We start from the raw sequence: 57,671 nt of genomic DNA, 5'->3' as shown, positions 1-57,671 counted from the left end.
CCAGTAAACTAACGTTATACAATTTTCGTCTAATTCAACAGGCTGAAAGGGGGAGGAAACAATGGTAGATTCATTCTTGCTAGAGTTTATGATTATTGGATTACTTGGTATTGGCTCCCAATGGGTTGCTTGGCGTTTCCGTTTGCCGGCAATTGTTGTTATGTCCATTATCGGATTAATGGCAGGACCTGTATTCAATCTGATTCGACCAGAACAAGATTTTGGTGACTTGTATAGCCCGTTTATTTCTGTGGCAGTAGCTATTATCTTGTTTGAAGGAAGCTTAAACTTAAATTTTAAAGAAGTATCAGGTTTAGGAAAACCAGTCTTTCGGATCGTAACATGGGGGGCTTTTATTAGCTGGATGTTAGGTTCTTTAACTGCTCATTATGTTGCAGGTTTGTCTTGGGAGGTCTCTTTTGTTATTGGGGCAATTTTCATTGTGACTGGCCCAACAGTTATTTTGCCATTATTACGGCAGTCAAAATTGAAGCCGCGTCCAGCAAAGATACTGAAATGGGAAGGTATCATTGTTGACCCCTTTGGTGCATTACTTGCTGTGTTTGCTTTTGAAATTATTGTGTTCTTCACAGGAGAGGAATCAACGTTATACTCCTTACTCTATTTCTTGTTAGCGTCGATTTTCGCCGTTATTTTAGGGGTTGTATTCGGTAAGCTAATAGGAAAATATTTTGAAGAAGGCCGTATCCCAGAATATTTAAAGTCTTCAACCGTTTTAATTGCTGTCATTGCTTGTTTCACTATTGCAGATGAAGTAGCACATGAAACAGGATTACTTGCTGTAACTGCAATGGGGATGACTTTAGCTAATATGGGAATTGCATCAATTAGACAGATGCGTCACTTTAAAGAAGATATTTCCGTGTTGCTTGTATCTTCAATATTTATTATGCTAACTGCATCTTTAACACGAGAAACATTGATGCAAGTTTTTCGACCGGAAATTATTGGATATGTGCTATTAATGTTATTTCTTGTACGACCATTATCTATTTTCTTGTCAACGATTCGAACGGATTTGAAGATTCAGGAAAAAATATTAATTGGTTGGATTGCCCCACGTGGAATTGTTGCGTTAACAGTAGCTAGTTATTTCTCTTCTGTTTTAATGGAAGGTGGTTATGAAGGAGCAGAGATAGTTACTTCTGTTACTTTTGCACTTGTATTTTTTACTGTTTGTGCGCACGGTTTTTCTATTGGGTGGCTTGCTAGAAAATTAAATTTATCTTCAAATGGAAAACCAGGTGTCCTAATGGTAGGTAGTAACCATTTCTCTGTTTCATTAGCAAATGTGATGAAGAAACTAGATATACCTATTTTGATTGTAGATTCTTCATGGGAGAGGTTACACAAAGCGCGTCAAGCGGGCATACCGTCTCACTATGGTGATATTTTATCAGAACAAACAGAGTATTTAATAGATATGACGCCATATGATTATTTGGTGGCAGCGACAGAGTACGATGCTTACAATGCACTCGTGTCCTCCACGTTCGTTCCGGAATTCGGTAGAAAGGATGTCTATCGTTTATCGATTCAACGAAATAGTGGCGATGATTTAGAGGATATAGATCATACGATTGGAGGCAGAGTATTATTTGATGAAAAATTTGCTTTCGATGATTTAACCCATAAGGTTGAAATCGGCTATGTATTCCGGAAAACTACATTGACAGAGCGATATTCATTTGATAATTATGTGAATAACTGTGAAACAAGTACCGTATTATTGTTTATCCTTAAGCAAAGTGGTGTTATTCAATTCTTTACAGAGGATTCAACAGTTACACCAGAAGTGGGGGATATCATTGTCAGCTTAACACCGCCAAGCAAAGAATTTGGTAAAATTAAAGAGAAAATTGAAGAGCAACGTAAACAAAAAAATAATCAAGAAGCAAATAATGAATAAATTAGCATAAAGGCAAAACAAGCACACGAAAATGGTCCAATTACATTTTGTGTGCTTGTTTTATTAATATAGAAAATAAAATTACACGTTTTAAATCATGGATAACGGGTATGTAAATAAAGATGTAAGATGTATACGGTGCCAAGTCATGTGAAGTCACTCTCAATCATTTTTTATTCTAAAAGAAAAATTTATCAATAAATTAATATAGAAAGGGTGTGATTACCCAGTAATATGTAAAGGCTTTTTTAAAGTATTTGTTAAGAATAGAGAGTATTTTAGCCTATAAATACATAAAGCTGTATCATTTGTTTCTTAGACGTAAATATGTTGTAAAATTCCAATTAATTCGATTTTATCCTGTTTGTTAACAATTTAAGGTTAATTTATACTTGACTTACTGTGAAAAAAATTGAGACAGCTTTTGAAAGAGGAGGATCCGATTCATTGAAAATTATTAGAGCATTAGATAATTTCTTGTTACGTATAGAAGAAATTATTCTGAGCTACTCCGTTATTTTAATTGCAATAATGGTAGTGGGAAATGTACTTAGTAGAGCAATCACTGGATCTAGTTGGGTGTTTGCTGCTGAAATTAGTTTATTTGCTGTTATTATTGCAACATTTATGGGGATCAGTTATGCAGCAAGAAAAGGACGCCACATTAGTATGTCAGCATTTTATGATTTAGCTCCTTACCCCGTTCGAAAAACTTTAGCAATACTCATTCCTTTCGTTACCGCAATCGTACTCTTTGCAGTAGCATATTATTCATATCAATACGTTGTTTCTGTACATGAAAGTGGTACAGTTACTGCCGCATTACAATTACCAGTAACATATATGTTAATCTTTATCCCTATTGGACTAGTATTAGGTGGGATTCAATATTTACGAAATGTTTGGATTAATATAGTGAATAAGGAAGTTTACTTAGGCACAGATGTGAAAGATTACAATGATGAAGATAAAGAAAGCAGAAAAAAAGATGTTGAGGATCAAATTCACGTCTAAATCTTACTGAAATTATAGAATAATCAAAGAATGCGAATGTATAAAAACAAGAAAATCGTTATAGAAAGGATTACGTTATGTTAACGACATTATTGACGATTATGGTCGTCTTATTATTACTTAACTTTCCTATGATGATTCCTTTAATTGCTGCGCCATTAGTGGTGATGTTAGTTTTCTTCCCAATGATGGATCCTATGCTGATGATGCAGCAATTAAAAACAGGAATCGAGTCATATGTGCTTTTAGCAGTACCTTTATTTATCTTCGCTGCTGACATTATGACAACAGGAAAAACATCAAATAGATTATTAGATTTTATTGGTTCTTTCGTCGGTCACATTAGAGGTGGATATGCGATTACAACCTCTGCGGCTTGTACATTGTTCGGTGCTATTTCAGGATCAACACAAGCGACAGTGGTTGCTATCGGAACACCAATGCGTCAACGACTTTTAAAAGCAGGTTATAAAGATTCTAGTGCAATTGCGCTAATTATTAATTCATCTGATATTGCATTACTTGTTCCACCGAGTATCGGAATGATTATGTATGCATTAGTATCGGGCACCTCTGTTGGAGATCTCTTCTTAGCGGGTATTATTCCTGGTACACTCGTATTTCTATGTTTTGCCATTTACAGTTATATTCATGCAAGAGTACATAACATTCCACTTGCAGAAAAGAACACATGGGCAGAGCGTTGGAAATTTACAAAGAAAGCACTCTTACCATTAGGCTTCCCTGTTATTGTTATCGGAGGATTATACTCTGGGATATTTGGACCAACAGAAGCTGCTGGTGTATCTGTGTTTTATGCATTTATTTTAGAAGTAGTCATTTTTCGTTCAATTAAACTAAAAGATATACCAAATGTAGCATTGTCTACAGGATTAGTAACTTCAGCCGTATTTGTTTTAGTAGCTGGCGGGCAAGCATTTACATGGCTAATCTCGTTTGCTAGAATTCCTCAGCAAATTACAGAAACGGTACTAGGTACTGATCCAAGTGCTTTATATGTTCTATTAATGGTTTCATTATTTTTCTTTGTAGGATGTATGTTTGTTGATCCGATTGTTGTGATCTTAGTCTTAACACCAATCTTCATGCCAGCTGCTCAAGCAGCAGGAATTGATCCAATACATTTAGGGATTATTGTTACTTTCCAAGCTGCACTAGGTTCTGCCACTCCGCCATTTGGAGTAGACATATTTACAGCTAGTGCCGTATACCAAAAATCCTATTTAGATGTTATTCGGGGCACGCCTCCGTTTATCATCATGTTAGTAGCAATCGGTATTTTACTAATTTTAGTTCCAGAAATTTCACTTGCATATCGCTGGTTCCTGCCGTCATAGGCAGTGAATATATACCAAAAAAAATTAGGGGGTAATGAATATTTTTAACAAAAAGTATTTTTTCGGTTTACTTACAGTAGTAACACTTAGTTTTCTATTAGTTGCTTGTGGCGGTGGAGAAGACGAAGCCACAAACGATAGTGGCAACGGAGAAGGTTCAGAATATAGTCAGGATACGTGGAAGTTTGTCACGGAAGAGGTTAAAGGGCAGGTACAATATGAGTATGCTGCAGAGTTTGCAAAACGCATTAATGAGAAAACAGACGGTGCGATTACGGTTGAGCCATATGAGTATGGTGGTTTAGGTAGTGAGACAGACCAAGTAGAACTATTGCAAAATGGCGGTGTTCAAATGGCTGTTATGTCACCAGGTTTCACGGGTGGTATGGTTAAAGAAGGACAAATCTTTGCGCTTCAATTCCTATTTCCTGATAGCGTAGAGAAGACACAAGAGATTTTAACAAATAGTGAAGCATTAAATACCGACTTGCGTGCACGTTACGAAGAGTATAGCATCTCACCACTAGCGTTCTGGACAGAAGGTGCAATGCAATGGACTAGTTCTACACCAGTAGAAAAGCCGTCTGATTTTAAGAATTTCAAAATGCGTACACAAGAGTCACCTTTAATCTTGGAATCATATGAAGCATATGGTGCTGATCCAACACCAATGAGCTGGAGTGAATTATATACTGCGCTAGATAATGGTACAGTGCAAGGACAAGAAAACCCAATCTTCTTTATTGGAGATGCATCTTTCCATGAGGTACAAGATTATATGACAATCTCTAATCACAATAACTATGTTGCGATGACTACAGTTAATTCAGATTGGTATGATAGCTTAGGTGAAGCGGAACAGAAATTAATTGATGAGACAGTACAAGAGATGCAGGATTGGGTATTTGAAGAACAACAACGTGAAAATGAGAAGTTCTTAGAAGAAATTAAGAATGATACAACTAATCCAACAGAAATAATTGAATTGACAGAAGAACAACGTCAAGCATTCAAGGATTTAGCTATTCCTGTACGTGATTTCTACCGTGAAAATGTATCCACAGTAAATGGTGAAATCCTAGATAAGTTAGTAAAAGAAATAGAAGACGCACAATAATAAAAAGATCGAGCCAATCACTGTGGCTCGATCTTTTGGTTGTACGTCAAATCGCGTTGGTAAGTTAGAATAGTCAACTGAATTATTCTATGTTCGCGTCCTAAAGTAGCTAAGCTGCTTTAGGACGTGTTTTGTTTTTCATTCATTGTGTTTGTTCTATTGTTTTATATTGAAAGGGCAACAATATTCGGTTTTGTAATTTGTAAGATTACGATAGTCTTGTATTACTCAATTTAACATCTTAACTTTATTGATAATCCCTTTGGTACATCCGTTGTTATATGATAACGGCATTCTTATAGCAAACAGCTAAGATGGAAAGGCACAAAGCGGAGGAAATAGGCGGGACTCCTCGAAAATAAAAATCTATTTTCTTCGTGCGATGCATCGCTGCCGAAGCGTTCCTTGTCCTGCAGGAACAGCGCGAGCTGAAGATCCACTTGGTAAAGTGGTTTTCTTTACCAAGTTAGCTGAAGCCGTGCCTGCGGAAAGCAAGCCTATTTCTGCAGCGAAACAAACATTATTCACCGTCTTTTATAGATGTCCAAATAAAAATGACGCTAGTGAGTTTTTTACTCACCAACGTCATATATTGTACAACTTATTAAATTATATCTTTTTCATCAGCAGGTTGACGTTCTCTCCACTCATGATAAAAGTGTGAAATAATAGTTTTAACTACTGCGTACATTGGTATGATGAATAGCAAGCCAAGGAAACCAGCAATCCCACCAGCTGCTAAAATTAAAGTGATTACAGTTAAAGGATGAATCTTTAGCACTTTACCCATCACATTAGGTGAAATAAAGTTACTTTCTACTTGTTGTGCGATAATCATGACTACCGCAGCCCAGACACCCAGCATGGGCTCTTGGAAGAAACCAACAATAACTGCCGGAACAGCTGATAAGAATGGTCCCACGAATGGGATTAAATTCATTACAATACCAAACAAAGCAAGTGTTAGGGAATACGGTAAATCAATAATGACATAACCAATATACAACATAATCCCAACACATATACTAACAATAAATTGTCCTTGAATAAACGAAGATAACGTATGGTTAATATTGCTAGATAATGTTCTTAAGCTATTAGACTTTTCTTCACTAAGAAACTGTGTAATAAATGGGACAAATTTGTCGCCATCTTTTAACATGAAGAATAAGAAAAATGGAATTAAGAAAAACGAGAATACAAAGCCGAAGATTTGCCCAACTGTGTCTACTAAAGCAGTAGTAATATTTTCAGCGTAAGTCATTAGGTTATCCGTCATGTTTTGAATCGTGTCTTCAAATTGCTTCGGAATATAGCTTTGACGATTCTGCCATAAATTAAATAGCTCCTCTGCATTTCGAGCCATATTAGGTATACTATTAATTAATTTATTGAATTGCTGTTGTACAATAGGTGCAACGACGTTAATCCCAAAAAAGATTAAACCTAAGATAAGTAGAAAAACGATTAAGATACCTAAAATACGGGGCACTTTGTATTTTTCTAGTAAGTTAACAAGTGGGTTCGTTATGTAAAAAATTAATCCTGCCCCAATAATTGGTACTGCAATAGCGGCAAGATAGGCAGCCACAGGAGCAAAAATAAAGTTTGTAATTGAAATTAAATAAATTAATAAAAATATTAAAATGGTTGTAACAAGAATCCTAGTGCTTTTCTTCTGTAACAAGTATTTCAACACCTTTCTATTTTTCTCAGTAATAATAGGATAGCATAGTTTAGCAAGAAATAGCATATTTTTGTATTGCAGTATATATTAATTTATTTTACCCTTTTTGACTGTAAGATAATCTATTTTCTTATTTTAACAATAAATGCAGCAAATTAAATTAACGAAATAGAGCTTAACATTTTGTTTTTAGGGAAAATTATAATAGGTTAGCTTTATATGATCAATTGTTTGAGGTGATTGATGACTAAAATAAAAAACTTGACATCATTTATGAATTCTTTTAGTATAATACAGTAAAACGATCGGAATTAATGTATATAAGCAAACAACTAATTCCGACTATTTTTATCAACAAACAAGGAGGGTGTATATGGATACAATTTTTATTTTACTTAATATCGCTATTATGCTTGCAATTATCGGTTTATTATTCTATATGCAAAAAAAGCACGTATCATTCAGTAAGCGTGTATTCACTGGTTTAGGTTTAGGTATTGTATTAGGAACGTTTTTACAAGTGGCCTATTCCGCAGATTCTGAAATTGTTGGTGTAACAACAGATTGGTATAGCATTGCGGGGAGAGGCTATGTATCATTATTAATGATGATTGTTATTCCGCTTGTGATGGTTTCCATTATTCAATCAATTATTAATTTAGAAAAGTCAGCGGATTTAGGAAAAATGTCTGCATGGATTATTTCGTTTCTAGTTGGTACAGCAATGATTGCGGCATTAGTTGGGATAGCGAGTGCAGCAATTTTCGATCTGAATGCTGATCAAATTGAAATGGGTCAGGCAGAGCAAGATAGAGGCATAGCATTAGAAGAACGTTTAGGTGATGTGAAGGATTTATCCACACCTCAGAAAATTTTAAGTTTTATTCCAGCGAATCCATTTTTAGATATGACAGGTCAACGTGCAACATCAACGATAGCTGTTGTTATTTTCTCCATTTTCATTGGTGTTGCCGCATTAGGAGTTAGACGAAAGAAGCCAGAAGAAGCAAAACGGTTTATTAATGGTGTAAATGCGATTTATGCTGTTGTCATGCGAATGGTTACACTTATTTTACGATTGACGCCATATGGTGTTTTAGGCCTAATGGCAAACACTGTTGCCAGTACTGATGTTGGAGGAATAATTGAATTAGGTAAATTTGTTGGCGCATCTTATGTGGCTTTACTTGTTATGTTTGTAATTCACTTGCTTTTTATAGCAGGATTTGGATTAAACCCATTCACTTATTTACGTAAAGTGCTACCAGTACTAGGGTTTGCCTTTACCTCACGTTCAAGTGCAGGTACAATACCTTTAAACATTCAAGCACAAAGAAATAGTTTAGGTGTACATGACGGGATTGCAAATATGTCTGCTTCATTTGGTGCAACAATCGGACAAAATGGTTGTGCAGGGATTTATCCAGCAATGTTAGCGGTTATGATTGCACCTTCTCAAGGTATTGATCCATTAACACCTGGATTTATCATTCAGCTTGTGTTAATTATTGGTATTAGCTCATTTGGTGTAGCTGGTGTTGGTGGTGGTGCCACGTTTGCAGCTTTAATCGTGCTGTCATCAATGAATTTACCGGTAGCATTAGCTGGTTTGCTTATTTCCGTTGAACCATTAATTGATATGGGAAGAACAGCATTAAATGTAAACGACGCAATGCTGTCTGGAACATTAACATCAAAAGTAATGAAAAAATTAAACATTAAACGCTACAACGACCCAAATGCAATAGAAAAAGAAGCAAGCTTATAAATAAGGAAAAGCGTGGATTTCAAAATGAGATCCACGCTTTTTATGTCGTTATTTTCTTATTTTATCCATTGTAATATAGAATGCTGGTAATAACACTAATGTCAAAATTGTAGAGAACAACAAGCCATAAACAATCGAAACAGCAAGCGGTTTAAACAATACATCACCTGTAAAGATGATTGGTACAAGCGCTGCAATCGATGTTAAAGTTGTTAATATGATTGGACGCACACGCGCACGACCAGCTTCTGTAATAGCTTGTAATACAGAATCATACACATTTCGGTTTTGTTCAATGAATTCAATAAGCAAGATTGAATTTCTTACCACAATACCTGACAAGGAAACAATTCCTAGTACAGCCAAGAAGCTTAACGGTTCACCAGAAATAAACAACCCGACGATCGCTCCAGTGATTGCAAGTAGAACGGTGCTGGTAATTAATAATGGTGTTAATAACGAATTAAACTGAATGGCAATTGTTAGATAAATTAGGAATAGCACAATCAAGAATAATTTTGCTACTTCAACGAAAAATGCTGTTTCAGCAGACGCTGCGCCTTCCTCTATAATTTGATAGCCATCAGGTAATTCGTCTGACATTGATGCGATAATTTTATCTGCATCTTTTGTAAATGCTTCTTCTTCACCATCTATTTCATACCCTTCAATCGTAATCGTTCGGTTCCCATTGTAATGAGGGATAGCGCCAATTTGCTCACTAGATTCTTCAGATATAATGGAATCGTAACCGATAATTTCAGGTGGTGCCGCGGCATCCCTATTCGGAACAGCTAAATTTAATGCTGTTAAATCAATACCTTCTGCATTTCCGTCGTCTAGTGATAATTGAATTGACAGACGTTCTTCACCATTATCAAATTCTCCAAGTGGAACGCCGACATTAGCTAGCTGAAGTGTTCCAATAACTTGACTTGGATTTACTCCTTTATTAGCTAGTAATTCACGATCTAGTTCATACGTAATATAGTCTTGGTCTTTGCTCGTATTTGCTGTCACAATTTTTGAGCTTTCTAAATTTGCTAACTGAGTTTTTAAATCATCAGCAAAAGTAACTAGCTGATCGACGTCAGGACCTTGCAGTTTTACTTCTACACTAGGTGAAGGTGGTGGACCAGACACGCTCGTTTCTAAAAATAGTTCTGCATTAGGAAATGCTTCTCTTAATGGTGCTTCCCATTCATCAATGAAATCAGCTGCACTTGTCGTATCTCGATCCACTCGAACAACTAATTGACCAGTGTTTTCACCCGTGCGTGTCATACTGGAATTAAAGATGCCAGGTACACCACCGCCTGTATAAGTAACGGTTTCTGTAATTTTATCGGATTTCTCAAGTAAGAATTTCTCCATCTGTTGTAACGTTTGATCTGTATTCTCTATTGTCGTTCCTTGACTTAACCTAGCTGAGATAGTAACTTCTGCTCGATCCGCTGCAGGGAAAAATTCGAATGGGACCTTAAATGCCAATAGCAATAAAAGGAGACAAAGCATGATTCCAAGTCCAACTGTTAGCCATGGCTTTTTAATGGTAGCAGGGATAATAGATTCAGCATAAACCTTTTCAATTTTATTAAATAATCCCCCCAATAAACCGACCTGTTTTTTAGCATTTCTTTTCTTTTTCTTGCGTTGTTTATCTGCCCTTTTTTTACGTGAATATTGTACAGTTGGGATAAGTGTCAAGGCTAATAAGGTAGAAGCAACAACCGTGCAAATTAATGCTAGTGGTAAAGCCCGAATGAAGTCTCCGTTACTACCTGATAAAAAAGTTAAAGGAAAGAAACTGAACACAATCATTAGGGTTGATGTAATAATAGAAACCCTTACTTCACGTACTCCGTTAATCGTTCCTTGTAACGCAGAATCGCCTAATTGAAATCTTCTTTGAATGTTATCATTCACAACAATCGCATCATCAACAAGAATACCAATGGCAACAATCATGCCGATAATAGATATTTGGTTTAAGTCCACTCCTGCATATGGTAACGGGATCAAGCCAACAACAATCGAAATAGGAATGGCCAATGCGACTAAAATAGCTGAAGAAACAGGTAGACCAAGTAGCATGATAATTAATACAGCAATTAACGATAGGATAAACGAAGAGATAAGGCTTGAATACACTTCGTTAATGACCGTGCTTTGCGTATAAAATTGATCTACTGTAATGGTTTCTGGCAAATCTTTTGATAATTGATCTACTTTATCAGTGATACTAGCTTGAAGCTGTTCAATGTTGACACCTTCTTTCGCTTGAACAGTAATTGAAAGTGCGTAGTTATCTTCATAGCGTATAATATCCGAGACTTGCTTGTTTTCACGTTTAATAGAAGCTATATCTTCTAAATAAATTGCCTCGCCAGAAGTTGCACTATTGGCAATATAAGTATCTTTTAGATCCTCTACACTCTCATTAGTATCTAGACTTAATTGATAAAGTGTATCATCTTTTTGTTCTGTTCCAAGTGCTTTTGGTGAGGTTGCATTCTGAATAGCTGTAATCACTTGATTTGGTTGTATCTGGTTCTCACCTAATGCGTCTGGATCTAAAGAGATGGATAATTGTTCATCAGGTAGACCTTTCACTTGAAGACTTTCCACCCCATTAATAGAAGTGAGCTCTTCTTCCCATTGTCTGATTTCACCCCTCAAATCATATAGAGGCGCTTGTTCTTTAGCTAATAAATGGTATGTAGCTACATTAGATTTGACCAAGTCTGTTGACACACTCGGTGTTTGTGCTTGATCTGGAAACGACTTAGCTGTTTCTGAAACAGTTTGTCGTATTGTGCTATAGACATTGCTTGCATCTATATCACTTTCTAAAGATAATGTAATCGTCGAAAAGCCATTGGTAGAAGCAGAGGACATTTCAGATATTCCGTTTATTTCTTCCAAAGCATTTTCAATTGGATTAGTGACTGTCTGTTCAATCTCTTTCGGTGTTGCACCTGGATAAACTGTAGAGACAGATGCGATATTTTGACTGATTTCAGGAATGTCTCGTTTAGGTAGTTGAATATATGTAAAGATTCCAGTGAAAATTAATAATATTATAAATACCCATGCGATCTTCCTATAACGTAATAAAAAATTCAAAATTATTCCCCCCTTAATACTAAAGTTCCATAAGTATATCAGATAATACCCCTTTCTTTCATATTTAAAACGCTATCAATCTTTAAAATAATATGAAATAATAAAAAGAAACATGTTATTTAGGAGGAATATGTGATGGCCACACAATTGAATATGGAAAAATACGCAAGCTTAATTTTAAAAACTGGTGTGAATCTTCAATCAGGTCAAGGTCTTATTATCAATGCGCCGATTGAAGCTGTATCATTTGTTCGTCTCGTTGTAGAAAAGGCATATGATTTAGGGGCAAAAAATGTACATATCGAATGGAATGATGGAGAACTTACATATTTAAAAATGCAACATGCCCCGATGCGTGTATTAGAAACATTTCCACAATGGAAGGCAGATGGGCTACTAGATATGGTGAAAGACGGCTATTCTTTATTAACTATCTATGGGCCAGATCCTGATTTGCTACAAGGAATTGATACAGATCGAATTACAGCGGTTAATAAGGCAAGTGCTCAAGCATTAACAACCTATCGAGAATACGTTATGAATGATCGTGTGACATGGTCTGTTGTAGGCTATCCAACAAAGGATTGGGCACAAAAAGTATTTCCTGACCTACCTGCCGAACAGGCGCAAGAAGCATTGTGGGATCAAATTTTTAAAATTGTGCGTGTTGACCAAGATGATCCTGAACAAGCGTGGCAACGACATAATAAACAATTAGAAAATGCTAGAGAGTACTTAAATAAGAAACAGTATCGTCAGTTGATATACAAAGCAGAGGGTACAGAGTTAGTAATTGACTTGCCAAAGGGACACATTTGGCATGGTGGTTCCGGACCGTCTGAAAAAGGAGTAGCTTTCAACGCAAATATCCCGACAGAAGAAGTGTTTACTATGCCACACAAATATGGTGTCAACGGAACAGTGACAAGCACGAAGCCACTGAGCTATGGAGGGAATATTATTGATAAATTTAAATTAACATTTAAGGATGGTGCAGTAGTTGATTTTACTGCAGAACAGGGTGAAGAATCCTTGAAGCACTTATTAGAAACAGATCAAGGCGGTGCCAAAAGGCTAGGAGAAGTCGCTTTAGTTCCGCATCAATCATCCATTTCGCAATCAGGGTTAATTTTTTACAATACTTTATTCGATGAGAATGCATCTTGTCATCTTGCCCTTGGAAAAGCTTATCCAAATACGATTGAGAATGGCTCGTCGATGTCAGAAGAAGAGCTGGATCAACATGGTGTGAATAATAGTTTGATTCATGAAGACTTTATGATTGGTTCATCGACAATGGATATTGATGGTGTGACAGCTGACGGGAAAAAAGAAGCCATTTTCCGTAATGGAAATTGGACAATGGATTTTGAGAATTTAAATTAAATATTACTTTATTCATGGCGTGTGTTTGACTTTTCTTGAGTCAAATACATGCTAATTTTATATTACAATTAATTAACAAATCGCTTACGATCCTATTAAATTATCTTTTATTAGGAGAATCTTATATGATAGTGGGTATACACTAAAGAGTATTACTACAACATAGATGTGTAGGTTATAGGAGTGAGCGATATGAAGCGTGACGCTTTTTTTGATAATGCAAAGTTTATTTTAATATTTCTGGTCGTATTCGGGCATATGATTCAGCCTTTTACAGACGAAAAGGCAATTGAAGTGATGTATGATTTTATTTATATCTTTCATATGCCTGCTTTTATTTTGCTTAGTGGTTTTTTTGCAAAAGGTATAGGGAAGGCAGGTTATGTTTGGGATTTGTTCAGAAAGCTAATCGTGCCATATCTGGTTTTTCAAATTCTTTACTCAGGCTATTACTATATGATTGGAGATTCCGGCTGGCAAACGGTATGGTATGAGCCGCATTGGGCATTATGGTTTCTACTAAGTTTATTCTGCTGGCATCTATTATTAATTGTCTTTAAGAAAATCCCTTCTTATGTTGGATTAACGTTTGCTGTTGGAATAGGGTTATTTGTTGGATATGTTGATGCTATAGGTCATGAATTTAGTTTGTCACGGACATTCGTGTTCTTTCCATTCTTTTTACTAGGCTATTGGTTGTCAAAAGAAAAATTGATGAAATTAACACAGCCGGTGGTTAAAGGATCTGCAATTGTGCTTGCAACTGCAGTGATCATTGTATTAAGTGTTAGCCCACCTTTCCCAACGGATTGGTTATTAGGATCGTTTTCATATCAAGACATGGATCAGCCGGTTTGGGGAGCGATGTTTAGACTAGGTGTTTATCTATTAGCAATATTATTAGCGAGTAGTCTGTTCGCATGGGTACCACGAAAAACATATCGTTGGACGAAGCTAGGTAAACAAACGCTTTATGTGTATTTATTGCATGGTGTATTTATTCAATTTTTCCGAGAAGCAGGTTGGTTTAAAGTAGATCATGTTGGTGATGTACTAGGATTAGCGTTTCTTTCTATGCTTATTGTGTTGCTACTATCTAGTAAGGTTGTCATTGTACCGTTTCAGCCATTTATAGAGGGGAAGATTACCCAGTTAAAAGGCTGGATAAACGAACGAAAACAACGTAAGAATAGAGAACTGTTGCAGTAAGATAAAGGCTGATGAACATCCATCAGCCTTTTTTTATATGGAATAGATGAAATAAGATAAAGTACAACTAAAAAACATAATAGAGAAGTGCAGCAAGACCAAATCCAATTAATCCTACAACTCCAGCATATAAGCCTACTGTTGTCCGGAAGTCATGATGTTCTTTAGTTTCTGAATAGTTACCCCTACGCGCATAAGTGGGAGTCCCCGAAATAGTGCCTAGAAATAAAGCTGAGATCACTACGCCTATACCACCGATAATAAGAAAAAAAGTAATCATAACATACTTCCTCCGATCGAATTGTTATCTTTATATACGATTGGTTTCCTCATTAGGTTCCAGCCCCACCCTTTAAAAATTTTAGAGTAGGATAGTAGTTTTTTGGATTTTCTGATTTGAATCATGTAAAATAGGCTTGGGAAACGCATCAATAAAAGATAAATCAATTTCTATCGAGATAAAGCATAGACATATAAAGGATTAGAGGAGGGGATAGAATGATAAGCAATGAGCAGGTTTTACAAAAAATATTGCAAGAAGCAAAAGCTGCACTTGAAAGCAGTGATCAAGCTACAGAAGTAAAAGCACATGCACGTTCAATTCGTTTGCTCTGTGATTTGTTATTAGACACAAAAGAGGAAACGGTATCTACTACACCTAATGCTTCGCAGTATCCTAAAGCTGTGGAAGAATTAGAATTACGTAAGATGATGGGGGATTTGCAGAGTCCATCCGCTACCCAATCCAAACGGTTAGACGAAGAAGAGGGAAATGGCGATTCTTTATTAGACTTTTGATTTTTACGAATAGAGAGGAAGTATGACACATGAAATTATTTTTATTTTTAGGTGTGCTTAATGGCTTTATAGCAGTTGCCTTAGGAGCCTTTGGTGCACATGGATTAGAAGGGAAGATAACGGAAAAAGCACTTAAAACGTGGGAGAAGGCAGTCCAATATCAAATGTTCCATACGAGTGCATTGCTTGTTACTGGACTTCTACTTATTAAATATCAAGTAACTACTATTTCTATGGCTGGTTGGTTTTTCTTAGCGGGCATCATTTTATTTTCAGGTAGCTTGTACATCTATTCAACAACAGCAATTAAAACCTTCGCAATGATTACCCCTATTGGTGGCTTTGCCTTTTTAATTGGTTGGATTTTACTTGGTTACGCCACATTGAAATTTATGTGAAGTATAAAAAACTAATAAAAATAATGAGAATAATTGCTCGGATTAGCTGATGACCAGCCTGGGCAACATCTCCTTTTTGAAGCTCAATGTAACCTTCAATAAAGAAGCTAGTTACTACAGCGATACAGGCAAAAAAGGAGAAAAATAAAATTGCAGTCCAGATGGTTAATATACCAGCAAAAATTGAGATAAGTAGTAAAATAAGCTGAATTTGAATTAATTTTTCAAATGGATGTCTCACTGTAGTCCTCCTTTAGAAGAAGAAATGCCCCTTGCCTTATTAAATGAGCAAGGGGTAGCTTATATGTTTATCGCCCTTTATAGGTTGAATTAGCTCTTTGAGAACGTGGATAATCATAATTAATTTCTTCATCAAATGTAATGTAATCTAAATAGATCGTTAATAACAGATATCGTTTATTTGTTTCAGGATCACTTAAAATAATGTGGTCTCTCCCTGCTGCTTCAATGACTCCTTTGAAAATTTTCGCATTCCAACGATCGTTATTTTCAAAAGTCATGTAAATGGTGGCGACCTTTCCTTTGTTCAAACGAAGAATGTTTTCGATATAGGATTCCTCTAATGGTAGCATGCCAGGTAATTTACTCATACTCGGTTGATCTTGCGTCGGACTTTGTGTTTGATAAGGGGGATAGCCATAAGAAGGATAGTAAACTGGTTGTTGCTGCGTATAATTTGGTTGGTACATCATACCTTGATAAGGATTGGCACCTTGCATTTGTTGCTGATACATACTTTGCGAATGGTCTCGCTGTTTGTTTTCATTACTCATAAAAAATAACACTCCTTTCCTATACGTTTGGACATTCTGATGCTAATGGTGCATAGAAACAATGTGATTTATATCTGCCGGAATTCCATTGACCATACCATTGTGCTGGACAACTTCCTTCAGGTCTGAAAAACCATAATGAACGTGTTGCTGGATGAAATCTTTCTCCTTTAATCGTACGTCTCGCCAGGTCGCGGTCTACGTCTCTTGCAGCTTGATAAAAATAACCTTTCTGTGTCGCTTCAAAACCACCAGGACTTTGGAAAACCATATCTCTAATCGATCGAATATCTTTAAAATCTAAACAATCGCTTCGTACACGGTTGATCCCAGTGTTTCCAACCATTAACATACCGAGTCGACCATCACCCTCCGCTTCAGCACGCATTAATCGTGCAAGCAAATCTATGTCTTCGCTTGTGTGTCTAACTACAGCCATCGCTTCACCTCGCTTTTGTACCAATCGTCCCACTACATATACCTATGCGGAAATAAATAAAAAGATGAATGAAATTTTTTGAGGTGATAAAATAGTGCTGTATCGTTGCTGTGAAAAATAAAAAAAGATCCCGCTTTTTTCAAGCGAGACCTTATTAATGTTTTACATAGGGGATTAAACTTCCATGAAAGTTGGAATGTCTTCTTTAACAAGAATATTCCCAACGTAAAAAGCACCGAATTCCCCGAAGCGTGCGCTAACTTCATCAAAACGCATTTCGTAAACTAGTTTTTTAATATCTAATGCATCTTTTGCAAATAAAGTAACACTCCATTCCCAATCATCAAAGCCCATTGAGCCTGTAATAATTTGACGGATTTTACCTGCGTATTTTCTTCCGGTTTTACTATGCTCATACATTAACCGGCGGCGTTCATCCATCGGTAACACATACCAGTTATCATTTCCTTGTCGTCGCTTGTCCATCGGGTAAAAACAGATATGATCCCACTTTGGTAAGCGAGGGCGCAACCTTGCTTGTGTCCCTGGATGTTCTTCTGGATTTTCTCCTTCTTTTGCCGTGTATTTTGATAATTCGACAATCGATACGTAGGAATAGGTTTGTTGCATAAATGAAGCGAATGCTGATTTATTAAATGCTAACTCAGCCTCCTGTAATTCTTTTAATGTCGGACGAAGAATCATAAATAATACATCTGCTTTATGCCCTAAAATGGAATATACAGCATGACTTCCGGTTTTCTCTTCATCGATAACATCCCATTTCGTTAACAATGATTGCAATTCAGTGATTGCTGCTTCTTGTTCAACAATTGAAGCTTTTTTCCAGGCATTCCAATCTATTTTTCTTAAATCGTGTAAACAATACCAACCATCCATTGTTTCCACAGCTTCTGCCATAGTAATCGCTCCTTACTTAATAATTACTTCATTATAAGATTTCCAATCCGTTTTTAATATAACACAAAACGGGTATAGTAATCATGAGGAACGCTTGTGATTAAAAGTAGAAAATGTAGCAAAAAGAGTTGGCAACACTCTAATATGACATTTAAGTCGTAGTGTAAAATGTCATTGTTTAGACAAAAATAGAGGAAAGAATTCAAGCATGGATAAATACTGTGAGAACTGCGCTGTAACAATGTTTCTGCATTTGGGGTTAAGAAAGTGAAGCGTGAATAATGTTATAAAGTAAAAAAAGTGAGAGTTAACACTTTCATTCAAACAGAAAAAGGCGTATTATATATAACAGAAATGATTTTTGGAGGGTGACACATGAGTAATTTATTTGATACGTTAAAAAACAGATTAGAAGGAAAAAGTAGAAGAATTGTATTTCCAGAAGGGTCTGACGAAAGAATTCTAGCTGCAGCAAGTAAATTAGCAGCAGACGGTTTAATCCAACCTGTACTAGTCGGATCAAATGAAAAAATAGAACAGAAAGCAAAAGAACTAAGTGTTGCACTTGATAAAGTAGAAATAATTGATCCGTCAACTTACGATCAATTTGATGATATGGTTGCTAGCTTTGTAGAACGTAGAAAAGGAAAAGCAACAGAAGAGGCTGCACGAGAAATTTTACTGGATGAAAATTACTTTGGTACGATGCTTGTATATATGGATAAAGCAGATGGACTAGTTAGTGGTGCTGCTCATTCAACTGCAGATACCGTTCGCCCAGCTTTGCAAATTATTAAAACAAAACCAGGTATTAAGAAAACATCTGGCGTATTTATCATGGTTCGTGACGATGAAAAATATGTTTTCGCAGATTGTGCAATTAATATTGCACCAGATAGTCAAGACTTAGCTGAAATCGCATCTGCAAGTGCAGACACTGCTGAATTATTTGATATTGACCCACGTGTAGCGATGCTTAGCTTTTCTACAAAAGGATCTGCTAAATCAGAAGAAACTGAAAAAGTAGCAGAAGCAGTCAGAATTGCTAAAGAACAACGCCCGGATTTAACGTTAGATGGTGAATTCCAATTTGATGCAGCGTTTGTTCCGAGTGTTGCAGAAAAAAAAGCACCAAATGCGGACATTAAAGGTGATGCGAATGTGTTCGTATTCCCTGGTCTAGAAGCAGGTAATATTGGTTATAAGATTGCACAACGCTTAGGTAATTTCGACGCGGTTGGGCCAATCTTACAAGGATTAAACAAACCAGTAAACGACCTATCTCGTGGTTGTAACACAGAGGATGTTTACAAACTAGCAATTATTACAGCGGCTCAATCACTATAAATCGATATTTTAAGGCAGAGTTATTTATCGCGATAACTCTGCTTTTTTATTTGGGGAAAGGTGACTTAACGTAAAAAATGCTTCTATGATACAATTTAGTCATGAAGCGAACGATGCATGGATTCATTCGATCACAAGAGCGAAGAAATCTGATACTAGTGATCGAGAAGTGGGTTGATTCGAACAAAATAGCGAGGAAATCTGATGCTAGTGATCGAAATGTGTATTGATTCGAACAAAATAGCGAGGAAATCTGATGCTAGTGATCGAAATGTGTATTGATTCGAACAAAATAGCGAAGAAATCTGATGCTAGTGATCGAAAAGTGGGTTGATTCGAACAAACTAGCGAAGAAATCTGATACTAGTGATCGAAAAGTGGGTTGATTCGAACAAAATAGCGAGGAAATCTGATGTTAGTGACCGAAATGTGTAATAATTCAAACAAAAGTGAGGTGTTTCCGCTGGATATCAATCAAGTAATTCTACATCATCTGCAAATGAACTATAAATATCCATTTGTCACAAGTCACGGTAAGGTAGAAAAGAAAGATTTTTATATTATAGAAGTAATTGATGAGCATGGTACTAGTGGATATGGCGAAACTGAATCATTCGCAACGCCATGGTACACAGAAGAAACAATGGAAACAAACCGGATTATACTAGAAAATCATCTTATTCCATTAGTTTTGGAGGCGAAAATTACACACCCAAGCGAACTGTCAAAAATTTTCCGAACGATTCGTCGTAACCAAATGGCAAAAGCGGCAATAGAAGGTGCTGTGTGGGATCTGTATGCAAAACGGACAAATCAACCATTGTATAAACTGATTGGTGGAAAGGAGCCAACTGTTGATGTTGGTGTGAGTATTGGGCTAAAGCCAACTGATCAAGAACTATTAGAAACGATCGAAGAAAAACTCGCACAAGGTTATCAACGCGTTAAATTGAAGGTGAAAAAAGGGAAAGAAATACGCTTGTTAGACAAAGTAAGAACGTCCTTTCCATCACTTTCTTTAATGATTGATGCCAATGGTGCCTATTCATGGGAAGATAAGGACAGATTGCTTGCGCTAGATCAATTTAATTTATTAATGATCGAACAACCTTTTGCACAGGATGATTTTGTTGAACATGCAAAGCTCCAAAACCTATTACAAACCCCAATCTGTTTGGATGAAAGTATTCATACATATAGTGACTTAAAAACAGCAATTGCTTTACACAGCTGTAAAATAGTGAATATAAAACCTAGTCGAGTAGGTGGTATCCAAAACACGAAGGAAATGCATGATTTGGCTGAACAGCATCAATTACCATTATGGTGTGGTGGCATGTTGGAGGCTGGAGTAGGCAGGGCACATAGTTTAGCGATAGCAACATTACCGCAATTTACCTTGCCGGCAGACACGGCTGGATCTGCCTATTATTGGGAAAAAGATATTATTCAACCAGAGATCAAAACAGACAATGGAAAAATTCATTTATCTGAAAATCCCGGTATTGGTTATGCGATTGACAAAGAAGCGTTAGCATATTATCGGATAGAAAAACAAATCCACACAAAAAAGTAAAGCACTCAGACGCTCATGTGCCCCATCAAAGTTAGACTAATGATCTAATTCAAGGGGGCACATTACTAAGCTAACTCACCGAGTGCTTTTTTATTACGATCAATCATTTGTTGCTTTCGTTTTTGGTACGTTGCTAGTTCTTCATCTGCTAAAGTTGAAGCTGTCCATTCAAATGAGTGCGCCGTTAAATAAGTAGTAATTTTTTGTTTTAATTCTTCAACAGTAATTGGTTGATCTAATAACTCACTTAATGAACGCATCGTGTTAGGATCCACGTCAGGATAGTCAAATTTACTCTCTTCTCCTTGTAAGCCTTTCGTATAAAATTCTTGAATCAAACTTGCTCTTTCTTGCCCGCTACCTTCTACTGCAATATAAATTTGCACAGCTACACCATTACGAACACGGCGTTGCGATATTCCGGCAAACTTCTTTCCGTCAATACTTAAATCATAGTCACCTGGACAATATGAGCCGACGACTTCAAATGCTTTAATCGCATCTGTTTCTTCCTGTAAAATATCTTTGATAAAAGCTACCATGATTTCGTATCCTTCATGAATACCGATTTTATCTCCATTTGCAAGTAAAAGAGATACATTTAAGACACCTTTATCTAAGACAACCGCTAAGCCACCAGAATTACGTACTACAGTTTGATAGCCTTGCTGTTGTAAAAAAGTTACTGCTTCATCTTTCTGTGGAAGACGTGAATCAGGTATACCCATCACAATCGTATGATCATGTGTCCAAAGTCTAATGACTGGAGGGGAAGTTTGATTGCTAACTGATAACGCTAGGGCATCATCAATCGCAAATTCATCCATTGCTGAAGTATTTATTGTTAGCGGACTTCCATCAATCAATCGTATAGATGAACCCTTGAAAATATTTTTCCAATTAGACATATATGCTTACTCCTTTGTTGTAGGTCGATGTTATGCGTTAGATGCTTTAATATATATAATTTTGTCCTCTTTTAGATTACCCAAAACTATTATATAATGAATCCATACATAATGCAGAAAAAAATGTCGGAAGAAAGGGTTAATATATGTACAAAAATGAGCAGTTAGATGAAGAAAAAGTATTTAAAGACCCAGTACACCGGTATATTCATGTGAAAGATCGTGTAATATGGGATTTGATTGGTACGGCAGAATTTCAACGATTACGTCGAGTTAAACAGCTAGGTACATCTTTTCTCACCTTTCATGGTGCAGAACATAGTCGGTTTAATCATTCGTTAGGTGTTTATGAAATTGTTCGCCGTATTTTATTTAATTTTGAAGGAAGAAAACATTGGAATAATGAAGAACGACTCCTCTGTCTTTGTGCTGCACTCTTGCATGATTTAGGACATGGACCATTTTCGCATTCATTTGAAAAAGTGTTTAAATTAGATCATGAAGCTTTTACTAGACAAATTGTACTTGGTGACACTGAGGTTAATCATGTGCTACGTCGTGTAGAAGAAGGTTTCCCACAAAAAGTTGCGGATGTAATTAACAAAACATATGAAGATAAATTAGTAGTTAGCCTGATCTCGAGTCAAATAGATGCTGATCGAATGGATTATTTACAGCGAGATGCATACTTCACTGGGGTAAGCTACGGTCATTTTGACATGGAACGAATTTTGCGTGTCATGCGTCCATTAGAGGACCAAGTAGTCATCAAGCAAACAGGTATGCATGCAGTAGAGGACTACATCATGAGTAGATATCAGATGTATTGGCAAGTTTATTTCCATCCAGTTAGTCGAAGTGCAGAAGTTATCTTATCTAAAATACTCCACCGCGCAAAACATTTGTATGAGCAGGGGTATCAATTTTCGTTAAAACCAACACATTTCTTATCCTTTTTCTCAGGGGATGTTTCACTAGAAGATTACTTACGATTAGATGAGTCAGTTGTTTTATATTATTTCCAAATGTGGATAGATGAAACAGATGAAATTCTGAGTGATTTATGTGTACGCTTCATGAATCGAAAGCTATTAAAGTACATTGAATTTAATCCGAATTTACAGATGAACGAATGGATGGAGCTTTATCAGCTGTTTAAGAAAGTGGGCATTGATCCGGATTATTATTTAGTTGTTGATTCATCCTCTGATTTACCATACGATTTCTATCGACCTGGTGAAGAGGGCGAACGCTTGCCGATTTATTTATTAATGCCTAATCAGGAATTGAAAGAATTATCGAGACAATCGGACATTGTTGAATCCATCTCAGGTAAGAAACGAACAGATCATAAACTGTATTTTCCAATGGATTTTATTCAAGCACTGCCTGATGATCAACCAGAAAAAAATAAAATTAAGACGATCTTAGGATTAGCGGATATCGATTAGATTGTGAAACTAAGTTTGGAATAGGGGTTGTTTTTTCGATGTTAGCAAATCATGCAAAATTAATGCTGTTTTTTAAAAATGCAGGCGAAGTTGTAGGACGAAAAAAACTACAGAAAATGATTTATATATTAAAAAAGTGTGATATTCCTTTTGAGGAAAAGTATGAATTTCATTTTTATGGACCATATTCAGAGGAATTAACACTTCGAATAGAGGAACTATGTAATTTAGGGTTTATTGAAGAACAAAAAGAGAGCAAAAGCAATTATTATCAATATCGATATACAGTTACAGAAGCGGGTGAAGATTTTCTCGGACACTCCGCAGTAGAATTACCATCCTGCAATGAGATGATTGAAAAAATGAAAGATAAAAGCTCAAGATTTCTTGAGTTAGTATCTACCATGCTTTATTTTGATCATTTATCAAAAAAAGAAATCGAAGAAAAAGTACAAATCGTCAAAAAAAGTTCCAACTACACAGAAACAGACATCCAAGCAGCATGGCAATTCATTAAAGAACTAAAATAATGGGACATTGGGGTCAGACCCTTTTGTCCCATTATCTAAAGGGGAGTTGGGATGAAGAAACTGTTACGTTTTACCCTATACTACATTTTAGGTATTATCGGAATTTTATTTATTAGCGCTATACCTGCTTTATTTCAATCTTCACAGATGATTAATTTCTCACTTTACTTTGAACAATTAATTGAATTAATAAAAACAATTATTCAACCGGAAAATTGGACGTATTATTATTTAGATCGAGAATTATCAATGCTATCTTTTCTAATGGATCCTTACCTATACTCCATGCGCATTTTTATTGGGGCATTATGTTTAGGCTTTGGACTTGCCTTTTTACTTGCTATTCTCACAATGTTTCTTCCTTCAGCCCTAAAGCAATTGATTAAACGTGTAGTAGGATTTTTAGAATCCATTCCAGATTTAATGGTTGCATTTATATTGCAGCTATTCGTTGTTACGATTTATCAGCATACCGATATACTCCTGATGAAATTTGCAACACTTGGCGAAGAACGAATTTATCTAGCTCCAATCGTTGTGCTTTCTTTTTTACCAATGGTCTCATTGTATCGAGTATTACTCTTGTTACTAGATGAAGAAATGACCAAACCTTATGTCGAATTGGCACGTAGTAAAGGATTACGAGAACATTTTATTATTGTAAACCATGTCTTGCGTAATAGCATGAAAAGTTTGTTTTACCAGTCGAAAATAATTGTTTGGACAACTTTATCCAGTCTCTTTGTTGTTGAGTACATATTTAATATAAGTGGTATTTCTAGTTTTATTATGACAGATTTCAGGCCAATAGTTTTAGCGATAGTACTTATCATGATTTTCACGCCATTATTTCTTATCTATCAAGGAATAGAGGTTTTTATTTTTAATGAAAAATATTACTCTACTACGATTCATTTAAAAAGAAAAAATAATGTGAAACAAAAGCAAGTAAAAACAAAAGAAATACAACAATATAAACCTAAATTATCGTTGACTTCATTTAAAAAACAGTTGATTCGTTTATTTAAAAATTTCTTTCAATACTTGAAAAATCCAAAATTCATCATTGGATTTACTGTCATTACTGGTTTAGTTATTATTAGCTTTGTACATACCTTATTTAATGATAATCCCGTTCAACAATACGTTTTGGTCTATGATGATGCAGGAAAATTAGTGAGTAACACACCACATCCACCATCTAAGTATGTTCCAATGGGGAGCGATTACCTAGGTTATAGCATTAAAGATCAGTTATTAACTGGAGCGAAGTACACGATTATATTCGCTGCTTCGATTAGTTTATTAAGACTTATTTTCGGTTTTTTATTTGCAATACCATACAATTTCTTCATAAACGACAGATGGAGAAGATGGATTAAAAAATGGGTAGATGGATTTCACTATTTACCTCTTACGGTTATTTCAGTTGTAATTCTGAGTTCCTATTTAATGGGTGGAGTCACAGGGTTCTCCAATAGTTTAACAGAACGTATTCTTATACAAGGTATTATTCTAACTATTTTAGTTGTACCTTTAGTAACAGTTTTAATTGGAAATGAAATGAATCTTATCTTAGAAAAAGAATTCATTACAGGAGCGAGGGTGCTAGGTGCTTCGAGGAAACAGTTGATAAAAAGACATATAATGCCGCATTTGGGAGCAAAGTTGGGTGTTATTTTTGGTCAACAATTTATTCAAGTATTATTACTGATGATTCATTTAGGTTTGTTTCAGTTATTTCTAGGTGGAACAAGCGTAATGTTTGATCAATTTTACAGAGCGCCAGCGCATTCAGTAACATTTGAATGGTCAGGATTAATTAGTAACGCAAGAGAAGCGCTAATGACAGAACATTATTGGATTGTTGTACCTGTATTACTAGCATTTATGATGGTAATTATCGCAATGCAGCTATGTATTGAAGGGATACAAGAAGTACAACAAGCGCGAATAGGCGTCAGAAGTAGAAGAGTGCGGTGGAAAAATCGAAACAAACAAAAACAAGACAACAGTAATACAAATCAAACACTAAAACCAGAACACTTTCATTTTTATTAAAATGGGACACTGGGGTCAGACCCTTTTGTCCCATTCCATTTCTTATTCATCTTCTTCGATCGTTGGTTCGTCTGTTTTTGACCCTACTAAGATAATTTCATTTATTGGTTTTTTTGTAACAACTGAGCTTGTTTGTTCGGTTGAAATGAGCTTTCCATCCTTATACGTTTTTTCAAAAGTTATTGTTCTTACGCCTTCTTTGCCATTCTGAATAACTATTCTATTTCCAGCAGTCAAACTACTATCTTCTTTTTCTATTGTTTCGTATTTAATTGACTCTGTTTTTTGTACGGTTTTCGTTGTGATTACAGGTGTAGAGTCTTCCTCTTCGGGTTCTTCCGCATCATCTTTAACCCCGACTTCATCCTCTTTTTCAGGCTTTTTTACCGGTTCTTTTTCCGACGTTGTATTCCCCTGATTACTAGTGTTACTCTCATTCTCTTCTTTATTTGGCTTGTTGACCGGTTTTTCGTTGTCATTATTAGTATTAGAAACAGTGTATTTATCATTATTCTCTTCTCTATGAACATCTTCTGCCTCTTCGTTGTCTAACTCCTCTATGCTATCATCTTCATCTAAGTTTTCTTCACTGTCTGTTTCAGAAGTCTCCTCCTTACTATCTTGCTCCTTTTGATCATCATCCGCAGCTAGCTCAATGTATGTATTCGTAGCTTCTTCTTCAGGGTAATTTGAAACATCCGAACTTTTTGCTGTTTGTGTCGTGATATTTTGATTGATAACAATTACAGAAAAAGTAATAATAGCAAAAACAACAATCGATAATATCCCAGCGCCAATCAGTCCTAATTTGTTTTTATTGTTCAACCAATTTTTTTTCTTCATGTCACCCTCCTGCATTATTTTTATAAAATAACTATTTGGTATGTTTTAAACGATAGTAATTTTGCATCAAAGTATTCATATGAACGCAAAACAAGTAATTCTGAATAATGTAAAATAATTTGGATTTTTCACTATACATGTCAATTATACTATAAACAAATGACAATGTAGGGAGGAATGCAGAAAATGTTTGTCGAATGGGACATTGGGGACTGACCCCAATGTCCCATTTATGCTACAATGTTGGTGTATTGGAGGTTTGATTTATCATGGAAAAAAAGAAAAATAATGCATTTACGATAATGAAAGATGATTCAACAGATGGCCATGGAGGTTATGGTGTAGGGTCGATTAGTTTAGAAAATATTTCGCCAGTTATTGTCGATCCGAATGAACACCGAGCGTTTGTTGATATGGGAGCTATGCATGCGCGTAGTGAAGTAGAGCGTCGTGTCAAGTTTATCCCAAATAAAGATGAAGTCCCAAATGGAAAATTGTATTGGATCGTTTGGGTCACAGTAGAACGAGGAGAAAATGGGCCATATTATCATGGAGTGGCTGGGAGCGAAATCCGTGTCGATCGTTCGATTAAGCGAGCATATAAATCGATGCCAGAGCATGTGACACATATGGAAAAATCAATGAAAGGTCACGTGATTATCGATCATATGGACGATACGTCAAAGAAACTACTTGCTGACTTTTTGCGAGAATTTAATCCAGACATGTGGAAAAATGCCTCTGAAACACTTCACCAAGCATTACCTAAATCCGATCAGTAAACGAACTTCATTTACTGGAATGTTTAAAACTAGCATTCTGCACTTCAAAATAAAAAGGTTCTCCACATTCAGAGGAGAACCTTTAATTTTTTGGGCGATGAAGTGAGCAATAGGTTACCGGCTCTGTGCCTTCAACAAAATACATCAGTCGGCTTGTCTCACAGTAAGCACTAGATAACTCACCACTGACAGGATCTACATACGCAGCTACAATTCCTTCAGGTGCAATAAAATTACTTTTCTTCTCTTCTGCACTAGCTTCCATAAAATCAGCCCAAATATTCTTTGCTGCTTGTTGGTCTACCGTTTTGCTCATCGTTCGATTGTCATCATATCCATTCCAAACGCCTGTTACCAAATGGGGGCTGTAGCCAATCATCCAACTATCGGATTTTGTTGTACCTGATTTACCAGCATACGTATTAGTCAAATCAGATGCGATCGTTTCACCAGTTACATGCATATAGCCATTTAATGTTGGATCAAACATTCCAGTCATTAATTGAGTCAAAATAAACGTCGCTTGTGGGTCAAGCACTTGTTTCTTTTTTGAATCTACCCGTTGATAAATCACCTCGCCATTAGCTGTCTCGATTTTTTCAATCGTATAGGGTTCTACAAATTTTCCACCATTGGCTAGCATGCTATACGCTGTAACCATTTCTTTTACACTGACAGAAGCGGGTCCGAGAGCTAATGACGCGACAGGCTTTAGATTACTGGATATCCCGAATGTTTTAGCCGTTTCAATCAATCTCTCAGGAGTAAGAAACAAGTTTGTTTTAACCGCATATACATTATCGCTCACCGCTAATGCTTGGGCTAAAGTGACTTCTTTGTCTGCGTAGTAGCCATTATAGTTACTAGGTTGATAACTCGTACCATCCTCCAACATAAACGTAGTCGGTTGGCTCATCAATGTGGTTGTAGCAGTATAGCCATTCATTAAAGCGGTATAGTATAAAAAAGGCTTGAATGTTGATCCTGCCATGCGTTTCGCTTGGGTTGCCCGATTAAATGGACTTTCTATATAATTTGTTCCGCCGATAAGTCCATGAATTGCTCCGTTTGAAGGGTCCATTGCAATCGCCCCGACTTGCAAATCACTATCCTTAGGCATTGATTCACTTGCTGCTCTTTGAAGTGCCAGCTGTTTGGTTTGATCAAGTGTCGTATATACTCGATATCCCGCTGTCCGAATCATTTCTTTTTCCTTTTTTAAAAGAGATTGCAATTCATTCATCACGATATCTTGAAAATAAGGTGCTAAATTCTTGTCTTGATCTTGCTGCTCATCATAAACAGTTACATGTTCAAGCGAAGCGAGTAAATGTTCAGACGAATCAATCTTCCCGTCATCCAAAAGAGAATCCAATAGTTGTTCCTGTCTTTGTTTTGCATGATCGATATGGCGAATAGGTGAATAGTAACTTGGACGGTTTGGAATACCTACTAGTAATGCTGTTTCAGCTAATGTTAATTCGGTATTTTGTTTTTGAAAATAAAATTGACTGGCAGCCTCAACACCGTATACACCGTGTCCGTAATATATAGTGTTTAAATAACCTTCTAATAATGTATCTTTATCATAAAATAACTCTAACCGAATAGTATGAAAGGCTTCTTTTAATTTTCTATCCCACGTTTTTTCATGTGACAAAAAGAGATTACGTGCATATTGTTGGGTGATGGTGCTTGCTCCTTCTTCTAGCGCCAGTGATCTCACATTCGTTATTGCAGCGGCAAGCATTCGTTTGAAATCAAAGCCATGATGCTCATAAAAACGTTTATCCTCTGCTTGAATTGTCGTATCAATGACTTGCCGATCTATTTGTTCTAGTTCAAGCCAATCTCTAGTCTCTACCGTTTTTTCCTGGCCGATTTCCTCACCATCAGAACTAAAATAAGTAGTTGGTTGGGCAGTGGATAGAGATGGTGGTCCAAGTAATAACGCATATGTAAATAAGCCAATTACAAACAAACAAATCATACTGACAAAGGAAAGGAAAATAAATAAAGCCCAAGCGAAAGATTTGTGTTTTAAATTTTTAATTAATGGTATTTTATCGATCATTGTTAAACATGCTCCTTTGGGTGAAACTGTCATGGTAGTATCATTATGGCAATTATTGTCGATAATTAAACACAACCACCACGGAAGTTTTTTCAAAAAAAGTATTGCTTTTTCTGTCGAATTATCTAAAATTAATTTGTTCGAATGGAAAAAATGCAAAAAAATAGATATAGATTATTAAGATAAAAGGAGATGGCAGAATGGATTTATGGTTTACTGAGAAGCAAACAAAGGATTTTGGGATTACTGCTAAAATAAAAAGAACACTACACACAGAGCAAACAGATCTCCAATCATTAGCGATGATAGAAACGGAAGAGTGGGGCAACATGTTAGTGCTAGATGACATGGTTATGACTACGCAAAAAGATGAGTTTGTCTACCATGAAATGATCGCGCATGTGCCATTGTTTACACATCCAAATCCAAAGCATGTCCTCGTTGTTGGAGGTGGCGATGGTGGAGTTATTCGAGAGATCTTAAAGCACCCATCAGTAGAAAAAGCAGTATTAGTAGAAATAGACGGAAAGGTCATTGAATACTCGAAAAAATATTTACCTGAAATAGCAGGGAAATTAAATGATTCTCGTGTGGAAGTGAAGATTGCGGACGGCTTCGCTCACATTGCAGAAAGTGAAGCTGCTTATGATATCATTTTAGTAGACTCAACCGAACCAGTTGGGCCGGCAGTAAGCTTATTTACAAAAGGATTCTATGCAGGAATTGCTAAAGCACTAAAAGAGGATGGCATATTTGTTGCTCAATCTGACAATCCATGGTTTAAAGCTGACTTGATTCAACAAGTGTATAAAGATGTGAAAGAGATTTTTCCGATTACAAAATTATATACTGCAAATATTCCTACTTACCCAAGTGGATTATGGACATTTACAATGGGAAGCAAAACACATGATCCGTTATCTGTGCAAGCTGATCGTTTCCATGAAATAGACGCAAAATACTACACTGAAGAGATTCACCAAGCCTGCTTCGTACTACCGAAGTTCGTTAAAGACTTAACAAAATAGGTTTGTGTAATCTGCTAATAAATAAAACAAATAACTGATTGAAGAGTTTCTCATTGACTTGCCTTGAACGTATGGTGGTGACTCCGGCGGGAATAGCATATGTCTTAAGAACCCCGCAGGAAGCGGCTTTCTTCCGAGGGGGCTCAAGCCATGCCCGCGGAAAGCGTCCACCAGCAGTGAAAGGTGGTAAACTTGTCCAATCTGTTATTTTGCAAATGAATAAGAATAATTGTTAAGGAGGTATAGCATGCGCTTTGATGAAGCATACTCTGGCAAAGTATTTATTATGTCTAGACCAACATTTGAAGAAGCCAAAGCAGTAATCTATGGCATGCCAATGGATTGGACGGTAAGCTTTCGCCCAGGCTCTCGTTTTGGTCCGAATCGAATACGCGAAGCATCATTAGGCTTAGAAGAATACAGTCCTTACATGGACAAGCATCTGGAAGAAATAACTTATTTTGATGCTGGAGATATTCCGCTACCCTTTGGAAATGCGCAGCGTAGCATCGAGCAAATTAATCAATATGTAACCTATCTATTAGAGGAAAATAAATTTCCGTTAGGTTTAGGTGGAGAGCATCTTGTTTCGTGGCCTGTTTTTCAAGCGATGTATGAGAAATACCCTGATCTCAAAATCATTCATATTGATGCTCACGCTGATTTAAGAGAGGAATATGAAGGGGAATCCCTTTCTCATTCGACACCGATTCGCAAAGCATGTGAATTAATTGGGCCAACCAATGTATATTCATTCGGTATCCGTTCAGGGATGAGAGAAGAATTTCAATATGCTAAGGATAACGGCATGTATATGGCTCGCTATGAAGTAGCAAAACCATTAGCAGAACTTTTACCTAAGTTAGCTGGTCAACCTGTTTATGTAACGATTGATATTGATGTGTTAGATCCAGCGTTCGCGCCCGGGACTGGAACAGCTGAAGCAGGCGGGGTCAGCTCAAAGGAATTATTAGAAGCGATACAATTCATTGCACAATCTGACATAAAAGTTGTAGGAGCAGACTTAGTGGAAGTGGCTCCAAACTATGATCCAACTGAACAAACGGCCATTGCTGCAAGTAAATTTGTGAGGGAAATATTGTTAGGTTGGGTTAAATAGGGAGTCAATCCTCTACAATTTTTCAAAAATAACTTGTTTAAAAACGAAGGAACGCGTTTCTGCTCAACCCGAGTGGAAACGCATTTTTTATTAGAAAAAAGCTCAAAATCGCCATAGTTATTTTCACTTCGATAAGAATTGTGATAAACTTTTACAACAATATAAGAAAAACAATAAAATCACTTGTGTTTCACTTCATTCATTTCTATACTAAGTGTTATGTAAAAGATAAAGGAGATGTAACATGGACGGGCAAAACATCCCTGTTTCCATTCGATTAGTAACTGAAATTAGGGAATTAGGAGAAAAAGCAGTTACAGTCGTAGAAGAATCAGGCTCTTTTATGCAGAGGGGAAATATCTCAGTTCTTCGTTTTGAGGAGCAACAGGAAGACCAGGAAAAAATCCATTCCTTAATTACAATTTCTGATGATAAGGTAAGTATCAAACGGACGGGTGCAGTGCACATGCATCAGCAATTTAAAAAGAAACAACGAACGGAAAATATGTACCGACATACATATGGATCGATTCATATGGAAACACATACAGATCAAATCACGTATCAAGAACCAACTAACAATCAAAAAGGAAAACTATTTATTAGTTACACGACAAAAATAAATGGAGAAGGCAATCGTAGACATCGATTAACTTTAACCTTTAAGGAGGATACACAATGAACAGTGTACAACAGATAGAAGCAGCGTTGAAAACTGAAATTAAGCAAGCTGTAATAAAAGCAGAACTTGCAACAGAAGCCGAATTACCAACTATTGTACTGGAGAAACCAAAAGAAAAAGCCCATGGTGACTATGCAACGAACATCGCTATGCAACTTGCGCGAATCGCCAAAAAAGCGCCACGTCAGATCGCAGAAGACATCGTTGCACATCTAGATAAACAAAAAGCAGCAGTCATTGATATAGAAATAGCGGGTCCAGGATTTATTAATTTCTTCATGGATAACAGCTATCTAACCAACTTAATTCCAGTGATTTTAAAAGAGAAAGAAGCATTCGGAAAAACAAATACAGGTAACGGTAAAAAGGTACAAGTAGAATTCGTATCTGCTAATCCAACAGGTGATTTACATTTAGGTCACGCTCGTGGTGCGGCAGTAGGGGATTCACTTTGTAATATCTTAGATGCTGCAGGATATAATGTGGAACGTGAATATTATATTAATGATGCAGGAAACCAGATTAACAATTTAGCCATTTCTGTTGAAGCACGCTACATGCAAGCTTTAGGGAAAGATTGGCCAATGCCAGAGGATGGCTATCATGGTAAAGATATTATTACTTTAGGTGAGGAGCTTGCTACAAATTACAACGATGAATGGGTCAATAAACCAGAAGAAGAAAGATTAGCATTTTTCCGTTCATACGGTTTAAAATACGAATTGAAAAAATTAGCAGCCGATTTAGAACAGTTCCGTGTTACATTTGATCATTGGTTCTCAGAAACATCTTTATATGAAGAAGGAAAGATTCAACCAGCTTTAGATCTATTAAATGAAAAATCACATACGTATGAAGAAGATGGTGCGACATGGTTCCGTACGACTGATTTTGGCGATGACAAAGACCGTGTGTTAATTAAGAACGATGGCTCATACACCTACTTAACACCAGATATCGCTTATCACAAAAATAAATTAGACCGTGGATTTGAAACACTTATTAATATTTGGGGAGCAGACCACCATGGTTATATTCCAAGAATGCGTGCAGCAATTCAAGCTCTTGGCTATAAAGCAGATACATTAGAAGTAGAAATTATTCAAATGGTAAACCTATTTGAAAATGGTGAAAAAGTTAAAATGAGTAAGCGTACTGGAAAAGCAGTTACCTTGCGTGAATTGATGGAAGAAGTAGGTATTGATGCCATGCGTTACTTCTTTGTTATGCGCTCAAGTGATGCGCATTTAGATTTTGATATGGATTTAGCAAGATCTGAATCTAATGATAACCCTGTTTATTACGTTCAATATGCGCATGCAAGAATTTGCACGATGCTTCGCCAAGCAGAAGAAAAAGGCTTTGCAACAGATGGCGAATTTGATGCTAGTTTGTTAGGAACAGAAAAAGAAGAAGATCTGTTGAAGCAACTAGGAGCATTTCCACAAGTGATTGCAGATGCTGCTACAAATCGCACACCGCATCGCATGACACAATATGTTTTTGAATTATCATCTAACTTGCATAGCTTCTATAATGCAGAAAAAGTATTAGATGCCGAACATCCAGAACGTACAAAAGCGCGCCTTGCCCTAATGCAAGCAGTTCGTATCACAATAGCAAACGCCCTTGATCTTATTGGCGTATCTGCGCCTGAAAGTATGTAATACAAAAATGCACTTCTCTTTTGAGGAGTGCATTTTTGTATTTATAGTTATACTGCTTTTATCGAGATTTATTAAGGCTCAGAGGTGATTGAAAGAATAAGAATCTCTCTTCCACTTTTTATAGAGGGCGATTTTCATTATGGGTGCTAAGTTACCGTTTGTATTAAAAATTTACTCAAACGGTAACTTAGCGCGGTTTTAAGTACCCGTTCCTAGGGTTGATTCACTCGAACGGTAACTTAGCGCGGTTTTAAGTACCCGTTCCTAGGGTTGATTCACTCAAACGGTAACTTAGAACCATTTTAAGTGCCCGTTCCCAGGGTTAATCCTCCCAAACGGTAACTTAAGCTCATTTTAAATATCCCCGAGCCACAATTGTCTAATCAAATAGACTTCAAAAGGCAATTCCCCACTAACACAATGACAAGTAGCAATTTTTTAAATCTTCTTAAAAAATAATCTTTTCATTTCTAAAAAATGGTGCTAAACTAATTCACAATATATAGACGTACTTAGGGGAGGTTGCTAGCTGTGATTCGAAAGCTAACGATGGAAGACGATGCACAAGTTCAAGCATTGATACAACAAAAGCCAGCAGAAAATTTGTTCATAATTGGAGATATTGAAGCATTCGGTTATGACCAAGATTTTCAAACAGTATGGGGAGACTTTGATAACGAAAGCTTACGCGCAATTTTATTAAAGTATGAAAAAAACTATATCCCATTTGCGCTTGAACCATTTGATGCAGAAGGTTTTGCGAGAATTATAAACGAGGACAAGAATCAACCGATGTTATCAGGCTTAAAAGAAATGACAGCGCAGCTCGAGCCTTACTTAACGATAACGTACCAACAAAAACGAGAAACATATTACGCAAAGCTAACATCTGCAGCGAAGTTACCGTCATTGGATACAGACGCTGTTAAATTACTCACGACAGAAGATGTGGAACGATTAGGTGAATTTTTAACACAAATACCTGAATTCTCTTCAGTTGTCTTTAAGCCTGAAAATAAACGTAGAAATATTAAAAAAGGCGTAACAAGAGGATATTATGTAGAAGAAGACGGTAAAATAATCTCCTCTGCTTCAACAACAGCAGAAAATTCGAAATCAGCCATGGTTGTTGCTGTCGCTACTTTGGAAGGTTATCAACAAAAAGGATTAGCAACACAATGCTTAACAAAGCTATGCAAAGATCTCATCCAAGAAGAAAAGCAATTGTGTTTATTTTACGATAATCCGAATGCTGGTAAGCTATATAAACGACTCGGCTTTACAGATATCGGGTTTTGGATGATGTATCAGTAATCTCACAAAAATGGACGAATCAAACGACTAAAGACACTAGCAATTTTTGCAGAAATAGGCATTCGCTTAATCGCTTGCTCTGTAAGTAAATAGCTATTAGCAAGATCATCTGAAAATGCTTTGTTTATCGGTTCAATCAGTTTTTTATTCGTTATAATCAAATTGATTTCTTGATTATATAAAAAGCTACGTTGATCAAAATTAGCAGTTCCAATATCACACCAAGCATGATCGATAAAAATCACCTTCGTATGATAGAAGCCATGATCATAATAATAAACGGACGCCCCATGCTTTATTATTTTTTTGAAAAAGGGTAATGCTGCACCTTTAACGAAAAGATGATCTGCTTTTTCAGGTACAAGAACAGTAAGTTTTACACCACGTCCAAGTGCTGTCATTAAGCTTGAAAAAACGCGTTTAGTAGGGATGAAATAAGGTGAGCCGATAATAATTGAATCGTTTGCCTTATTAATCCATTCAATAATGTTTATCTCAAGCTGTCCTGCTTCAGTAATCGTTAATGCGCTATTGAAATCCTTGTCAATCAATGTTTTATCTGAATCTAGCGTGCCATTCTCTTTCCAATCATAAGAAAAGATATCTTCCAGAACTGTTGCCGATGTAGCATCAGTTAAACGAATATGATAATCCTTCCAATGCCCCAGCTTTGGGTCGGCACCTAAATATTCTTTCCCAACATTAAAGCCGCCTAAATAAGTTACCTGTTGATCAATGACAGCGATCTTTCGATGATTCCTTCGATTGAGCCGATATAATAAAAAGGGAAACGTTGGCTTGTTTGCCTTCTTCACCTTTACCCCAGAACGCTCTAATTTTTGAATGAACTTTCTTTTTACTTTAAGGGCCCCAAGCCAATCCATTAATAAATTAACTTGAACACCGGATTGAGATTTCATCTGTAATATACGAAAAAACTCCTGACTGATTGCATCATTTCCTACAATAAAAAAACAAATGTCAATTGTTTTTTTCGCTCGCTTAAGATCATTAAAGAACAGATCAAAAAACTGTTCTCCTTCTGTTATCAAATCCATTTCATCCAAATTATATTCATGCGAAAAAATAGGAGCTTTATTATTGAAAAATTTCTTTCCGAGTCCAAAGTCAATCCAAATTAATAATATAATTAGTAATAGGAGTGCGATTATCCAAATAAACATCGTATCTTTCCTCTCCATACCACAGGGTCAATCGGATTAACCTGTCGTTTAGAATGATTATAGCTTTTCCAATTATGAAAAAAATATGAAAGGAATGCTTTCCTTTTTTCGCGAGAATACGTTACTATAAAACTAATCATTTGTTGAGGTGGTGTATGACATGCAAAAACTGGTATTTTTTGTAGGGGTAGCAGGTACGGGAAAAACAACAGTAGCAAGAGAAGTTGCTACACAAATTCCTTGCGCCTTTCTTGATCGTGATACAGTAGGTGGGCGATTTGTTGAGCGGTTTTTAGAAAAAGAAGGATTGGATAAAAATGATCGTGACTCTGATTTTTATAAAGAACATTTACGAGACTTAGAATATGATACAACGAAAGATATATGTGTTGAAAACTTAGCAGCCGGTCAAAATGTATTTATGATTTCTCCGTTCACTTCAGAGTTGAAAAATGAGCAGTGGTTAGAGGAAGTTTTGTCACTCAGCGGAAGAACACATCAAACAGTTGACGTGAAGGTAATTGTTGTCACGCTAGATGATATCGATCAACAAAGAGAACGCATTGAGGAACGTGGAACGGTTCGTGATACATGGAAATTAGAAAACTGGGATAGCTATGAGGATAGAGTTAATTTTGTTCCCGAAATTAACTGGAGCATTCCAGCAGATCATCAATATGTATTTGATAACTCTGGAACTTTATCAGAAGAAAAAATCACACGTTTAGTACAATTTATTCAATCACCGTAACTCTTTGCTAAGCAAATATTGCATTTTACTATTCATACCAATATAATATACTGGAGTAATATGAAGTTGATATGTATTAGGCACGTATTCTGGTACATAAACTCGGATAAATAATAAAATAGAGGGAGTGCTTTGACGGTGAGTTTGCATACCTATAGCCGCGAAGAATTAAAAGATATTTCAATGATTGAATTAGCACGAATGATTCTGAAAGAGGAGAATAGAGCGTTAAATTATCAAGATATCTATCAAAAAGTAGTCGAATATAAGGAATTTGATAAAGCGCAACAAGAAGAATTTTTGCCTCAGTTCTATACAGACTTAAATATTGACGGACGTTTCTTAAGTATCGGATCGGGACAATGGGGTCTTCGTGACTGGTATCCTGTTGAACAAATTGAAGAGGAAATCAGTGCTGCTCCAAAGAAAAAGAAAAAGAAGAAGAAAACGACGAAAAAGGCTAAAAAAGAAGAAGTATATGATGATGTAGAAGAGGAAATTACAGAAGAGAATCTAGAATTTGAGTCATCAGATCTTGACGAAGCAGATGAAAGCTTAAATGATTTAGACAATGATGATGAAGATGAAAACTTCGATGATGATTTTGACGCTTATGATGAAGAAGATTTTGATGACGATGAAGAAGAGGACGAAGAGGAAGAAGCTGAAGACGAAGAAGAAGATAAATAAATTGTACTTGACTTTTTTTCGGCAAATAAGTAATATTTAGTTTGGGCTCTATCATTTAATTTACTAATTAAATCAAACGTCCCCCTATCTATTTAGGGGGACGTTTTTATTATTTTACAGGGCATGATATAGACATATTATTAAAATGGAGAAAGAGGGATGCAGAATGACTAAATATATTTTTGTAACAGGTGGAGTGGTTTCATCAATAGGAAAAGGGATTATCGCAGCTTCCCTAGGGCGCCTATTAAAAAATAGAGGATTAAGCGTTACGATTCAAAAGTTTGACCCCTACATTAACGTCGATCCAGGAACAATGAGTCCCTATCAGCATGGTGAAGTATTTGTAACAGAAGACGGAGCAGAAACAGATTTAGATCTAGGACACTATGAACGTTTTATTGATATCAATTTAACGAAATATAGCAATATTACAACAGGAAAGATCTATTCTACAGTTATTAAAAAAGAACGTCGTGGCGATTATTTAGGTGGAACGGTACAAGTTATTCCACATATTACGAATGAAATTAAAGATAAAGTTTTTCAAGCAGGGAAACAAACCAATGCAGATGTAGTTATTACTGAAATTGGTGGAACTGTAGGCGACATCGAATCTTTGCCATTCCTTGAAGCGATTCGTCAAATTAAAAGTGATATAGGTAAAGAAAATGTAATGTATATTCATACAACCTTAGTGCCATATATTAAAGCGGCAGGTGAATTAAAAACAAAGCCGACACAACACAGTGTTAAAGAATTGCGTTCGTTAGGAATTCAACCAGATGTAATTGTGTTACGCACAGAAATGGATATCAGCCAAGAAATGAAAGAAAAGATTGCTCTATTCTGTGATATTAATGAAAGAAATGTGATTGAATCAGCAGATGCTGAAACACTTTATCACGTTCCTTTAGCTTTGCAATCACAACACTTAGATCAGATTACTTGTGATCATTTTGGCTTGAATTGCCCGCCAGCAGATATGGTTGAATGGGTAGATTTGGCTGAACGAGTGAAGCATTTATCTAAAACTGTAACGATTGGCTTAGTTGGAAAATATGTAGAATTACCAGACGCATATATTTCAGTTGTGGAAGCATTAAAGCATGCAGGTTATGATTTCGACTCGGAAGTAAACGTAAAATGGATTGATTCAGAGAAACTAACTGCAGACAACGTTGCTGAGGCATTAAATGATGTAGATGGTATCCTTGTTCCTGGCGGCTTTGGTGATCGAGGCATTGAAGGAAAGATCGAGGCAATTCGTTTTGCAAGAGAATCGAAAAAGCCTTTCCTAGGTATATGCTTAGGTATGCAGTTGGCAACAGTTGAATTTGCACGTAATGTCTTAGGATATGCTGGCGCGCATTCTGCAGAGATTAATCCGGAAACACCTTATCCAATTATTGACCTTTTACCTGAACAAAAAGAAATTTCTGACATGGGTGGCACACTTCGTTTAGGTGTTTATCCTTGTCGATTAAAAGAAGGAACAAAAACACGCGAAGCCTATCAAGATGAAGACATCGTTTATGAGCGTCATCGTCATCGCTTTGAATTTAATAATCAGTATCGAGACCAAATGGAGGAAGCAGGATTTATCTTCTCCGGTACTAGTCCAGACGGCAAATTAATTGAAACCATTGAACTTCAAGAACATCCGTGGTTTGTTGCCTCACAGTTCCATCCAGAATTTAAATCACGTCCAACACGCTCGCAGCCATTGTTTAAAGGATTTATTGGAGCGGCCGTAAAATAACTTAATAAAACAAAAAAGCGAACGTTAGTACGATTCATGTCACTGCCGTTCGCTTTTTATGTGAAAAATTGTTGTTAGTGAAATAAAAAAAGAAGATATAGCAGGAAAAAGAAAAAACATATCGAAATAGTTGTATGATAATTCCTTTATAATTAAAAAAATGTATTTGACGGATAGTTATGTAAGGTTGTAGAAAAAAGTTACGATTGTAATATGGTTAAAAAATAAGGGTGGTGCTCTTAGATGGACAAGTGTGTATTGATTATAGATGACCAAATTGGCATCCGTATTTTATTAGAGGAAATCATCAAAAGTGAAGGTCATCCAGTGTTTAGCTTTGAAAGTGTTGAAGAAGCATTAGAAAGTATAGACAGAAAAAAGCCCAGTTTAATAATAACGGATTTTTGGTTACCTATAATGAATGGTGCTGAATTAATCAGCCGTCTTGAGGAACAGGATATTTATATTCCTACAATAGTAATGAGTGGCCTACCAGAAGAAGCAAAAGAAAAAACAGCTCATTTACAGTCCGTCCACAAAATTTTAGCTAAACCATTTAATGTAACTCAAGTAAAACAACTAATAAGTGAAATGCTATAGAAGAAAAACAAAAGCAAGAAAGCCTTAATTGTACTTTTATTCATCAAAAAGTCAAAAAATAAAATAGTAAACGATTACAAATGATAAGAGTTGTTGCACCTTTTTGTTGAAGTTGGTATTCTTATATTGTAACCAATCAACGAATATTTTTGACTGGCTATAGGAAATAGTAATTTTATCTTTGTAAAATATCTAAGGAGGAACATTCATGCCATTAGTATCAATGAAACAAATGTTAGAAGATGCAAAAAAAGGTAGCTATGCTGTAGGTCAATTTAACTTGAACAACTTGGAATATGGCCAAGCAATTCTACAAGCTGCACAAGAAGAAAACTCTCCAGTTATCATCGGGGTTTCTGAAGGGGCAGCTCGCTATATTGGTGGCTACAAAGTAGTTGTAGCAATGGTTGAATCATTAATGGAAGAGTACGGAACAACTGTACCTGTTGCGATTCACTTAGACCACGGTTCAAGTTTTGAGCAATGTGCAAAAGCGATTCACGCTGGATTTACTTCTGTAATGATCGATGCGTCTCATGATCCATTTGAAGAAAACATAGCAACAACTTCTAAAGTTGTAGAATTAGCACATTACCACGGTGTTTCTGTTGAAGCAGAACTAGGAACTGTTGGTGGACAAGAAGATGACGTTTCAGGAAGTATTATTTATGCAGATCCTAAAGAATGTCAAGAACTAGTTGAGCGCACAGGAATTGACTGTTTAGCTCCAGCATTAGGTTCTGTACATGGTCCTTACAAAGGTGAGCCAAACTTAGGATTTAAAGAAATGGAAGAGATAGGGGCTGCAACTGGGCTTCCATTAGTACTTCATGGTGGAACTGGTATTCCAACTGCTGATATCAAACGCTCTATTTCTTATGGAACATCAAAAATTAATGTAAATACAGAAAACCAAATTGCTCAGGCTAAAAAAGTTCGCGAAGTGTTAGCTGAACAACCTGATCAATACGATCCACGTAAATACTTAGGACCTGGCCGCGACGCGATCAAAGAAACAGTTATTGGTAAAATGCGCGAGTTCGGTTCATCAAATCAAGCAAAATAATTCAATGATCTTACGCAGAGCCATTCCGATAAGGAGTGGCTCTGCTTTTTTAAAATGGGACATTGGGGACTGACCCCAATGTCCCATTTTGAGATTTGAGGTAGATTCTAGCAAAAAAAATTTGTATAATAGAATTAGTGCCTTTTTGGCATGCATGTTTTTGGAAAAAATGTGTAAACTAAATTTAAATGAGAATAAAATGATTACTAAAATATATAACCAATAAATAAAGTGAGGAATTTTATATGCAAAAGCTATTTGTGCAGGGTGGCGTGCCACTAAATGGTAAGGTTCGGATTAGTGGTGCAAAGAATAGTGCGGTAGCATTGTTACCTGCGGCTATCTTAGCAGACTCAAAAGTGACAATTGAAGGACTACCTAGAATATCAGATGTCGGTGTATTAGGTGATTTATTAGAAGAAATAGGTGGAACAGTTTCTTGGGATGGTCAAACGGTACATATTGATCCGGCAAATATGACTGCGATGCCATTACCAAATGGAAAAGTGAAAAAATTACGTGCTTCGTATTATTTTATGGGCGCAATGTTAGGGCGTTTTAAACAGGCGGTAATTGGTTTGCCTGGCGGTTGTCATATTGGACCTCGCCCGATTGATCAACATATAAAAGGGTTTGAAGCACTAGGTGCAAAAGTAACCAATGAACAAGGTGCGATTTATTTGCGTGCAGATGAATTGAAAGGTGCACGTATTTATTTAGATGTCGTTAGTGTAGGTGCGACAATTAATATTATGTTAGCTGCTGTTAAAGCAAAAGGAAAAACAATTATAGAAAATGCGGCCCGTGAGCCCGAAATTATTGATGTGGCTACCTTGTTAACAAGTATGGGTGCTAAAATTAAAGGTGCTGGTACGGATGTGATTCGTATTGAAGGTGTCGATGAATTGACAGGCTGCATGCACACGATTATTCCAGACCGAATTGAAGCTGGTACTTATGCAATAATGGCTGCTGCACAGGGAGAACGAGTGTTGATTGACAATGTGATTCCTCAACATTTAGAGCCGCTGCTAGCGAAACTTCGCGAAATGGGTGTGCAAATTGAAGAAGGGGAAGAACAACTTTTAATTACTCGAAGTGAAAACTTACATTCAGTTGATATAAAAACACTGGTGCATCCAGGATTCCCAACGGACTTGCAACAACCATTAACTTCATTGTTAACAAAAGCAACAGGAACGTCGGTAGTTACAGATACTATTTACCAAGCTCGCTTCAAACACATTGATGAGCTAAGGAGAATGAATGCTCAGGTAAAGGTAGAGGGTAGCTCAGCGATTATTAGTGGTCCTGTCCAGCTTGAAGGCGCAAAAGTAAAAGCTAGTGACTTACGTGCAGGAGCTGCGCTAATTGTTGCTGGATTAATTGCGGATGGAGTAACAGAAATTACTGGTCTAGAGCACATCGACCGAGGATATGAAGAATTGACACAGAAACTATCCAACTTAGGTGCGGTCATTTGGAGAGAAGAAATGACAGAAAGTGAGATGGCACAATTTCAGAATTCTTAACCCCTACTAAAATATTTTAAAAACGAATAGGAGTTGTCTGTTATGGCAGCTCCTATTTTTTTTAGTCTAATGCTGTTTTTTTTGAAAATATAGTTGAATAAAATACAAGAACAGGGTACGATAAAGAGGGTTTAATATGAAAGTATAAGGGAATGCTTGTTAAAAAGCATGTAAAACTTCTATTCTATTATAACCATTTTCCTTCACATCGCTTCTTGATAGAAACAAGTCATGTGCCTGATTACATCTTCTTAGATAACAACTCAACACGGACAAGATACAAAACTTCAAAATCAGGAAGTATCCATTAGTAATGCATGAATATACTTTTTAATAATAAATAAGACGAGGTAGTAATGCGTGTGTTCATATTCCATGCAGCAATGCTCGTTGTAAAATAATAATAGGTGTGGTGATTGTGTGGCTGAAGTAACCATTTCTCAACTAGAGACAATGACATTAAAGGATCTTTATGAGAAAGCACGAGACTTTAAAGTTTCCTACTATGCAAAATTAACAAAAAGAGAATTAATTTTTGCTATTTTAAAAGCGCAAGCAGAAAAGAGTGGCTATCTATTCATGGATGGTATTTTAGAAATTATTCCATCTGAAGGATTTGGCTTTCTTCGTCCAATTAATTATTCTCCAAGTGCAGAGGATATTTATATTTCCGCTTCTCAAATACGTCGTTTTGATCTCCGTAATGGGGACAAAGTTTCTGGGAAAGTTCGTCCTCCAAAAGAAAACGAACGTTATTATGGTTTATTGCATGTAGATGCAGTAAACGGGGAAAATCCAGAAATGGCAAAAGAACGTGTGCATTTCCCTGCCTTAACTCCATTGTATCCAAATCGTTTAATGCAATTAGAAACAAATACAAAACATATTTCAACACGAATTATGGATTTGATTACTCCAGTAGGTTACGGCCAACGTGGGCTGATTGTAGCTCCACCAAAAGCTGGGAAAACTATGTTGTTAACACAAATTGCAAATAGTATTACAGAAAACCATCCGGATGCGAAATTAATTATTCTTTTAGTAGATGAACGACCAGAAGAAGTAACAGATATTGAACGCTCTGTACATCCTGATGTAGATGTTGTTAGCTCAACGTTTGATGAAGTTCCAGAAAATCATATAAAAGTGTCAGAGCTTGTTTTAGAACGCGCGATGCGATTAGTAGAGCACAAAAAAGATGTAATCGTGTTAATGGATAGTATTACTCGATTGGCGCGCGCCTATAACCTAGTTATTCCACCGAGTGGACGAACACTATCTGGTGGTATTGATCCAGCTGCATTTCATCGTCCAAAACGGTTCTTCGGTGCTGCGCGTAATATTGAAGAAGGTGGCAGCTTTACGATCTTAGCAACTGCATTAGTAGAAACTGGTTCACGTATGGATGATGTGATCTATGAAGAGTTCAAAGGAACAGGTAACATGGAACTCCACTTAGATCGCTCTCTTGCACAAAGACGTATCTTCCCTGCGATTGATATTCTGCGATCAAGTACAAGAAAAGAAGAACTACTTTTGCCTAAGTCACAATTAGATATGATCTGGGCTGTACGTAAGTCAATGCAGGATTCACCAGATTTCTTAGATCGCTTCCTAAGAAAGCTTAAAAACACAAAGAATAATGAAGAGTTCTTTCAACAATTAGAGGAAGAGATGAAACGCAAAGGGACAAGCCGTAAGTAACAACATAGTACGTTTTTAAATCGTATATTTCATTACAAGAAAGATAAACTTGCTCTTGCAAACAGCACAGCACACTGTTATAATCTTTCTGTATGACACATATCGACGCGTATGACACTATAGGTGTGATATCGTAAATAACTCTGTTTCTTAAGGATTCAGGGCAAAAGGAGTGGAAAGACATGAAACAAGGAATTCACCCAGAATACAGAAAAGTTGTATTTCTTGACACAAGTTCTGATTACAAATTTCTAACAGGATCAACAAAGTCTTCTGATGAGACAATTGAGTGGGAAGATGGTAACACATACCCATTAATCCGTGTAGAAATTAGTTCAGATTCTCACCCGTTCTATACTGGTAAGCAAAAAGCTGATAAAGCTGGTGGCCGTGTAGATCGCTTTAAGAAAAAATATAACCTTAGCTAAGTATTTAATTCGTTTATGTAGAGGTCCATTTTTATTTTTAGAAATGGCCTCTCTTAACCTTAGACAAGTGGAGAAAACAGGCATATGTTTGTAGCCTGTTTTTTCTTTTTAAAAAATAAAAAAAATAAGACATTCTCTATTAAAAAACACGAAATCATATATAATAAAAAGTGGAAACTATTATGAAAGTATATTACCGATAGTAATCTGTAGATACGAAGACTCCTCGAAAATAAAGAGCCATTTTCTTCGTGCGATGCACCGCTACCGAAGCGGTTTCTGGTCCTACGGGAACAGCACGAGCTGAAGATCCACTCCGTAAAGTGTTTTTCTTTACGGAGTTAGCTGAAGCCGTGCCCGTGGAAAGCGAAGTATCTATAGATTACGGAGAAATATAATTTTTCTTGTGAAAATCAGGTATATACCATAGATACAACTTGTTTTACATAAGAAGGGAGAGGCCATTTGTGTATGTAATGAAACAGAGTGGATGGGTAGAACTAATTTGTGGAAGTATGTTTTCTGGGAAATCAGAGGAACTAATTCGTCGAGTCAGGAGAGCAACATACGGCAATTTAACCGTACGAGTATTTAAGCCAGCAATTGACAATCGATATGCAGATGAATCTGTAGTTTCACACAATGGGAACTCTATTTTAGCTAGACCGGTAACTTGTGCCAACGATATTATCGAGCAAATGGATGATGATATTGATGTAGTAGGGATAGATGAAATACAGTTTTTTGATGAAGACATTATAGAAATTGTGGACGAACTTGCCAATCACGGCCATCGCGTTATTGTAGCTGGTCTCGATACAGATTTTCGTGGTGAACCATTCGGACCAATGCCTAAGCTAATGGCTTTAAGTGAATCAATTTCAAAATTAAATGCAATTTGTCCAATCTGTGCTTCTCCCGCTAGCCGAACTCAACGCTTAATTGATGGAGAGCCAGCATCATATAATGATCCAATTATTCTAGTTGGCGCTTCAGAATCATATGAACCAAGATGTCGTCATCATCATGAAGTACCGAACAAACCAAGACCAACGATACGTAAAAATACAACTAATACGACGAAATAATGCTGTTGCTAAACACGATAGGAAAATAAAGCTTTAAGACGAACTATTTTAAGGTAGTTCGTTTTTGTTAGATGATTTTGACGGACGATTTTTGCTATATTATAATAAAAAATATTGTATAATAAGAAAATGTACGTTGCGTGTAAAAGAAAATGAGGTGAAAAACGTGCTTGAAAAATTACAATCCCTAGAAGCTCGTTATGATAAATTAAACGAATTGTTAAGTGATCCTGAAGTAATTAGTGATACGAATAAGTTAAGAGAGTATTCGAAAGAACAGTCTGATCTAACCGATATTATTCAAGTTTATCGTGAATACAAGGAGGTATCTGGTCAGCTGGATGACGCGAAACAAATGCTAGAAGAAAAGCTAGATGATGACATGTATGAAATGGTGAAAATGGAAATAAGCGAATTAGAACCACAGATTCCTGCTTTAGAAGAGCAGTTAAAAGTTCTATTGCTACCAAAAGATCCAAATGATGATAAGAACGTTATTATGGAAATTCGTGGAGCAGCTGGTGGAGATGAAGCAGCATTATTTGCTGGTGACCTATTCCGTATGTATGCTCGATTTGCAGAAGCGCAAGGCTGGAAGATGGATGTAATGGAATCTAACTCTACTGGTGTTGGTGGTTATAAAGAAATTATTTTTATGATTAACGGAAAAGGTGCCTATTCTAAATTAAAGTATGAAAATGGTGCTCACCGTGTACAACGTGTACCAGAAACAGAATCTGGTGGACGTATTCACACATCTACTGCTACTGTGGTTGCTTTACCGGAAACAGAAGAAGTAGAAGTTGATATTCATGAAAAAGATATTCGTGTAGATACTTTCGCTTCAAGTGGACCTGGTGGACAGAGTGTAAACACAACCATGTCAGCAGTACGCTTAACACACGAACCTACTGGTATTGTCGTATCCATGCAAGACGAAAAATCACAAATTAAAAACAAAGAAAAAGCAATGAAGATTTTACGTGCTAGAATTTATGATAAATTCCAACAAGAGGCACAAGCAGAATATGATGAAACAAGAAAATCAGCAGTAGGTTCTGGTGATCGCTCTGAACGAATTAGAACATATAATTTCCCGCAAAACCGTGTAACAGATCACCGTATTGGTTTAACCATTCAAAAATTAGATCAAATTCTAGAAGGTAAACTAACAGAAGTTATTGATGCACTACTAATGGAAGAACAAACAAATAAAATGGAACAAATCGGTGAATAATATGACACAGCTTAACTTACAGGAAGTCCTTCGTCGGGCTTCTCTTTTTTTAGAACAGAATCATAGAGAACCAAAGGTAGCAGAAATATTACTCATGCACCATCTACAGGTAGATAAAGTACAATTACTCATGCGCCTACGAGAAGAAATTCCAGAACAAGTGAATGAGGCGTATCAGCGCGATTTAATAAAACATGTAGAAACAGGAATACCTGTACAACATTTGACTGGATACGAGCATTTTTATGGTCGTAAGTTTACTGTGAGCAAAAATGTACTTATCCCCAGACCAGAAACGGAAGAGCTTGTTTTAGGCACACTTGAAAAAGTCAAACAACTAAAGCGTCCGCTTCGAGTCGTTGATATTGGAACAGGTAGCGGAATTATTGCGATCACTTTAAAATTAGAACACCCGTCATTAGACGTCCATGCACTTGATATCTCTGAACAAGCACTAGCAATAGCACAAGTAAATGCAACCTATCATCAGGCAGATGTATCCTTTATGCAAAGTGACTTTTTACAATCTTGGATTTCTCAAAACAAACAGGCTGATGTTATTATCTCTAACCCTCCTTATATTCCTTGGGAAGACAGTCAGTCCTTATCCGATACAGTTAGAAATTTTGACCCTTCTCTAGCATTATTTGCAAACAATCATGGCTTGTACGCTTATCAACAAATTATCGATCAAGCAGAAAAAGTTTTGTCCACATGTGGATTACTTGCTTTTGAAATAGGTTATCAACAAGGTGAGGCTGTGGAAAAGTTAATTAAAGCAAAATTTCCAAATAGCACTGTTGAAATACGAAAAGATATGAATGGAAAAGACCGAATGGTATATGCGACCATATAGTGTGAAACCTTATAAAGCTTACGCGAAAATAAAAATTAGTAGATTATTAGTTTAAAAGTTATCAACAACGCCCATACTGTTTCTATAGTAAACAGTGGGGAGCGATTAAAAATGAAAAAAACAATTGTAATGATAGTTATGTTATTTATCGGTTTATTTATTTTAATTAATCAGTTGTGGATAAATCAAGAAACAAATGCAAGTGAGTACCAAGTTATTCCAGATGAAGCAATACGGTTACGTATCTTAGCAAATAGTGATCAAGAAGAAGATCAAACAATTAAACGAAAAATAAGGGACAATGTTAATCAAGAAATAACAAAATGGGTGGAAGAACTAGATTCAATTGAAATTGCTAGACAGACGATTCAAGCGCGTTTACCTGAAATAGAAGATATTGTTGAACAAACCTTACAACAAGAAAATATAGAAATGGATTATCAAGTCAATTATGATAAAAACGTTAATTTTCCTGCTAAAGTATACGGGACATACGTATACCCTGCAGGAGAATATGAGGCAATTCTTATTACTTTAGGAGAAGGTGAAGGAGCGAATTGGTGGTGTGTATTATTCCCGCCATTATGCTTCCTTGATTTCTCGAATGGAACAACTGTAGCGGCAGAATCTAATGAAGAAACTGCTGAACCGAAACAAGTAGAAGAAAAAGAAATGGAAGTGAAATTTTTTTTCTTAGAGTGGTTTCGATAAGGTATAATAAAACAAATCTATCATAGAAATAATAGAAAGCTAGATTTTCTATGAGGAGATGATTAAAATGGAATGTATAGAGGCAAGTAAACTTAAAAGAGAAGATTGTGAAGCTTTTTTTCAAGGAGAATTTCCAGTAACGATTACAGAGAAAGAGATTAATCAATACGGTTATTTTATTAAAGAAGATCGACTTCAAGCTTTCTTGATGCTAGTACCATTAACAGAAGATAGTGTGCAACTAAAGCACCTTTATATGAAAGAAAAATTAGCGCCAATGTATATTCTTGCAATGATTGAAATATGTATTCAATTAGTAAAAAAGATGGAACTAAAGCACATGTATATCTATAGTGAACAGGATGCATTAAATCAGTTAGCGCAGCAGCTCCAGTTCGAGCAGGTGTTAGCATCCCCCGATAACCAACAAAGACCGGGTAAATGGTGGTGCATCTCAGTAGATTATGCTAAAAGTTATTAACAACTGTGCATAAGTCGTGTTAATAACATGTTAATATGTCAACAAAGCTAACAATGGTTTGTAAATAAAATAAATACACGGAATAAAAGTAACATAATAACAGAATTGAGTGTGTATACCTGGATAACTTGTGGATAAACAAGGTTTTATTTGTGGACAAACTGTTGATAACAGAAAGGGAATCTTATGGAAACACAGACAAAGTATTGGATAATTAGAGAACTAGACGGAAATGGACAACAAGCGATTCAAGAAGCTGCGGCTTTATTAAAACAACAAGAACTAATTGCCTTTCCAACTGAAACAGTGTATGGATTAGGTGCAGATGCTACAAATGAGACGGCTGTTGCAAAGATTTTTGAGGCAAAAGGGAGACCTTCCGATAATCCGTTAATTGTTCATTTGGCAGATGTGGATCAAATACCAAACTATGTAGAAGTAATGACTCCAATCGCAGAAAAATTAATTCAAGCATTTATGCCTGGTCCGATTACAGTTATTTTACCAAGTAGTGATGCGATTGCTACCAATGTTACCGCAGGACTACAAACAGTAGGAATTCGTATTCCAGATCATCCCGTCGCTCGTGCTTTGTTAAGGGAAGTAGATCTGCCAATTGCAGCGCCGAGTGCCAACACATCTGGTAAGCCTAGCCCAACAAGTGCGATACATGTTTTCCAAGATTTAAATGGGAAAATAGCAGGAATTGTAGATAGTGCATCTACTGAAGTTGGGGTAGAGTCTACCGTGGTGGACTGTACCGGAGATGTTCCGATCATCCTACGTCCTGGTGGCATCACAAGAGAGCAAATAGAAGAGGTGACAGAAGTTGTCGCCTTTGATGCAACAATTGAAAAAGAAATCGATAAACCTAAAGCGCCTGGTATGAAATATAACCACTATGAACCTGAAATGCCACTTTGGTTAGTTGATGGCTCGATTGATTTTTTTCAAGAACAAATTGATCAATTGACAAATGAAGGCTTAAAGGTAGGAGTTATGGGAAGTGAAGAGCTAATAAGTAAAGTTCGTGCTTCCAATAGTAGTATATGTGGTTCCAATATCAACCTAACAACGATTGCTGTACAGTTGTATCATTCGTTGAGATCCTTTAAAGCGAGTGAAACGGATATCATTTTGTGTGAGACATTTCCTAAGCAGGGGATTGGCCAGGCAATAATGAATCGTTTAGAAAAAGCAGCCTCTAAAAAAGTGAAACAAGATTAATTAAGTCAATTAGGCGTCATGCATCTTCTTAGCTGCATGGCGTTTTTTGTTTGGGATGAGTTAGATTTATCGCAAAAATGCTAATTCGAACAAATGAGTGATGAAATATGGTCTTATTGTTCGAATCAGATGCTAATTCGAACAGAAGAGTGATGAAGTATGGTCTTAATGACCGAATCAGATGCTAATTCGAACAGAAGAGTGTTGAAGTATGGTCTTAATGATCGAATCAGATGCTAATTCGAACACAAGAGTAATGAAATGTGGACTTAGTGATCGAATCAGATGCTAATTCGAACACAAGAGTAATGAAATGTGGCCTTAGTGATCGAATCAGGTGCTAATTCGAACAAAAGAGTGATGAAATGTGGCCTTAATGACCGAATCAGATACTAATTTGAACAGAAGCGAGATGAAAAAATAACTTAATGACCGAATCAAAAATTTCACCACACAATCACTCGCACTGTGAGCAAAAAAACCACAATCACGAATTAAAATATATCGGCATAACTCGTTAACCCTCCACATATAGTAGACTAGCATGTCCAACACGTGGAGGGAATATCTATGGTGGAACTTAATGGATCTATTTCGTTATTCATTATGGCGGTAGCACTTGGAATGGACGCATTTTCGGTAGGATTAGGGATGGGTCTACAATTATTACGATTAAAAAGGATTTTTTTTATTGGAATCACGGTAGGTATCTTCCATGTTGTCATGCCGTTTATCGGAATGGTAGTCGGTCGGTTGATTTCAACGCAACTCGAAGGTGCGGCAATTATTGTTGCTGGTTTGTTACTCTTTGGTTTAGGAATACATATGATGCTACAAGTATTTCAATCAGAGAGAAAGCAACCAATGAAACCGATAGGTATTGGCTTATTTTTATTTTCCTTTAGTGTAAGTATTGATAGTTTTTCAGTTGGATTAAGTTTAGGAATGTCAGGTGTGAAGATTGTTTTAACTATAATTTTATTTGGTGCAGTTAGCATGATTCTTACATGGGCTGGATTATTGTTAGGAAAGAAAGCGCGTGGCTTCATAGGTGTATATAGTGAGCTATTAGGCGGAGCGATTTTATGCGGTTATGGCTTGTACTTTATTTTTGGTTAGTAATGCGTGTGGATGCATTAAAATAATTAGATTATTAAAACACAAGAAATCATGGATGAAATAAGTTGATTTCTTGTGTTTTTTTGAGAAAAATAACTTACAAGCATACCATAAAGATAGCTAACAATAGCTTGCACTTTGAACACACTAATTATATCATAGACAAAAGACTGAAAATGATTAAACGGAATACACAAGCAAACAAAAATCGGTTCCTTTCTTAGGATTATTAACAATAAAAACGTGGAACAAAAAAGTAGGAGGAATCAAATACGTATGAATGTATTGTTTATTTGTACAGGTAATACATGTCGCAGCCCAATGGCACATGCATTGCTGAAAAAAAAATCAAGTGTAAATGTAAAATCAGCAGGAGTTTTTGCGACTGAAGGTTCTCCTGCATCTGAAGGCACACAACAAGTCTTGTCTTCAATTGGGATAACTTATGACCACCTCTCGCAACCAGTTACTCCTGAATTGCTAGATTGGGCAGATTTAATTTTAACAATGACAATGAATCACAAAGAAACTTTACTTGCGAATCACTCAAAAGTATACGATAAAACATACACTTTAAAAGAATATGTTTTATTAGATGGGGAATTCACTTGGGAGAAATTAAAAAATGCTTATCGTCGTTTAGAGGAAAAGCGAGCGACCATTGTTTACGAAAAAGATCAAATGCAGACGGAACAACAAATGCGTGCATTTTTACGTGAGGAACAAGATGAAATTGATCGTTTAGAGAGAGAATTACCTAATTATGATATAGCTGATCCTTTTGGTGGAAATGCTGAAGCATATCAACAAACAGTGGAAGAAATAGAAAGATATATTGATTTGTTAATAGAAAAAATAGAAGCGTAATTAAAAAGAATTAATTCCTTACGCCCTATAAAATGAATCAAAAAACGAGTAAAATAAATAGTATGGACAGGTTTATAATTGAAAGGAGTGCTTGATAATGAAAATTGTATTAGCTTCAGATCATGGCGGTGTTGATTTATTAAGAGAAGTTGCAAACCAATTAGATGAGCTTGGTATTGCTTATGATAATATTGGATGTGATTGCAAAGATTCAGTCGATTACCCAGACTATGGTATACCAGCTGCGGAGAAGGTTGCTGAGGGCACGTATGATCGTGGTATTTTAATTTGTGGAACAGGTATTGGCATGTCAATTGCAGCCAACAAAGTAAAAGGAATTCGCGCTGCATTGGTACATGACGTATATACTGCACGTGTAACGAGAGAGCATAACGATTCCAATGTACTAGTAATGGGTGCTCGTGTTATTGGCGTAGATTTAGCAAAAGAAATTGTCAAGACATGGTTAGCAGGAGAATTCGAAGGCGGTAGACATATCAATCGCATAGAAAAATTGTCTGCTTATGAAGCAAAATAAGGAAGTGTTAGCGATGACACAACTAGAACAAGAACTTGAACAAATTGTTTCAGATTGGTTGGAAACAAACGTATTGCATCATGGAAATTTATTCGTTATCGGTTGCTCCACAAGTGAAGTGGCGGGAGAAAAAATTGGAACTGCCGGAAGTGATGAAATAGCCGAACAGATTTTTTCGGCTATACAAGACTTGCAACAAAAGACAGGGATTCATCTTGCATTTCAATGCTGTGAACATTTAAATCGCGCATTAGTAATGGAACGATCTACTTGTGAAAAATATGGTTATGAAACCGTTGATGTTATACCTGCGAAAACAGCAGGTGGTTCTATGGCTACCTTTGCTTATCAACAAATGAACGATCCAGTAGTAGTAGAGCAAATCCAAGCACATGCTGGGATTGACATAGGGGAAACGATGATTGGAATGCACTTAAAAAAAGTAGCTGTTCCTATCCGTTTAAAGCAAAGAAAAATAGGGGAAGCACGCGTGAACGCAGCTTTCACCAGACCGAAATTAATCGGAGGCGCCCGCGCAATTTATCAATAAAGTTTCGATTAAAAAAGCACCAAGCGTGATAAAAAAACAGAATAGTTAATAATCTATCACTATTCTTTTTATAAACTATTTTATTTAAGGGGGAAATGAAATGGAGCATGTGAAACAAGCAGACCTAGAATTATTTAAAGCAATGGAACAGGAAAGGAATCGTCAGCACGACAAAATTGAGTTAATCGCATCAGAGAACTTTGTAACAGAAGCAGTTATGGAAGCGCAAGGATCTGTATTAACAAACAAATATGCAGAAGGCTATCCAGGTCGTCGTTACTATGGAGGGTGTGAGTATGTTGATGTTGCAGAGAATTTAGCAAGAGACCGAGCAAAGCAATTATTCGGTGCTGAACACGTCAATGTGCAACCACACTCTGGAGCCCAAGCGAATATGGCTGTATACTTTACTATTTTAGAACCAGGAGACACGGTGTTAGGAATGAACCTAAGCCATGGTGGGCATTTAACACACGGTAGCCCTGTTAACTTCAGTGGTACATTATACAATTTTGAAGCTTATGGCGTCGATAAAGAAACAGAACAAATTGACTATGATGCTGTGCTTGCTAAAGCAAAAGAAGTAAAACCTAAGTTAATCGTAGCAGGAGCAAGTGCTTACTCAAGAAAAATTGATTTTGCAGCTTTCCGTAAAATTGCGGATGAAGTAAATGCATATCTCATGGTAGATATGGCGCATATCGCTGGTTTAGTTGCTGCTGGCGTGCACCCTGATCCAGTTCCACATGCCCATTTTGTTACAACAACAACACACAAAACATTACGTGGTCCTCGTGGTGGGATGATTTTGTGTAAGGAAGAATTTGCGAAACAAATTGATAAATCTGTTTTTCCTGGAGTACAAGGTGGTCCATTAATGCATGTGATCGCAGCTAAAGCAGTTGCATTCAAAGAAGCATTAGATGACTCATTTAAGCAATATGCCCAACAAATTATCGACAATGCGCAACGTTTTGCTGCATCTTTAAGCAAAGAAGGCATTCGATTAGTATCTGGTGGAACAGAGAATCATTTGTTATTACTTGATGTTAGCGCACTTGGTTTAACAGGTAAAGATGCAGAAAGAGTATTAGATGATATAGGCATTACAACGAATAAAAATACAATTCCATTTGATACAGAAGGTCCATTCATTACTAGTGGCGTCCGTGTCGGTACTGCTGCTGTGACTACACGTGGATTTGGTTTGGAAGAGATGGACGAAATCGCAGCAATTATTGCCATGGCATTAAAAAACCATAAAGATATAGAGGTATTGGCTACAGCAAAAACGCGCGTTCAAATATTAGCTGATAAATTTCCACTGTATCAACGATAAATATTAAATAACAAAATCCCTTGTCATATTCACTTGCAAGGGATTTTGTTGAGTGAATTTATCGCAGATACCCATTCCAAGATTATAAAACACGAAAGAATGTGATTGTACAGATTTAGAAAGTATTCTTGATGATAAGAAATATTTTTTAAGCAATAAAGCAATCTATACTTGAAACAAGCGTTAATTTTCAGTACAATTTTAAGGATGTAAAAAAACAAAAGGAGTGATCAGAATTGGGTAATGTATTTGTACTAGATCATCCACTCATTCAGCACAAGCTAACACATATTCGAAAGAAAGACACAGGCACAAAGGAATTTCGCGAACTAGTTGATGAAGTGTCAGCTTTGATGGCATTTGAAATTACACGCGACTTACCATTAGAAGAACAAACAATCGAAACTCCGGTGACCACCGCTGTATCTAAAACATTAAGCGGTAAGAAAATTGGCTTAGTACCCATATTACGAGCTGGTTTAGGAATGGTTGATGGTATCTTACGTTTAATTCCAGCAGCTAAAGTAGGTCATGTTGGTTTATATCGTGATCCAGAAACATTGCAACCAGTAGAGTACTATATTAAACTCCCTTCTGATATCCAAGAACGTGAATTAATCGTTATTGATCCGATGCTTGCAACTGGTGGATCAGCAAACGATGCGATAGCTTCATTGAAAAAACGTGGTGCGACAAACGTTAAGTTAATGTGTTTAATCGCAGCGCCAGAAGGTGTAGAATTAATTAAAGAAAATCATCCAGATGTAGATATCTACCTTGCTGGATTAGATGAAAAGCTAAACGAAAAAGGATATATTGTTCCAGGTCTAGGCGATGCAGGAGACCGTTTATTTGGAACTAAATAAAGTTTGTTAGAGAGGGCAGATTTTAAATGGCAAATCGTATCAAGGTAATGACTATTTTTGGTACAAGACCTGAAGCGATAAAAATGGCACCACTTGTATTGGAACTTAAAAAAAGATCTGATATGTTCGAGCCAATTGTAGCAGTCACAGCGCAGCATAGAGAAATGCTCGATCAAGTACTTAACAAATTTGATATAACACCAGATTTTGATTTGAATATTATGAAAGAAAAGCAAAGTTTAGCACAAATCACGACACGTGCACTAGAGGGTTTAGATGCAGTGATGAAAGAAACGAAACCAGACATTGTTTTGGTGCATGGTGATACGACTACTACTTTCGCAGCATCACTTGCAGCATATTATAATCAAATCTCTATCGGTCATGTCGAAGCGGGATTACGTACGTGGGATAAATACTCGCCATATCCAGAAGAGATAAATCGTCAATTAACAGGTGTAATGGCGGATCTTCATTTTTCACCTACAGAGAAGGCGAAACAAAATCTGCTTAATGAAGATAAGAAAGAAGACACGATTGTTGTAACTGGAAACACAGCAATTGACGCATTAAAAACAACGGTTAACTCTTCTTATACGAGTGATATATTAGATGCTTTAAATGGGAAGAGACTAGTGTTGATGACAGCACATCGCCGTGAGAATTTAGGCGAAAATATGAACCAAATGTTTCGTGCAATCCGTAGATTAGTTGATAAACATGAGGATATTCATGTGATTTATCCTGTTCATTTAAATCCTGTTGTAAAAGAAGCGGCAGCATCAATATTGGGCAATCACGATCGAATTCAGTTAATTGATCCGCTAGGTGTCGTTGATTTTCATAACTTCGCATCACGCGCGCATTTAATTTTAACGGATTCTGGTGGTGTGCAAGAAGAAGCGCCATCTCTAGGTGTACCTGTACTCGTGTTACGTGACACAACAGAACGTCCAGAAGGAATTGAAGCAGGAACGTTAAAGTTAGCAGGAACAGAAGAAGAGAACATATTCAATCTGGCAGATGAGCTATTAAGTAATGCCGACGCGCATCAACAGATGGCTCAAGCTTCTAACCCATATGGAGATGGACAAGCTAGCAGAAGAATTGCAGACGCAATTATTGCCCATTTCCAACAAAAATAACAACAAGGAAGAGCTCATGTTTAAAACAGAGCTCTTCTTTTTTGTTAAGGTTCTACGTCAAATAACATTGGTAAGTCTGAATATTGAACTGAAATTTTTTGTTTATTTATTGTTCGTTTTACTGGTTTAAATTTAAAGTGCAGTAGTATTCGTTTTTTAAATTTGTGAAATTACGATAGTCATATTCTGCTCTATTAACGCTTTAACTTTATTAAAACCCCCTTCGATACGACCGTTGTTATACGAATAAGAAAAGCTATTCTTCATATATGGAAAATACATTCGTAAGGTCTGCATACTTGCTTTATGACTTTTTTGAAAAAAGGCTCATGCGATATCAATATCCCTATAGAAAATATTCGTGATTGAAAGGCATAGAGCGGAGGAAATAGACGCGACTCCTGCGGGAAAAGCGCGAGCTGAAGATCCACTTGGTAAAGTGAATTTCTTTATCAAGTTAGCTGAGGCCGTGCCCCATAGCCGTCAAGTTAAGCAAAATGGTTTAAATCCTAAAGAATTATTCGTTATTCTTGAATTAAATCAAGATAATTCGGAGGGGTTTTTTCATGGCTAAGTACAATGATTTTCATTTATTTGCAAAA

55 protein-coding genes are annotated in these 57,671 nt (G+C 36.5%); 44 read left to right on the top strand and 11 right to left on the bottom strand.

What is annotated here, in order from left to right; genetic code table 11:
• The first annotated feature begins 61 nt into the window (after window positions 1-61).
• The 4 genes from HP569_RS08775 to HP569_RS08760 all read left to right on the top strand — a co-directional run bounded on the left by HP569_RS08775 (window position 62) and on the right by HP569_RS08760 (window position 5,419).
• Window positions 62-1,930: a cation:proton antiporter gene (locus tag HP569_RS08775; protein ID WP_182200799.1), complete on the top strand. Its 1,869-nt coding sequence runs from the start codon at window positions 62-64 to the stop codon at window positions 1,928-1,930.
• Window positions 1,931-2,377: 447 nt separating this feature from the next.
• Window positions 2,378-2,944, top strand: a complete 567-nt coding sequence (locus tag HP569_RS08770) for a TRAP transporter small permease (protein WP_182200798.1) — start codon at window positions 2,378-2,380, stop codon at window positions 2,942-2,944.
• A 77-nt stretch (window positions 2,945-3,021) separates the two neighbouring features.
• Complete coding sequence (locus tag HP569_RS08765) at window positions 3,022-4,302, top strand: TRAP transporter large permease (protein WP_182200797.1); 1,281 nt, start codon at window positions 3,022-3,024, stop codon at window positions 4,300-4,302.
• A 34-nt stretch (window positions 4,303-4,336) separates the two neighbouring features.
• Window positions 4,337-5,419: a DctP family TRAP transporter solute-binding subunit gene (locus tag HP569_RS08760; RefSeq protein ID WP_182200796.1), complete on the top strand. Its 1,083-nt coding sequence runs from the start codon at window positions 4,337-4,339 to the stop codon at window positions 5,417-5,419.
• Between the two features lie 604 nt (window positions 5,420-6,023).
• Here the strand turns inward: HP569_RS08760 and HP569_RS08755 are convergent.
• Window positions 6,024-7,106, bottom strand: a complete 1,083-nt coding sequence (locus HP569_RS08755) for an AI-2E family transporter (RefSeq protein ID WP_182200795.1) — start codon at window positions 7,104-7,106, stop codon at window positions 6,024-6,026.
• Window positions 7,107-7,479: 373 nt separating this feature from the next.
• On the opposite strand from HP569_RS08755, the gene HP569_RS08750 reads away from it, so the two are divergent.
• The gene (locus HP569_RS08750; protein WP_182200794.1) at window positions 7,480-8,874 is read left to right on the top strand and encodes an L-cystine transporter; all 1,395 of its coding nucleotides are present in this window, start codon (window positions 7,480-7,482) and stop codon (window positions 8,872-8,874) included.
• A 48-nt stretch (window positions 8,875-8,922) separates the two neighbouring features.
• Here the strand turns inward: HP569_RS08750 and HP569_RS08745 are convergent, their stop codons facing one another.
• Window positions 8,923-12,000, bottom strand: coding sequence for an efflux RND transporter permease subunit (locus tag HP569_RS08745; protein WP_182200793.1), 3,078 nt, complete (start codon window positions 11,998-12,000; stop codon window positions 8,923-8,925).
• 135 nt (window positions 12,001-12,135) lie between these two features.
• Here HP569_RS08745 and HP569_RS08740 point away from each other — a divergent pair, with 135 nt between their 5' ends.
• Both HP569_RS08740 and HP569_RS08735 read left to right on the top strand, forming a co-directional pair.
• Entirely contained in the window at window positions 12,136-13,386 is a 1,251-nt protein-coding gene (locus HP569_RS08740; protein WP_182200792.1) for an aminopeptidase, read from the top strand.
• Window positions 13,387-13,578: 192 nt separating this feature from the next.
• Complete coding sequence (locus HP569_RS08735) at window positions 13,579-14,595, top strand: acyltransferase family protein (RefSeq protein WP_182200791.1); 1,017 nt, start codon at window positions 13,579-13,581, stop codon at window positions 14,593-14,595.
• Window positions 14,596-14,662: 67 nt separating this feature from the next.
• Here HP569_RS08735 and HP569_RS08730 read toward each other — a convergent pair whose 3' ends face one another.
• Window positions 14,663-14,875, bottom strand: coding sequence for a DUF5316 family protein (locus HP569_RS08730; protein ID WP_182200790.1), 213 nt, complete (start codon window positions 14,873-14,875; stop codon window positions 14,663-14,665).
• A gap of 218 nt (window positions 14,876-15,093) precedes the next feature.
• Here HP569_RS08730 and HP569_RS08725 point away from each other — a divergent pair, with 218 nt between their 5' ends.
• Together HP569_RS08725 and HP569_RS08720 are read left to right on the top strand one after the other, a co-directional pair.
• Complete coding sequence (locus HP569_RS08725; RefSeq protein ID WP_182200789.1) at window positions 15,094-15,393, top strand: YwdI family protein; 300 nt, start codon at window positions 15,094-15,096, stop codon at window positions 15,391-15,393.
• Between the two features lie 29 nt (window positions 15,394-15,422).
• Window positions 15,423-15,791: a DUF423 domain-containing protein gene (locus HP569_RS08720; RefSeq protein ID WP_182200788.1), complete on the top strand. Its 369-nt coding sequence runs from the start codon at window positions 15,423-15,425 to the stop codon at window positions 15,789-15,791.
• Here HP569_RS08720 and HP569_RS08715 read toward each other — a convergent pair.
• From HP569_RS08715 to hemQ, 4 genes are all read right to left on the bottom strand, one after another.
• Window positions 15,784-16,032, bottom strand: a complete 249-nt coding sequence (locus HP569_RS08715; RefSeq protein ID WP_182200787.1) for a hypothetical protein — start codon at window positions 16,030-16,032, stop codon at window positions 15,784-15,786. The two genes, HP569_RS08720 and HP569_RS08715, sit on opposite strands and share 8 nt — an antisense overlap.
• A 67-nt stretch (window positions 16,033-16,099) precedes the next feature.
• Window positions 16,100-16,585 (bottom strand): spore coat protein GerQ, encoded by a 486-nt coding sequence (gene gerQ, locus HP569_RS08710; RefSeq protein ID WP_246367039.1) that lies wholly within the window; start codon window positions 16,583-16,585, stop codon window positions 16,100-16,102.
• 19 nt (window positions 16,586-16,604) lie between these two features.
• On the bottom strand, window positions 16,605-17,024 hold the full coding sequence (locus HP569_RS08705) for a cell wall hydrolase (protein ID WP_182200849.1): 420 nt from the start codon (window positions 17,022-17,024) through the stop codon (window positions 16,605-16,607).
• Window positions 17,025-17,198: 174 nt separating this feature from the next.
• Window positions 17,199-17,945, bottom strand: coding sequence for a hydrogen peroxide-dependent heme synthase (gene hemQ, locus HP569_RS08700; RefSeq protein ID WP_182200786.1), 747 nt, complete (start codon window positions 17,943-17,945; stop codon window positions 17,199-17,201).
• 375 nt (window positions 17,946-18,320) lie between these two features.
• On the opposite strand from hemQ, the gene pta reads away from it, so the two are divergent.
• Both pta and menC read left to right on the top strand, forming a co-directional pair.
• A complete protein-coding gene (pta, locus tag HP569_RS08695) occupies window positions 18,321-19,292 on the top strand; it encodes a phosphate acetyltransferase (protein ID WP_182200785.1) in 972 nt (323 codons plus the stop codon).
• A 412-nt stretch (window positions 19,293-19,704) separates the two neighbouring features.
• Window positions 19,705-20,868, top strand: coding sequence for an o-succinylbenzoate synthase (menC, locus tag HP569_RS08690; protein WP_246367035.1), 1,164 nt, complete (start codon window positions 19,705-19,707; stop codon window positions 20,866-20,868).
• Between the two features lie 65 nt (window positions 20,869-20,933).
• On the opposite strand, the gene HP569_RS08685 is transcribed toward menC, so the two are convergent.
• On the bottom strand, window positions 20,934-21,776 hold the full coding sequence (locus HP569_RS08685) for a lipoate--protein ligase family protein (protein ID WP_182200784.1): 843 nt from the start codon (window positions 21,774-21,776) through the stop codon (window positions 20,934-20,936).
• A gap of 146 nt (window positions 21,777-21,922) precedes the next feature.
• On the opposite strand from HP569_RS08685, the gene HP569_RS08680 reads away from it, so the two are divergent.
• Genes HP569_RS08680 through HP569_RS08670 form a run of 3 tightly spaced genes read left to right on the top strand, consistent with a single transcriptional unit; the run spans window position 21,923 to window position 25,818 of the window.
• Complete coding sequence (locus HP569_RS08680; RefSeq protein WP_182200783.1) at window positions 21,923-23,227, top strand: HD domain-containing protein; 1,305 nt, start codon at window positions 21,923-21,925, stop codon at window positions 23,225-23,227.
• 38 nt (window positions 23,228-23,265) lie between these two features.
• Window positions 23,266-23,757 carry a YwgA family protein gene (locus HP569_RS08675; RefSeq protein ID WP_182200782.1) on the top strand — a complete coding sequence of 164 codons (492 nt, stop codon included), beginning with the start codon at window positions 23,266-23,268 and terminating at the stop codon, window positions 23,755-23,757.
• A gap of 51 nt (window positions 23,758-23,808) precedes the next feature.
• Window positions 23,809-25,818: an ABC transporter permease subunit gene (locus HP569_RS08670; protein ID WP_182200781.1), complete on the top strand. Its 2,010-nt coding sequence runs from the start codon at window positions 23,809-23,811 to the stop codon at window positions 25,816-25,818.
• Window positions 25,819-25,860: 42 nt separating this feature from the next.
• On the opposite strand, the gene HP569_RS08665 is transcribed toward HP569_RS08670, so the two are convergent.
• The gene (locus tag HP569_RS08665) at window positions 25,861-26,661 is read right to left on the bottom strand and encodes a G5 domain-containing protein (RefSeq protein ID WP_182200780.1); all 801 of its coding nucleotides are present in this window, start codon (window positions 26,659-26,661) and stop codon (window positions 25,861-25,863) included.
• 269 nt (window positions 26,662-26,930) lie between these two features.
• Here HP569_RS08665 and HP569_RS08660 point away from each other — a divergent pair, with 269 nt between their 5' ends.
• The gene (locus HP569_RS08660; protein WP_182200779.1) at window positions 26,931-27,443 is read left to right on the top strand and encodes a YwhD family protein; all 513 of its coding nucleotides are present in this window, start codon (window positions 26,931-26,933) and stop codon (window positions 27,441-27,443) included.
• A gap of 82 nt (window positions 27,444-27,525) precedes the next feature.
• On the opposite strand, the gene HP569_RS08655 is transcribed toward HP569_RS08660, so the two are convergent.
• Complete coding sequence (locus tag HP569_RS08655) at window positions 27,526-29,517, bottom strand: transglycosylase domain-containing protein (protein WP_246367033.1); 1,992 nt, start codon at window positions 29,515-29,517, stop codon at window positions 27,526-27,528.
• A 200-nt stretch (window positions 29,518-29,717) separates the two neighbouring features.
• On the opposite strand from HP569_RS08655, the gene speE reads away from it, so the two are divergent.
• The 6 genes from speE (at window position 29,718) to HP569_RS08625 (ending at window position 35,328) form a co-directional block, all read left to right on the top strand.
• Window positions 29,718-30,545, top strand: a complete 828-nt coding sequence (gene speE / locus HP569_RS08650; RefSeq protein ID WP_182200778.1) for a polyamine aminopropyltransferase — start codon at window positions 29,718-29,720, stop codon at window positions 30,543-30,545.
• Between the two features lie 71 nt (window positions 30,546-30,616).
• A complete protein-coding gene (locus tag HP569_RS08645) occupies window positions 30,617-30,781 on the top strand; it encodes a hypothetical protein (RefSeq protein WP_182200777.1) in 165 nt (54 codons plus the stop codon).
• Window positions 30,782-30,792: 11 nt separating this feature from the next.
• Window positions 30,793-31,665, top strand: coding sequence for an agmatinase (speB, locus tag HP569_RS08640; RefSeq protein ID WP_182200776.1), 873 nt, complete (start codon window positions 30,793-30,795; stop codon window positions 31,663-31,665).
• 244 nt (window positions 31,666-31,909) lie between these two features.
• Window positions 31,910-32,347 (top strand): YwiB family protein, encoded by a 438-nt coding sequence (locus HP569_RS08635; protein WP_182200775.1) that lies wholly within the window; start codon window positions 31,910-31,912, stop codon window positions 32,345-32,347.
• Window positions 32,344-34,014, top strand: coding sequence for an arginine--tRNA ligase (gene argS / locus HP569_RS08630; RefSeq protein ID WP_182200774.1), 1,671 nt, complete (start codon window positions 32,344-32,346; stop codon window positions 34,012-34,014). Before HP569_RS08635 ends, argS begins: the two co-directional genes overlap by 4 nt.
• Before the next feature lie 531 nt (window positions 34,015-34,545).
• Window positions 34,546-35,328: a GNAT family N-acetyltransferase gene (locus tag HP569_RS08625; RefSeq protein WP_182200773.1), complete on the top strand. Its 783-nt coding sequence runs from the start codon at window positions 34,546-34,548 to the stop codon at window positions 35,326-35,328.
• Window positions 35,329-35,330: 2 nt separating this feature from the next.
• On the opposite strand, the gene HP569_RS08620 is transcribed toward HP569_RS08625, so the two are convergent.
• A complete protein-coding gene (locus HP569_RS08620; protein ID WP_182200772.1) occupies window positions 35,331-36,512 on the bottom strand; it encodes a phospholipase D-like domain-containing protein in 1,182 nt (393 codons plus the stop codon).
• 160 nt (window positions 36,513-36,672) lie between these two features.
• Between HP569_RS08620 and HP569_RS08615 the strand changes: the two genes are divergently transcribed.
• The 23 genes from HP569_RS08615 (at window position 36,673) to HP569_RS08505 (ending at window position 57,643) form a co-directional block, all read left to right on the top strand.
• A complete protein-coding gene (locus HP569_RS08615) occupies window positions 36,673-37,263 on the top strand; it encodes a P-loop nucleotide/nucleoside kinase family protein (protein ID WP_182200771.1) in 591 nt (196 codons plus the stop codon).
• Window positions 37,264-37,401: 138 nt separating this feature from the next.
• The gene (rpoE, locus tag HP569_RS08610; RefSeq protein ID WP_182200770.1) at window positions 37,402-37,953 is read left to right on the top strand and encodes a DNA-directed RNA polymerase subunit delta; all 552 of its coding nucleotides are present in this window, start codon (window positions 37,402-37,404) and stop codon (window positions 37,951-37,953) included.
• Window positions 37,954-38,119: 166 nt separating this feature from the next.
• Window positions 38,120-39,715, top strand: a complete 1,596-nt coding sequence (gene pyrG / locus HP569_RS08605) for a CTP synthase (RefSeq protein WP_182200769.1) — start codon at window positions 38,120-38,122, stop codon at window positions 39,713-39,715.
• A 243-nt stretch (window positions 39,716-39,958) separates the two neighbouring features.
• Entirely contained in the window at window positions 39,959-40,315 is a 357-nt protein-coding gene (locus tag HP569_RS08600; protein WP_182200768.1) for a response regulator, read from the top strand.
• Window positions 40,316-40,523: 208 nt separating this feature from the next.
• Window positions 40,524-41,381 carry a class II fructose-bisphosphate aldolase gene (locus HP569_RS08595; protein WP_182200767.1) on the top strand — a complete coding sequence of 286 codons (858 nt, stop codon included), beginning with the start codon at window positions 40,524-40,526 and terminating at the stop codon, window positions 41,379-41,381.
• Between the two features lie 245 nt (window positions 41,382-41,626).
• Window positions 41,627-42,913, top strand: coding sequence for a UDP-N-acetylglucosamine 1-carboxyvinyltransferase (locus tag HP569_RS08590; RefSeq protein WP_182200766.1), 1,287 nt, complete (start codon window positions 41,627-41,629; stop codon window positions 42,911-42,913).
• Between the two features lie 420 nt (window positions 42,914-43,333).
• The gene (gene rho / locus HP569_RS08585) at window positions 43,334-44,617 is read left to right on the top strand and encodes a transcription termination factor Rho (protein WP_182200765.1); all 1,284 of its coding nucleotides are present in this window, start codon (window positions 43,334-43,336) and stop codon (window positions 44,615-44,617) included.
• 182 nt (window positions 44,618-44,799) lie between these two features.
• On the top strand, window positions 44,800-45,045 hold the full coding sequence (locus tag HP569_RS08580; RefSeq protein WP_182200764.1) for a type B 50S ribosomal protein L31: 246 nt from the start codon (window positions 44,800-44,802) through the stop codon (window positions 45,043-45,045).
• A 251-nt stretch (window positions 45,046-45,296) separates the two neighbouring features.
• Window positions 45,297-45,443: a hypothetical protein gene (locus HP569_RS08575; RefSeq protein ID WP_182200763.1), complete on the top strand. Its 147-nt coding sequence runs from the start codon at window positions 45,297-45,299 to the stop codon at window positions 45,441-45,443.
• Between the two features lie 69 nt (window positions 45,444-45,512).
• On the top strand, window positions 45,513-46,133 hold the full coding sequence (locus HP569_RS08570) for a thymidine kinase (protein WP_182200762.1): 621 nt from the start codon (window positions 45,513-45,515) through the stop codon (window positions 46,131-46,133).
• Window positions 46,134-46,299: 166 nt separating this feature from the next.
• A complete protein-coding gene (prfA, locus tag HP569_RS08565) occupies window positions 46,300-47,370 on the top strand; it encodes a peptide chain release factor 1 (RefSeq protein WP_182200761.1) in 1,071 nt (356 codons plus the stop codon).
• A 1-nt stretch (window position 47,371) separates the two neighbouring features.
• On the top strand, window positions 47,372-48,226 hold the full coding sequence (gene prmC / locus HP569_RS08560; RefSeq protein ID WP_182200760.1) for a peptide chain release factor N(5)-glutamine methyltransferase: 855 nt from the start codon (window positions 47,372-47,374) through the stop codon (window positions 48,224-48,226).
• A 111-nt stretch (window positions 48,227-48,337) separates the two neighbouring features.
• A complete protein-coding gene (gene spoIIR / locus HP569_RS08555) occupies window positions 48,338-48,937 on the top strand; it encodes a stage II sporulation protein R (protein WP_182200759.1) in 600 nt (199 codons plus the stop codon).
• Between the two features lie 67 nt (window positions 48,938-49,004).
• Window positions 49,005-49,418, top strand: a complete 414-nt coding sequence (locus HP569_RS08550; RefSeq protein ID WP_182200758.1) for a hypothetical protein — start codon at window positions 49,005-49,007, stop codon at window positions 49,416-49,418.
• Window positions 49,419-49,604: 186 nt separating this feature from the next.
• Entirely contained in the window at window positions 49,605-50,645 is a 1,041-nt protein-coding gene (locus HP569_RS08545) for an L-threonylcarbamoyladenylate synthase (RefSeq protein WP_182200757.1), read from the top strand.
• A 570-nt stretch (window positions 50,646-51,215) separates the two neighbouring features.
• Window positions 51,216-51,764, top strand: a complete 549-nt coding sequence (locus HP569_RS08540; protein ID WP_182200756.1) for a manganese efflux pump MntP — start codon at window positions 51,216-51,218, stop codon at window positions 51,762-51,764.
• 276 nt (window positions 51,765-52,040) lie between these two features.
• Complete coding sequence (locus tag HP569_RS08535; protein WP_182200755.1) at window positions 52,041-52,631, top strand: low molecular weight protein arginine phosphatase; 591 nt, start codon at window positions 52,041-52,043, stop codon at window positions 52,629-52,631.
• Window positions 52,632-52,728: 97 nt separating this feature from the next.
• Window positions 52,729-53,169 (top strand): ribose 5-phosphate isomerase B, encoded by a 441-nt coding sequence (rpiB, locus tag HP569_RS08530; RefSeq protein WP_182200754.1) that lies wholly within the window; start codon window positions 52,729-52,731, stop codon window positions 53,167-53,169.
• Window positions 53,156-53,719, top strand: a complete 564-nt coding sequence (locus HP569_RS08525; protein ID WP_182200753.1) for a TIGR01440 family protein — start codon at window positions 53,156-53,158, stop codon at window positions 53,717-53,719. Before rpiB ends, HP569_RS08525 begins: the two co-directional genes overlap by 14 nt.
• Before the next feature lie 100 nt (window positions 53,720-53,819).
• Window positions 53,820-55,058 carry a serine hydroxymethyltransferase gene (locus HP569_RS08520; protein ID WP_182200752.1) on the top strand — a complete coding sequence of 413 codons (1,239 nt, stop codon included), beginning with the start codon at window positions 53,820-53,822 and terminating at the stop codon, window positions 55,056-55,058.
• A 236-nt stretch (window positions 55,059-55,294) separates the two neighbouring features.
• Window positions 55,295-55,924, top strand: coding sequence for a uracil phosphoribosyltransferase (upp, locus tag HP569_RS08515; protein ID WP_182200751.1), 630 nt, complete (start codon window positions 55,295-55,297; stop codon window positions 55,922-55,924).
• 26 nt (window positions 55,925-55,950) lie between these two features.
• Window positions 55,951-57,069, top strand: a complete 1,119-nt coding sequence (gene wecB, locus HP569_RS08510; RefSeq protein WP_182200750.1) for a non-hydrolyzing UDP-N-acetylglucosamine 2-epimerase — start codon at window positions 55,951-55,953, stop codon at window positions 57,067-57,069.
• 361 nt (window positions 57,070-57,430) lie between these two features.
• The gene (locus HP569_RS08505) at window positions 57,431-57,643 is read left to right on the top strand and encodes a hypothetical protein (RefSeq protein ID WP_182200749.1); all 213 of its coding nucleotides are present in this window, start codon (window positions 57,431-57,433) and stop codon (window positions 57,641-57,643) included.
• The last annotated feature ends 28 nt before the right edge of the window (window positions 57,644-57,671 follow it).

Origin of the sequence: Paraliobacillus salinarum, from assembly GCF_014083865.1 — a bacterium.
GTDB lineage: Bacteria > Bacillota > Bacilli > Bacillales > Amphibacillaceae > Paraliobacillus > Paraliobacillus salinarum.
This window is presented reverse-complemented; position numbering and strand designations above follow the sequence as displayed.

Bases quoted from the DNA above. Each gene is read 5' to 3' on its own strand.
- HP569_RS08600 (WP_182200768.1), top strand. From the start codon at position 39,959: ATGGACAAGTGTGTATTGATTATAGATGACCAAATTGGCATCCGTATT.
- HP569_RS08735 (WP_182200791.1), top strand. From the start codon at position 13,579: ATGAAGCGTGACGCTTTTTTTGATAATGCAAAGTTTATTTTAATATTT.
- HP569_RS08670 (WP_182200781.1), top strand. From the start codon at position 23,809: ATGAAGAAACTGTTACGTTTTACCCTATACTACATTTTAGGTATTATC.
- rpiB (WP_182200754.1), top strand. From the start codon at position 52,729: ATGAAAATTGTATTAGCTTCAGATCATGGCGGTGTTGATTTATTAAGA.
- HP569_RS08635 (WP_182200775.1), top strand. From the start codon at position 31,910: ATGGACGGGCAAAACATCCCTGTTTCCATTCGATTAGTAACTGAAATT.
- HP569_RS08595 (WP_182200767.1), top strand. From the start codon at position 40,524: ATGCCATTAGTATCAATGAAACAAATGTTAGAAGATGCAAAAAAAGGT.
- HP569_RS08775 (WP_182200799.1), top strand. From the start codon at position 62: ATGGTAGATTCATTCTTGCTAGAGTTTATGATTATTGGATTACTTGGT.
- speE (WP_182200778.1), top strand. From the start codon at position 29,718: ATGGATTTATGGTTTACTGAGAAGCAAACAAAGGATTTTGGGATTACT.
- speB (WP_182200776.1), top strand. From the start codon at position 30,793: ATGCGCTTTGATGAAGCATACTCTGGCAAAGTATTTATTATGTCTAGA.
- HP569_RS08590 (WP_182200766.1), top strand. From the start codon at position 41,627: ATGCAAAAGCTATTTGTGCAGGGTGGCGTGCCACTAAATGGTAAGGTT.
- prmC (WP_182200760.1), top strand. From the start codon at position 47,372: ATGACACAGCTTAACTTACAGGAAGTCCTTCGTCGGGCTTCTCTTTTT.
- HP569_RS08580 (WP_182200764.1), top strand. From the start codon at position 44,800: ATGAAACAAGGAATTCACCCAGAATACAGAAAAGTTGTATTTCTTGAC.
- HP569_RS08655 (WP_246367033.1), bottom strand. From the start codon at position 29,517: ATGATCGATAAAATACCATTAATTAAAAATTTAAAACACAAATCTTTC.
- wecB (WP_182200750.1), top strand. From the start codon at position 55,951: ATGGCAAATCGTATCAAGGTAATGACTATTTTTGGTACAAGACCTGAA.
- HP569_RS08525 (WP_182200753.1), top strand. From the start codon at position 53,156: ATGAAGCAAAATAAGGAAGTGTTAGCGATGACACAACTAGAACAAGAA.
- HP569_RS08520 (WP_182200752.1), top strand. From the start codon at position 53,820: ATGGAGCATGTGAAACAAGCAGACCTAGAATTATTTAAAGCAATGGAA.
- HP569_RS08760 (WP_182200796.1), top strand. From the start codon at position 4,337: ATGAATATTTTTAACAAAAAGTATTTTTTCGGTTTACTTACAGTAGTA.
- gerQ (WP_246367039.1), bottom strand. From the start codon at position 16,585: ATGAGTAATGAAAACAAACAGCGAGACCATTCGCAAAGTATGTATCAG.
- HP569_RS08545 (WP_182200757.1), top strand. From the start codon at position 49,605: ATGGAAACACAGACAAAGTATTGGATAATTAGAGAACTAGACGGAAAT.
- menC (WP_246367035.1), top strand. From the start codon at position 19,705: ATGTTAGTGACCGAAATGTGTAATAATTCAAACAAAAGTGAGGTGTTT.
- HP569_RS08740 (WP_182200792.1), top strand. From the start codon at position 12,136: ATGGCCACACAATTGAATATGGAAAAATACGCAAGCTTAATTTTAAAA.
- HP569_RS08725 (WP_182200789.1), top strand. From the start codon at position 15,094: ATGATAAGCAATGAGCAGGTTTTACAAAAAATATTGCAAGAAGCAAAA.
- HP569_RS08675 (WP_182200782.1), top strand. From the start codon at position 23,266: ATGTTAGCAAATCATGCAAAATTAATGCTGTTTTTTAAAAATGCAGGC.
- spoIIR (WP_182200759.1), top strand. From the start codon at position 48,338: ATGAAAAAAACAATTGTAATGATAGTTATGTTATTTATCGGTTTATTT.
- HP569_RS08750 (WP_182200794.1), top strand. From the start codon at position 7,480: ATGGATACAATTTTTATTTTACTTAATATCGCTATTATGCTTGCAATT.
- pyrG (WP_182200769.1), top strand. From the start codon at position 38,120: ATGACTAAATATATTTTTGTAACAGGTGGAGTGGTTTCATCAATAGGA.
- HP569_RS08620 (WP_182200772.1), bottom strand. From the start codon at position 36,512: ATGTTTATTTGGATAATCGCACTCCTATTACTAATTATATTATTAATT.
- HP569_RS08660 (WP_182200779.1), top strand. From the start codon at position 26,931: ATGGAAAAAAAGAAAAATAATGCATTTACGATAATGAAAGATGATTCA.
- HP569_RS08540 (WP_182200756.1), top strand. From the start codon at position 51,216: ATGGTGGAACTTAATGGATCTATTTCGTTATTCATTATGGCGGTAGCA.
- HP569_RS08720 (WP_182200788.1), top strand. From the start codon at position 15,423: ATGAAATTATTTTTATTTTTAGGTGTGCTTAATGGCTTTATAGCAGTT.
- hemQ (WP_182200786.1), bottom strand. From the start codon at position 17,945: ATGGCAGAAGCTGTGGAAACAATGGATGGTTGGTATTGTTTACACGAT.
- HP569_RS08665 (WP_182200780.1), bottom strand. From the start codon at position 26,661: ATGAAGAAAAAAAATTGGTTGAACAATAAAAACAAATTAGGACTGATT.
- HP569_RS08645 (WP_182200777.1), top strand. From the start codon at position 30,617: ATGGTGGTGACTCCGGCGGGAATAGCATATGTCTTAAGAACCCCGCAG.
- HP569_RS08535 (WP_182200755.1), top strand. From the start codon at position 52,041: ATGAATGTATTGTTTATTTGTACAGGTAATACATGTCGCAGCCCAATG.
- HP569_RS08685 (WP_182200784.1), bottom strand. From the start codon at position 21,776: ATGTCTAATTGGAAAAATATTTTCAAGGGTTCATCTATACGATTGATT.
- pta (WP_182200785.1), top strand. From the start codon at position 18,321: ATGAGTAATTTATTTGATACGTTAAAAAACAGATTAGAAGGAAAAAGT.
- HP569_RS08615 (WP_182200771.1), top strand. From the start codon at position 36,673: ATGCAAAAACTGGTATTTTTTGTAGGGGTAGCAGGTACGGGAAAAACA.
- HP569_RS08680 (WP_182200783.1), top strand. From the start codon at position 21,923: ATGTACAAAAATGAGCAGTTAGATGAAGAAAAAGTATTTAAAGACCCA.
- HP569_RS08730 (WP_182200790.1), bottom strand. From the start codon at position 14,875: ATGATTACTTTTTTTCTTATTATCGGTGGTATAGGCGTAGTGATCTCA.
- HP569_RS08705 (WP_182200849.1), bottom strand. From the start codon at position 17,024: ATGGCTGTAGTTAGACACACAAGCGAAGACATAGATTTGCTTGCACGA.
- HP569_RS08765 (WP_182200797.1), top strand. From the start codon at position 3,022: ATGTTAACGACATTATTGACGATTATGGTCGTCTTATTATTACTTAAC.
- argS (WP_182200774.1), top strand. From the start codon at position 32,344: ATGAACAGTGTACAACAGATAGAAGCAGCGTTGAAAACTGAAATTAAG.
- HP569_RS08550 (WP_182200758.1), top strand. From the start codon at position 49,005: ATGGAATGTATAGAGGCAAGTAAACTTAAAAGAGAAGATTGTGAAGCT.